Source organism: Sphaerisporangium perillae (assembly GCF_023276435.1).
In the GTDB taxonomy this organism is placed as follows: domain Bacteria; phylum Actinomycetota; class Actinomycetes; order Streptosporangiales; family Streptosporangiaceae; genus Sphaerisporangium; species Sphaerisporangium perillae.
On sequence record NZ_JALLPO010000022.1, the window covers coordinates 1 to 55,495 of the forward strand.

At 67.9% G+C, this 55,495-nt stretch carries 59 protein-coding genes, 1 tRNA gene and 3 pseudogenes; 44 read left to right on the forward strand and 19 right to left on the reverse strand.

Annotation, left to right across the window (positions count from 1 at the left end; all coding sequences use genetic code 11):
- A partial coding sequence (locus MYF83_RS21825) for an RNA-guided endonuclease InsQ/TnpB family protein (protein WP_248962440.1) occupies positions 1-622 on the forward strand: 622 nt, incomplete at its 5' end.
- 46 nt (positions 623-668) lie between these two features.
- Here the strand turns inward: MYF83_RS21825 and MYF83_RS21830 are convergent.
- Positions 669-1,211: a GNAT family N-acetyltransferase gene (locus MYF83_RS21830; RefSeq protein ID WP_248962441.1), complete on the reverse strand. Its 543-nt coding sequence runs from the start codon at positions 1,209-1,211 to the stop codon at positions 669-671.
- Between the two features lie 173 nt (positions 1,212-1,384).
- Between MYF83_RS21830 and MYF83_RS21835 the strand changes: the two genes are divergently transcribed.
- Both MYF83_RS21835 and MYF83_RS21840 read left to right on the forward strand, forming a co-directional pair.
- The gene (locus tag MYF83_RS21835; RefSeq protein ID WP_248962442.1) at positions 1,385-1,966 is read left to right on the forward strand and encodes a TIGR03086 family metal-binding protein; all 582 of its coding nucleotides are present in this window, start codon (positions 1,385-1,387) and stop codon (positions 1,964-1,966) included.
- Between the two features lie 269 nt (positions 1,967-2,235).
- Positions 2,236-2,775: a DoxX family protein gene (locus MYF83_RS21840; RefSeq protein ID WP_248962443.1), complete on the forward strand. Its 540-nt coding sequence runs from the start codon at positions 2,236-2,238 to the stop codon at positions 2,773-2,775.
- Between the two features lie 188 nt (positions 2,776-2,963).
- Here the strand turns inward: MYF83_RS21840 and MYF83_RS21845 are convergent, their stop codons facing one another.
- The gene (locus MYF83_RS21845) at positions 2,964-4,190 is read right to left on the reverse strand and encodes a glycoside hydrolase family 16 protein (protein ID WP_248962444.1); all 1,227 of its coding nucleotides are present in this window, start codon (positions 4,188-4,190) and stop codon (positions 2,964-2,966) included.
- A 526-nt stretch (positions 4,191-4,716) separates the two neighbouring features.
- On the reverse strand, positions 4,717-5,307 hold the full coding sequence (locus tag MYF83_RS21850) for a TetR/AcrR family transcriptional regulator (RefSeq protein WP_248962445.1): 591 nt from the start codon (positions 5,305-5,307) through the stop codon (positions 4,717-4,719).
- A 98-nt stretch (positions 5,308-5,405) separates the two neighbouring features.
- On the opposite strand from MYF83_RS21850, the gene MYF83_RS21855 reads away from it, so the two are divergent.
- The 3 genes from MYF83_RS21855 (at position 5,406) to MYF83_RS21865 (ending at position 7,065) form a co-directional block, all read left to right on the forward strand.
- A complete protein-coding gene (locus MYF83_RS21855; RefSeq protein ID WP_248962446.1) occupies positions 5,406-6,017 on the forward strand; it encodes a DUF2867 domain-containing protein in 612 nt (203 codons plus the stop codon).
- 2 nt (positions 6,018-6,019) lie between these two features.
- The gene (locus MYF83_RS21860) at positions 6,020-6,475 is read left to right on the forward strand and encodes a DUF6463 family protein (RefSeq protein WP_248962447.1); all 456 of its coding nucleotides are present in this window, start codon (positions 6,020-6,022) and stop codon (positions 6,473-6,475) included.
- A gap of 137 nt (positions 6,476-6,612) precedes the next feature.
- A complete protein-coding gene (locus tag MYF83_RS21865) occupies positions 6,613-7,065 on the forward strand; it encodes a hypothetical protein (RefSeq protein ID WP_248962448.1) in 453 nt (150 codons plus the stop codon).
- 486 nt (positions 7,066-7,551) lie between these two features.
- On the opposite strand, the gene MYF83_RS21870 is transcribed toward MYF83_RS21865, so the two are convergent.
- From MYF83_RS21870 to MYF83_RS21900, 7 genes are all read right to left on the reverse strand, one after another.
- Complete coding sequence (locus MYF83_RS21870; protein ID WP_248962449.1) at positions 7,552-7,779, reverse strand: hypothetical protein; 228 nt, start codon at positions 7,777-7,779, stop codon at positions 7,552-7,554.
- A 252-nt stretch (positions 7,780-8,031) separates the two neighbouring features.
- Positions 8,032-9,219 (reverse strand): ABC transporter permease, encoded by a 1,188-nt coding sequence (locus tag MYF83_RS21875; protein ID WP_248962618.1) that lies wholly within the window; start codon positions 9,217-9,219, stop codon positions 8,032-8,034.
- Positions 9,220-9,281: 62 nt separating this feature from the next.
- On the reverse strand, positions 9,282-10,043 hold the full coding sequence (locus MYF83_RS21880) for an ABC transporter ATP-binding protein (RefSeq protein ID WP_248962450.1): 762 nt from the start codon (positions 10,041-10,043) through the stop codon (positions 9,282-9,284).
- Positions 10,040-11,155: a peptidoglycan-binding protein gene (locus MYF83_RS21885; RefSeq protein ID WP_248962451.1), complete on the reverse strand. Its 1,116-nt coding sequence runs from the start codon at positions 11,153-11,155 to the stop codon at positions 10,040-10,042. Before MYF83_RS21885 ends, MYF83_RS21880 begins: the two co-directional genes overlap by 4 nt.
- Positions 11,152-11,697: a hypothetical protein gene (locus MYF83_RS21890; RefSeq protein ID WP_248962452.1), complete on the reverse strand. Its 546-nt coding sequence runs from the start codon at positions 11,695-11,697 to the stop codon at positions 11,152-11,154. The genes MYF83_RS21885 and MYF83_RS21890 overlap by 4 nt, the downstream gene beginning before the upstream one ends.
- A gap of 56 nt (positions 11,698-11,753) precedes the next feature.
- Positions 11,754-13,232: a sensor histidine kinase gene (locus MYF83_RS21895; RefSeq protein WP_248962453.1), complete on the reverse strand. Its 1,479-nt coding sequence runs from the start codon at positions 13,230-13,232 to the stop codon at positions 11,754-11,756.
- Entirely contained in the window at positions 13,229-13,921 is a 693-nt protein-coding gene (locus tag MYF83_RS21900) for a response regulator transcription factor (RefSeq protein ID WP_248962454.1), read from the reverse strand. Before MYF83_RS21900 ends, MYF83_RS21895 begins: the two co-directional genes overlap by 4 nt.
- A 197-nt stretch (positions 13,922-14,118) precedes the next feature.
- On the opposite strand from MYF83_RS21900, the gene MYF83_RS21905 reads away from it, so the two are divergent.
- The 22 genes from MYF83_RS21905 (at position 14,119) to MYF83_RS22010 (ending at position 36,866) form a co-directional block, all read left to right on the forward strand.
- Positions 14,119-15,615, forward strand: a complete 1,497-nt coding sequence (locus MYF83_RS21905) for a helix-turn-helix domain-containing protein (RefSeq protein WP_248962455.1) — start codon at positions 14,119-14,121, stop codon at positions 15,613-15,615.
- Positions 15,616-15,891: 276 nt separating this feature from the next.
- Entirely contained in the window at positions 15,892-16,854 is a 963-nt protein-coding gene (locus MYF83_RS21910; RefSeq protein ID WP_248962456.1) for a carboxyltransferase domain-containing protein, read from the forward strand.
- Positions 16,854-17,846, forward strand: coding sequence for a 5-oxoprolinase subunit C family protein (locus MYF83_RS21915; protein WP_248962457.1), 993 nt, complete (start codon positions 16,854-16,856; stop codon positions 17,844-17,846). The genes MYF83_RS21910 and MYF83_RS21915 overlap by 1 nt, the downstream gene beginning before the upstream one ends.
- On the forward strand, positions 17,846-18,628 hold the full coding sequence (locus tag MYF83_RS21920) for a LamB/YcsF family protein (RefSeq protein WP_248962458.1): 783 nt from the start codon (positions 17,846-17,848) through the stop codon (positions 18,626-18,628). The genes MYF83_RS21915 and MYF83_RS21920 overlap by 1 nt, the downstream gene beginning before the upstream one ends.
- Positions 18,625-19,980, forward strand: a complete 1,356-nt coding sequence (locus MYF83_RS21925; RefSeq protein WP_248962459.1) for an acetyl-CoA carboxylase biotin carboxylase subunit — start codon at positions 18,625-18,627, stop codon at positions 19,978-19,980. The genes MYF83_RS21920 and MYF83_RS21925 overlap by 4 nt, the downstream gene beginning before the upstream one ends.
- 20 nt (positions 19,981-20,000) lie before the next feature.
- Complete coding sequence (locus tag MYF83_RS21930; protein ID WP_248962460.1) at positions 20,001-20,216, forward strand: biotin/lipoyl-binding carrier protein; 216 nt, start codon at positions 20,001-20,003, stop codon at positions 20,214-20,216.
- A 38-nt stretch (positions 20,217-20,254) separates the two neighbouring features.
- Positions 20,255-20,836 (forward strand): biotin transporter BioY, encoded by a 582-nt coding sequence (locus MYF83_RS21935; protein ID WP_248962461.1) that lies wholly within the window; start codon positions 20,255-20,257, stop codon positions 20,834-20,836.
- 606 nt (positions 20,837-21,442) lie between these two features.
- Positions 21,443-22,825: an MFS transporter gene (locus MYF83_RS21940; RefSeq protein WP_248962462.1), complete on the forward strand. Its 1,383-nt coding sequence runs from the start codon at positions 21,443-21,445 to the stop codon at positions 22,823-22,825.
- A gap of 86 nt (positions 22,826-22,911) precedes the next feature.
- The gene (locus MYF83_RS21945; protein WP_248962463.1) at positions 22,912-23,823 is read left to right on the forward strand and encodes a polysaccharide deacetylase family protein; all 912 of its coding nucleotides are present in this window, start codon (positions 22,912-22,914) and stop codon (positions 23,821-23,823) included.
- A 17-nt stretch (positions 23,824-23,840) separates the two neighbouring features.
- On the forward strand, positions 23,841-24,233 hold the full coding sequence (locus MYF83_RS21950) for a hypothetical protein (protein ID WP_248962464.1): 393 nt from the start codon (positions 23,841-23,843) through the stop codon (positions 24,231-24,233).
- Complete coding sequence (locus MYF83_RS21955; RefSeq protein ID WP_248962465.1) at positions 24,230-25,207, forward strand: CobW family GTP-binding protein; 978 nt, start codon at positions 24,230-24,232, stop codon at positions 25,205-25,207. The genes MYF83_RS21950 and MYF83_RS21955 overlap by 4 nt, the downstream gene beginning before the upstream one ends.
- Positions 25,208-25,222: 15 nt before the next feature.
- Complete coding sequence (locus tag MYF83_RS21960; RefSeq protein ID WP_248962466.1) at positions 25,223-26,263, forward strand: asparaginase; 1,041 nt, start codon at positions 25,223-25,225, stop codon at positions 26,261-26,263.
- A gap of 45 nt (positions 26,264-26,308) precedes the next feature.
- Complete coding sequence (locus MYF83_RS21965) at positions 26,309-27,094, forward strand: SDR family NAD(P)-dependent oxidoreductase (protein ID WP_248962467.1); 786 nt, start codon at positions 26,309-26,311, stop codon at positions 27,092-27,094.
- 32 nt (positions 27,095-27,126) lie between these two features.
- Positions 27,127-27,864, forward strand: a complete 738-nt coding sequence (locus tag MYF83_RS21970) for an SDR family NAD(P)-dependent oxidoreductase (protein ID WP_248962468.1) — start codon at positions 27,127-27,129, stop codon at positions 27,862-27,864.
- A gap of 156 nt (positions 27,865-28,020) precedes the next feature.
- On the forward strand, positions 28,021-28,767 hold the full coding sequence (locus MYF83_RS21975; protein ID WP_248962469.1) for a GntR family transcriptional regulator: 747 nt from the start codon (positions 28,021-28,023) through the stop codon (positions 28,765-28,767).
- A 184-nt stretch (positions 28,768-28,951) separates the two neighbouring features.
- Positions 28,952-30,136: an MmgE/PrpD family protein gene (locus MYF83_RS21980; protein WP_248962470.1), complete on the forward strand. Its 1,185-nt coding sequence runs from the start codon at positions 28,952-28,954 to the stop codon at positions 30,134-30,136.
- Between the two features lie 93 nt (positions 30,137-30,229).
- Positions 30,230-31,387 (forward strand): acyl-CoA dehydrogenase family protein, encoded by a 1,158-nt coding sequence (locus MYF83_RS21985; protein WP_248962471.1) that lies wholly within the window; start codon positions 30,230-30,232, stop codon positions 31,385-31,387.
- 1 nt (position 31,388) lies between these two features.
- The gene (locus tag MYF83_RS21990; RefSeq protein WP_248962472.1) at positions 31,389-32,261 is read left to right on the forward strand and encodes an HpcH/HpaI aldolase/citrate lyase family protein; all 873 of its coding nucleotides are present in this window, start codon (positions 31,389-31,391) and stop codon (positions 32,259-32,261) included.
- The gene (locus MYF83_RS21995) at positions 32,261-33,421 is read left to right on the forward strand and encodes a CaiB/BaiF CoA transferase family protein (protein WP_248962473.1); all 1,161 of its coding nucleotides are present in this window, start codon (positions 32,261-32,263) and stop codon (positions 33,419-33,421) included. Before MYF83_RS21990 ends, MYF83_RS21995 begins: the two co-directional genes overlap by 1 nt.
- Positions 33,418-34,269 carry an HTD2 family dehydratase gene (locus MYF83_RS22000; RefSeq protein WP_248962474.1) on the forward strand — a complete coding sequence of 284 codons (852 nt, stop codon included), beginning with the start codon at positions 33,418-33,420 and terminating at the stop codon, positions 34,267-34,269. The genes MYF83_RS21995 and MYF83_RS22000 overlap by 4 nt, the downstream gene beginning before the upstream one ends.
- Positions 34,270-34,391: 122 nt before the next feature.
- Entirely contained in the window at positions 34,392-35,861 is a 1,470-nt protein-coding gene (locus MYF83_RS22005) for a catalase (protein ID WP_279339885.1), read from the forward strand.
- Between the two features lie 558 nt (positions 35,862-36,419).
- On the forward strand, positions 36,420-36,866 hold the full coding sequence (locus MYF83_RS22010; protein WP_248962475.1) for a hypothetical protein: 447 nt from the start codon (positions 36,420-36,422) through the stop codon (positions 36,864-36,866).
- A 165-nt stretch (positions 36,867-37,031) separates the two neighbouring features.
- Here the strand turns inward: MYF83_RS22010 and MYF83_RS22015 are convergent, their stop codons facing one another.
- On the reverse strand, positions 37,032-37,226 hold the full coding sequence (locus tag MYF83_RS22015) for a hypothetical protein (RefSeq protein WP_248962476.1): 195 nt from the start codon (positions 37,224-37,226) through the stop codon (positions 37,032-37,034).
- A gap of 514 nt (positions 37,227-37,740) precedes the next feature.
- Here MYF83_RS22015 and MYF83_RS22020 point away from each other — a divergent pair.
- The 4 genes and pseudogenes from MYF83_RS22020 (at position 37,741) to MYF83_RS22035 (ending at position 39,922) form a co-directional block, all read left to right on the forward strand.
- Positions 37,741-37,977, forward strand: coding sequence for a hypothetical protein (locus MYF83_RS22020; protein ID WP_248962477.1), 237 nt, complete (start codon positions 37,741-37,743; stop codon positions 37,975-37,977).
- Between the two features lie 327 nt (positions 37,978-38,304).
- Positions 38,305-38,862 (forward strand): DinB family protein, encoded by a 558-nt coding sequence (locus MYF83_RS22025; RefSeq protein ID WP_248962478.1) that lies wholly within the window; start codon positions 38,305-38,307, stop codon positions 38,860-38,862.
- A gap of 56 nt (positions 38,863-38,918) precedes the next feature.
- Positions 38,919-39,065: pseudogene (locus tag MYF83_RS22030) on the forward strand (IS5/IS1182 family transposase); the annotation flags it as partial.
- 404 nt (positions 39,066-39,469) lie between these two features.
- Entirely contained in the window at positions 39,470-39,922 is a 453-nt protein-coding gene (locus tag MYF83_RS22035) for a hypothetical protein (RefSeq protein ID WP_248962479.1), read from the forward strand.
- On the opposite strand, the gene ldt-CoaP is transcribed toward MYF83_RS22035, so the two are convergent.
- A complete protein-coding gene (gene ldt-CoaP, locus MYF83_RS22040) occupies positions 39,870-40,649 on the reverse strand; it encodes a L,D-transpeptidase (RefSeq protein ID WP_248962480.1) in 780 nt (259 codons plus the stop codon). The two genes, MYF83_RS22035 and ldt-CoaP, sit on opposite strands and share 53 nt — an antisense overlap.
- A gap of 218 nt (positions 40,650-40,867) precedes the next feature.
- Here ldt-CoaP and MYF83_RS42945 point away from each other — a divergent pair, with 218 nt between their 5' ends.
- On the forward strand, positions 40,868-41,599 hold the full coding sequence (locus MYF83_RS42945; RefSeq protein WP_279339886.1) for a hypothetical protein: 732 nt from the start codon (positions 40,868-40,870) through the stop codon (positions 41,597-41,599).
- 58 nt (positions 41,600-41,657) lie between these two features.
- Here MYF83_RS42945 and MYF83_RS22050 read toward each other — a convergent pair.
- Positions 41,658-41,858 (reverse strand): annotated as a pseudogene (locus MYF83_RS22050) (2-oxo acid dehydrogenase subunit E2); the annotation flags it as partial.
- Between the two features lie 369 nt (positions 41,859-42,227).
- Here MYF83_RS22050 and MYF83_RS22055 point away from each other — a divergent pair.
- Positions 42,228-42,383, forward strand: a complete 156-nt coding sequence (locus tag MYF83_RS22055) for an SDR family NAD(P)-dependent oxidoreductase (protein WP_248962481.1) — start codon at positions 42,228-42,230, stop codon at positions 42,381-42,383.
- 512 nt (positions 42,384-42,895) lie between these two features.
- Here MYF83_RS22055 and MYF83_RS22060 read toward each other — a convergent pair.
- Together MYF83_RS22060 and rox are read right to left on the reverse strand one after the other, a co-directional pair.
- Entirely contained in the window at positions 42,896-43,177 is a 282-nt protein-coding gene (locus MYF83_RS22060; RefSeq protein WP_248962482.1) for a hypothetical protein, read from the reverse strand.
- Positions 43,178-43,722: 545 nt separating this feature from the next.
- A complete protein-coding gene (rox, locus tag MYF83_RS22065; protein ID WP_248962620.1) occupies positions 43,723-45,147 on the reverse strand; it encodes a rifampin monooxygenase in 1,425 nt (474 codons plus the stop codon).
- 364 nt (positions 45,148-45,511) lie between these two features.
- On the opposite strand from rox, the gene MYF83_RS22070 reads away from it, so the two are divergent.
- The 5 genes from MYF83_RS22070 (at position 45,512) to MYF83_RS22090 (ending at position 50,026) form a co-directional block, all read left to right on the forward strand.
- Complete coding sequence (locus MYF83_RS22070) at positions 45,512-46,108, forward strand: site-specific integrase (protein WP_248962483.1); 597 nt, start codon at positions 45,512-45,514, stop codon at positions 46,106-46,108.
- 416 nt (positions 46,109-46,524) lie between these two features.
- On the forward strand, positions 46,525-47,046 hold the full coding sequence (locus tag MYF83_RS22075) for a hypothetical protein (protein ID WP_248962484.1): 522 nt from the start codon (positions 46,525-46,527) through the stop codon (positions 47,044-47,046).
- Between the two features lie 273 nt (positions 47,047-47,319).
- Entirely contained in the window at positions 47,320-47,715 is a 396-nt protein-coding gene (locus tag MYF83_RS22080) for a DUF2809 domain-containing protein (RefSeq protein WP_248962485.1), read from the forward strand.
- A gap of 674 nt (positions 47,716-48,389) precedes the next feature.
- Positions 48,390-48,950, forward strand: a complete 561-nt coding sequence (locus MYF83_RS22085; RefSeq protein WP_248962486.1) for a GNAT family N-acetyltransferase — start codon at positions 48,390-48,392, stop codon at positions 48,948-48,950.
- Between the two features lie 545 nt (positions 48,951-49,495).
- The gene (locus MYF83_RS22090; protein ID WP_248962487.1) at positions 49,496-50,026 is read left to right on the forward strand and encodes a tyrosine-type recombinase/integrase; all 531 of its coding nucleotides are present in this window, start codon (positions 49,496-49,498) and stop codon (positions 50,024-50,026) included.
- 493 nt (positions 50,027-50,519) lie between these two features.
- Here MYF83_RS22090 and MYF83_RS22095 read toward each other — a convergent pair whose 3' ends face one another.
- Entirely contained in the window at positions 50,520-50,933 is a 414-nt protein-coding gene (locus MYF83_RS22095) for a nuclear transport factor 2 family protein (RefSeq protein ID WP_248962488.1), read from the reverse strand.
- Between the two features lie 104 nt (positions 50,934-51,037).
- Between MYF83_RS22095 and MYF83_RS22100 the strand changes: the two genes are divergently transcribed.
- Positions 51,038-51,262: a hypothetical protein gene (locus MYF83_RS22100; RefSeq protein ID WP_248962489.1), complete on the forward strand. Its 225-nt coding sequence runs from the start codon at positions 51,038-51,040 to the stop codon at positions 51,260-51,262.
- Between the two features lie 294 nt (positions 51,263-51,556).
- Entirely contained in the window at positions 51,557-51,958 is a 402-nt protein-coding gene (locus MYF83_RS22105; RefSeq protein ID WP_248962490.1) for a VOC family protein, read from the forward strand.
- Positions 51,959-52,077: 119 nt separating this feature from the next.
- On the opposite strand, the gene MYF83_RS22110 is transcribed toward MYF83_RS22105, so the two are convergent.
- A complete protein-coding gene (locus tag MYF83_RS22110) occupies positions 52,078-53,001 on the reverse strand; it encodes an alpha/beta hydrolase (protein ID WP_248962491.1) in 924 nt (307 codons plus the stop codon).
- 43 nt (positions 53,002-53,044) lie between these two features.
- On the opposite strand from MYF83_RS22110, the gene MYF83_RS22115 reads away from it, so the two are divergent.
- Positions 53,045-53,521: a MarR family winged helix-turn-helix transcriptional regulator gene (locus tag MYF83_RS22115; RefSeq protein WP_248962492.1), complete on the forward strand. Its 477-nt coding sequence runs from the start codon at positions 53,045-53,047 to the stop codon at positions 53,519-53,521.
- Positions 53,522-53,568: 47 nt separating this feature from the next.
- Here MYF83_RS22115 and MYF83_RS22120 read toward each other — a convergent pair.
- Positions 53,569-53,775: pseudogene (locus MYF83_RS22120) on the reverse strand (hypothetical protein); the annotation flags it as partial.
- 374 nt (positions 53,776-54,149) lie between these two features.
- On the opposite strand from MYF83_RS22120, the gene MYF83_RS22125 reads away from it, so the two are divergent.
- Positions 54,150-54,500: a tyrosine-type recombinase/integrase gene (locus tag MYF83_RS22125; protein ID WP_248962493.1), complete on the forward strand. Its 351-nt coding sequence runs from the start codon at positions 54,150-54,152 to the stop codon at positions 54,498-54,500.
- 80 nt (positions 54,501-54,580) lie between these two features.
- On the opposite strand, the gene MYF83_RS22130 is transcribed toward MYF83_RS22125, so the two are convergent.
- Positions 54,581-54,654 (reverse strand) — tRNA-Gly (locus MYF83_RS22130).
- Positions 54,655-54,810: 156 nt separating this feature from the next.
- On the opposite strand from MYF83_RS22130, the gene dcd reads away from it, so the two are divergent.
- Entirely contained in the window at positions 54,811-55,386 is a 576-nt protein-coding gene (gene dcd / locus MYF83_RS22135) for a dCTP deaminase (RefSeq protein ID WP_248962494.1), read from the forward strand.
- The last annotated feature ends 109 nt before the right edge of the window (positions 55,387-55,495 follow it).

The following is a 55,495-nucleotide window of genomic DNA, read 5'->3' on the forward strand; positions in this document are numbered from 1 at the left end:
GCCCTGGCTCAGCGACGGCGAGAAACAACACCTGCGCCGACTGGAGAAGAAGTCGGCCCGCCAGCGGCGCACCCGGCATCGTGGTGAGCCGGCCTGGCATCGGCTGGCCCGCACCTACGACCAGATCGCCCGGCTCCGCGCGACAGCCAAGCGCCGAGCCGTCGACTGGCAGCACCAGACCACCACCGAACTCGCCGGCACCTTCAGCGTGGTCGTGGTGGAAGACCTGAAGGTCACGAACATGGTCCGTTCGGCCACCGGCACGGTCGACAACCCCGGCGTGAACGTCGCGCAAAAGGCCGGGCTGAACCGCTCGATCGCTGGGGAAGCATGGGGCCGGACGGTCACCCTGCTGGAATACAAGACCTCCGACCGGGGCGGCCAGGTCGTGAAGGTCCCCGCGCGGGGGACCTCGCAGACCTGTCACCAGTGCGGCCACCGTGACCCGGCGGCCCGGGACCAGATCAGGTACGCCTGCGCCAACCCCGCGTGCGGTTGGACCGGGCATGCCGACACCAACGCCGCGATCAATATCAACAACGCCGTCGGAATGCCGGTGTCAGGACGTGGAGACCTCGGGACTGCCCGGTCTGCGAAGCGTCAACCCCCGCGCGCCGCTTAACCCCGACGCGACGGGAGAATCTCCGGCCTTCAGGCCGGGGAGGAGTTCAATCGGTCTGAGTGGGCTTTCGTGCTGTCTCGGGGCTCACGTAGTAGTGCAACAGCGCGTGTTCGCCCGCTGCGTTCAGCCAGTCGCCGCGGGCGCTGGTCACGCGTTGCCATCCGGCACGTTCGTACAAACTGATGGCCGCGTGGCCGTCGTCGGACACATCGAGTACGAGAGGCATTCCCAGGTTGGCCGCTTCCTTGCGGACCACGTCGAGGAGATGAGCGGCGTGTCCGTGGCCCCGTCCCTGAGGAGTGACGAAGAGCCGGGTGATCGATCCGACCGGACCGCTCACCGCACCGATGGCCGCGGCGAGGGACGGTTCGAGCGCCGCCGCGTCAAGCCGTGCGAGTCCCACGTGTCCGACGACATCGGCCCCTCTAACCGCCACCCATGCCTGTACGAGGTTGGACGGCGTCAGCCATCGCCCGGGATCGGCGGGCCAGTCCACCGGGTAGCGGTCGGACGCGTGCACGGCGGCGAGGGCATCGACGCAGGCAGGCAGATCCTCCGTGGTTCTCGGGCGGATCGGGAGGTTCGTCACACAGCGATTCTCGCAAAGGATGCCGGCAGGCCGAACAAGATCAAGTGATCGACCCTGTGCGGCGTGCGCACCACTCTCTTGATCGTCCCTGGACCTGAGTCCCTCCGCGGTCGAGGTCTTGTCGTACGTCTCCTATACCGTCGCTTGCGAGGCCGACGAGAAGAGAAACGTCCATGACCGAGATCGCCGCCCGCTACCGCGTCCGTGCCGACATCTTCGCGGCCAAGGTCGCCGCCGTCGGGCCCGGCCAGTGGTCCAATCCGTCCCCGTGCGACGAGTGGACCGCGAGAGACGTCGTCGGCCACATCGTGGACATGCACGCCGCGATGCTCAGCCCTCTCGGCAAGTCGCTCAGTCCCGCGCCCACCGTCGAGGAGGACCCGCTCGACGCTTTCGTCTCGGCGCGTGCCGACGTCGAAGCCGTGCTCGCCGACCCGGCCACCGCCGCGAGCGAGGTGGCCACCCCGGCGGGGCGGCTCACCGTTGAGCAGCACATCGACCAGGTCGTCAGCGCCGACCTGGTCCTCCACGGCTGGGACCTCGCCCGTGCCACCGGCCAGGACGACGCGATCGCCCCGCACGAGATCGAGGCGATGTGGCCCGGCGTCCAGCGGCTCCCCGAGGAGATGCGCATCCCTGGCGCCTTCGGTCCCGGCATCGTCGTCTTCGGTCCCGAGGTCAAGGTCTCCGAGGACGCCCCACTCCAGCACCGTGTCCTCGGCCTCCTCGGCCGCGACCCCGACTGGTCCGCATGAGATAGCGGCATTCAGTGTGCGACCGCTAGGTCGGCGGGAACCAGGCCGCGTCGTACGCCCAGCACCGCGGCAAGCGCGCCGGCGACGCTGCGCTCTGCCACCTTGCTGATGAAATCTGCGTACTCCACATGGAGCCCACTCCCCAGAGTGACCAGCCGGCACGGAACCCGTTACCTCTGCCTGGGAGCCGCGCTGTTGTCGCGGGATCTCTAGTTGGATAGCATAACTATCCATAGATTCGATAGTCATGCTATCCAATGGAGGAAATCATGTTCGACGTGATCGTCCTGCTTGCGGTCGCCTTACTGGGCTTCCGGCTGCTGGGCTCGCTTGGCGTCCGCCGGTTCGCGATCTGGCCGGTGAGCGCCGCACACGCGTTGGCGGTCATGCTCGTCGCCACCGGCAGCGCGCATTTCGTCCCCGCGAGCGTCGAGTTCATGCCCAGCCACGCTGACCTGGTGGCGATGGTGCCGCCATTCGTGCCGTTCCCTGGTCTCATGGTGTACCTGACCGGCGCGCTGGAGTTGCTCGGCGCCGCCGGGCTTGTCCTGGCGGCGACTCGATGGACGGCCGGAACCAGCCTCGCGGCGCTTTTCGTACTGCTGCTGCCGGCCAACATCTACGCCGCGCTCGCCGAGATGCCCTTCAACGGCGCCCCGCCCACCCCTTTGTGGCTGAGAGTCCCGGAACAAATGCTGTACATCGCCGTCGCTCTCTGGGCGGCCAGATCCGCCGACACCACCATGGTCCGACGGGTCCTGGTCTCGCTGCGGTCCCGTATCGGCAGTACGGCCACGGCGGCACGCTGACAAGGACGGTGTCATCGGCAACCGCAGGCGGCGAAGCTCAGCCGGTGGCCTTCTGGAACTCGGCCGGTAGCTGTGCAAGAGCGGTGGCAGAGCCGCGGCCGTCGCCCAGAGCGACCGGGTTCGTCTCGACTGCCAATGTGGCGAAAGGCCGGCAGCACGTGCTGCCGGCCTTTCAACGGTTGTGGGGATCAGGCGCGGGTCCACTTCTGGTTGGATGCGCCAGTGCAGTCCCAGAGTTGGAGTTGTGCACCGTTGGCGGTGTTGTGACCGACGATGTCCACACACCGGTTGGCGGTCGTGTTGACCAGGTCGCCGGCAGAACTGAGCGTGAAGCGCTGGGCGCCGGTGCCGTTGCACGTGTAGAGCTGGATTGGCGTGCCGTTGGCGGTGCCGGCCGCCGCGGCGTCCATGCACTTGCCCATCGCGCGGACCGTGCCGTCGCTGTTGATGGACCATTGCTGGGCGGCGGTGCCGTTGCAGTCGTACATCTGCAGCCGGGCGGCGTCGGCCGGGTTGGCGGCGGGGATGTCGATGCAGCGACCGCTCAAGTTGGACCTCAGCACGTTGCCGGTCCCGGATCCGTCGTCCGTCCAGGCCGAGACGCGGACGTAGTCGATCAGCATCGTCTGCGGGAAAGAGGTGCTGGAGTCCGGGTTGCCCGGCCAGTAACCGCCGACCGCCACGTTCAGGATCATGAAGAACGGGTGATCGAACACCCACTGGTTGCCGCGGATGTCGGCCGGTGTGACGCGGAAGAACTCCGAGCCGTCCAAGTACCAGATGATGAGGTTGGGAGACCAGTCGACCCGGTAGTTGTGGAAGCCGTCGCCGAGCGGCGCGCCGATCGTGCGATTGCCGCCGACGCCGCTGCCGCCGGAGTAGCCGGGGCCGTGCACGGTGCCGTAGACGGTGTTCGGCGTGCTGCCGACGTTCTCCATGATGTCGATCTCGCCGGTGTTCGGCCAGTCGCCGCCGCCGAGCATCCAGAACGCCGGCCAGATGCCCTGACCCTTGGGGATCTTGATGCTGGCCTCGAAGCGGCCGTACGCCTGGCTGAACTTGTCCGCGGTCAGGATGCGGCCGGAGGTGTACTGGCAGGTGCCGTAGTGGCATTGGAGGTTGGACGGGTTCTCCTGGCGGGCGGTGATGGCCAGGTGGCCCTGCCCGTCGTGATACACGTTGCGGGTCGAGTTGGTGTAGTACTCCAGCTCGTTGTTGCCCCAGCCGCTGCCACCGATGTCGAATTTCCATTTGGAACCGTCGACGGACGTTCCTGCGGCGCCGTTGAACTCGTCAGACCAGGTGACGGGGCCGATGGCGGCTTCGGCCCGATCATTGCTCGTGACGGCGACCAGGCCACTGGTCAGGGTGATGATCACGGCCGCGGCCGTGAGGAGAAGCCGGGGTTTGCGCATGGAGACCTCCGGTCTGTGGTCCTTGCCAGGCACGGGCTTCCGGCCACGCCGTCACGGTGTGCGAAGGAGCACGCGGACGCGTCCCGTGCTGCCGGAAAGTACCTTTACTGCTGAAATTAAGAGGATGTAACACCCGCGTCATATCGGTTGTCAATAGGAAGGTTTACTTATCATTCTTCCGAGTCATCCCCTCGGAACAGGCACGCTATCGACCCAGCGCCTCGCGCCTGCGCCAACACCATCCGCATCACATCGGACGCCGCTCTACGTCACTGCCACGATTGCCTGCGAGACAGCGCCGCCATCTGCGCGAGGGGCGACAGCTTGATCATCCCTCGACGACTCCGGCGAGCTTCAGGATCGGGAGTACGGGGTCGAGGCATCCGTCTGAGTGCCTTCCTGGTGCGGGAGAGCACCATGGGGCAGCAGATCGCCCGCGCGAAGGCCAAGATCAAGAACGACGAACCGATGGCACTGCGAGGATTTCAGCGCACTGCGAGGAAGCCGTAGCCCGCGCGGCGGTCGGTCATGTCCCGGTTGCCGACACGATCCCCGCCACCAATGCGCGTAACGCGGCCAACGACTGCCCGACGTCGACCCGGTCGGGCGCCACCAGCCACTGCTGGTGGATGCCGATCCCCGCCCCGACGATCGCGACCGCCAGCGCCTCGGTGGACAAGCCAGCTGGCGGCGCGAATCGGTCCAGCCAGCGCTTGCAGTGGCCGCGCAGGGTGTCGTGGATCGCGACGTAGCGGTCGTGGATGGGCGAGTCCGGCTCCAGCGCCTCAAGCAGCAGTGTGACGAACAGTTTGGTCGTGGGCTGCGCGAACAGTGCGTCGAGCCCCTTCATCATGCCGTCCAGCCCCGTCTCCGCGCCCTGGTCGGGCGCGTCATCGAGGCTCGCGTGGACCAGGTCCACCGACCGTTCGAGCACCGCCAGCAGCAGGCCCTCCTTGCTGCCGAAGTGCCACGGAATGGACCCCCGGCTGATCCCGGACCGCTCGGCCACATCGGCGAACGTCGTCTGCCGGTAGCCCTTGGTCGCGAACAGCTCCGCCGCCGCGGTGAGGATCAGCTCACGGCTCTCTCCGCTGGTCTGCTCCCGTCGCGTTGTCACGCCACCCCCCTCTGTGCTAACCATAATAGTCTATGCTGGCCAACACAGGAGATCATGCGGAGCCGGCAACGCAACGAGAGCCCCAGGAGGGCCTACCCGTGAGACTTCCGAACACCGCGCACACCAGCATTCCGTGGCGCATCCACGAACTCACCTCTGACTTCAGAGTCGAGGACGTGTGGGCGTTCCGCACCCCCGGGGCTGGGCCTGACGACTTCCCAACGATGCTGGCAGCGATGCGGACGGCCGGCGGGTTCGCGAGACAGACCTGGCCAGTGCGGTTCTTGTTCGCCGTTCGGTGGAAGCTCGGCGCACTCCTCGGCTGGGACAACCCGACAGCGGGTGTCGGTGCGCGGGTTGCCTCGCTCCGTGACCGCCTGCCCCGCGACCTCTGCGATGCTCCCTGGGGCGAGGACAACGACAAGATGCCCCTGAAAGCGATCTACGAGCTTGCCATGGAGTCCGCTCGGGAGCTGGCGAACAAGACCGTGCACACGGTGATGCACCTCGGCTGGGTGCAGGGAGCCAGCGGTGACTACGAGCTGCGGATGGCCGTCCTCGTCAAGCCCAACGGATGGTTCGGGCGGCTCTACATGGCCGCCATCGCGCCCTTCCGATACTTGATCGTTTACCCAGCCCTGGCCCGGCAGTGGGAACGAGCCTGGCGCGACCGAAACGATCTTGCAGCGCAGCATCGTGGACGGGGCTGACGATGAACGCTAGCAAGCGACTGCTGCGCTGGGCGAGCGGCATCATGCTCGTGCTGGGGACAGGTCACCTGTTGTTGGTGATCCTTTTCGCCTGGGAAGACATCACCGGCTGGGTGGATCGGGGGGTGTGGGCAGCCGTCCCGCTCGCGTTGACCGACAGCGGCGCCGATCAGACGGTGGAGTCCCTTCGGAATGAGGTCACCTTCTGGGCGGGCCCGGGAAGCTTCGCCGTGCCCCTGATACTCCTGGGTTGCCTGACATGGCACCTCGCTGGACGCGGGGTGGCCATGCCCGCCGGAATCGGCTGGGGCCTCGCGGCGTGGTGTTTCGTCGGCGGAGTCCTGCTTGTGCCGTCCCCGTACTTCGCGGGCATCATCTCTGGCGCACTCATCATCCTGGCGACAAGGAAAGAAGACCGGTCGCGGGCAGCCCGTGACCGAGAGAACAACCCGGCGTGATTCGCGCCCGCCCGCGAGGCCCGAAAGGATCCACTCCCGTTAGAGCCTGGCATCGCGATCGCTCTGTGTCTCATCCAAGACAACCCGCAGGCTTCTGCAGGTGAGCTGGATGGCTTCACAATGCCTATGTGTCCAAGGTGACGGTGTTGTACAGGTGGGTGCTTGTCGTGATGCTGCTGGCCACGATGGTTAAAGGCTTCAAGCTGATATATGGAGTGGGCTACAACGTTCGCGAGCCGCTTGACTGGGTGTTCATCGTCACCGCTGCCCTTGCCGTGGTCATGGCCTTGGCCGCCGGTGTGCGCGGTCTGGTCAAAGTGGCCAGACGCGAGTACTACGAGCCCAGGCTGGGGGAGGCTGCTGACGGGCCGCGTAGGCGTACGCTGGCGTCCTCGGCAACCATGATCTTGGTTGCCCTGGTCGGGCTTTCCTCGATTTCGGGAACTCTAGCGTCGACGGACGGGCGCGACCGCTATGAAACCGGACTGCTCGACTGGGGCGTACTGATCATTCCTGCTGTCGGAATGGTGATGCTCGGGCTGGGCGTGTGGGCTTCGGCAAAGGCAAGTGCGGCGAACGGCCGAGGTTAGGAGAAAGCACTTATCGAACGTCATGACCGCAGCCGGTCGGTCTTTCCACCGTTGTCGTTCCCGACCCCTGGAACATGAACGCACCGAATCCGCGGAGTCCGGTGAGCCGGGGCTGAGAACCAAGCCCCGGGTCGTCGATCGCCCCCGACCACGTCAGTTGCCGACCGGGCTTTCGTGATCTTCGCCGCGCTCGGAATGCGTTCGCTACGCAGAGCGGGGCCGGTCTCGCCGTTCTCAGAGGCGACCACATCAAGACGATCAAGCGTCAGATATTCGGGCGCGCCGAACTGGCGACGCGTCGTGCTCACCGCTGCTGATCACTGAACATCCGGTGCCGGGCGGACTCACCGCGAGGTGTGGGTCAGATCTCAGGATGATATTGGCGCGACGTCGACAGAGGCTCCCACATGGTCCACGCCGGCCTGGCCGGGCTGACCGCCGGCGTGGATGTGCTCGCGCTGTGTGTTTCCCCGCGGTGCAGCGGTCTCAGAGCTTGTACAGCTTGTTGAATGGCGTCGTGATTCGTTCCTGCCGCGAGCCGAAATCGACGAACACGGCGACCTCGTCTTCCACACCGATGACGACGCCCAGGCCATACCGATCGTGGGTCACCTGGTCGTTGACGCTGAACCGCTCGACAGGAGGGGCGGGAGGCGGGGGCTTGAAGGGACTTGTGGACACATGACGACGGGGGTCGCCGCTGGCTGGCTTCATCCCCTCCAGTATGCGCTGCCTGTGCGAACGCTCGCGACCGTAGATCGAAAGCCTGCTGAAATAATCAAGGCCAGGGCGAGGATCCGACTCCTGACCTGGGCCTTGGTTCGTGGAGCGGGTGACGGGAATCGAACCCGCGCTGTCAGCGTGGGAAGTCTCTACGCGGCGTGGGCTCTGACCTGGCGAAACGATGACCTGCAGGGGGCGCTTCGAGTGCGCATGGCTCCCCGTTCGTGGCGGTTCTGGGGGCGTTCACGAGGTCGCCAGGGCCTCCGTCGGGGACATGCGCGCCGCGCGGACGGCGGGGTAGAACCCGGCGATCCCGCCGATGACCAGGGTCGCGAGCACACCCCCCGCCATGGCCCAGACCGGCACGATCGCCGGCCATCCCTGGGAGGCGGCGTAGGCGGCGGTGACGCCGATGCCGAGCATCACCCCGCCGGCCCCGCCGATCGCCGACAGCAGCAGCGCCTCGGAGAGGAACTGCAACCGGATCTGCCCGCGGGTCGCGCCCAGGGACCGGCGCAGGCCGATCTCGGCACGCCGTTCCAGCACCGAGATCACCATGGTGTTGGCCACGCCGACCCCGCCGACCAGCAGCGCGACACCGCCAAGCCCCAGCAGCAGCGCGTTGAGCGTGGCGTCGGTGGCGTCCTTGGCGGCCAGCACGTCGGACGGGCGGGACACCTCGACCTCGTGGGGGCTCTCCGGATTGGCGGTGGCCGCGAGCACGTCGCGCACCTGCAGGACGTGCTCCTCCTTGGCCCTGGTGTACACGGTGGTCGGATAGCCGTCGAAGGCGAGCTTCTCCTCGGCCACCGGCCAGCCGACGAGGGCGGCGGTGTCGAACTCGGGCGTGAGCACGGACGGGGCGAGCACGCCCACGACGGTGAACCACTGGTCGCCCAGCCAGACGCGCTGCTTCGGCTCGGCCCGGGTGACACCGAGCCGGTTGGCCGCCTTGGTCCCGAGCACCACGGCGGGGTAGCGGTGCGTGGCCTCGTTGAGCCAGGCGCCGCTGACGACGGACACTCCGATGTCGTTGATCAGGTCGAGGCGGGCGGCCAGGACCGAGATGCCGCCCGACTCGCCCTCCGGGACGTGGTCGTTGCGGTAGACCTTCGCGTCGACCGAACCAGTGGCGCTCACTGACGTGACCGGGGCGATCTGAGCGATCATCCCCTCCGCCTCCGCGGGAAGGTGGGCGTCCTCGCCGAACAGCGTCCGACCGGGCGAAACCGTGAGCAGGTTGGTGCCGAGGGCCGAGAGCTGCCGGTTGAGGTCCTCCTTGCTGGACGCGGAGATGCCGACCACGCCGAGCATCGCGGCGATGCCGATGGCGATGCCGAGGGCGGACAGGAACACCCGCAGGGGCCGCGCGCGCAGCCCCGCCCCGCCGACCCGGATGACGTCACGCGGCCGGAGCCGGACATGGGTCAGCCGGGTGCCGCGCCGCCTGCTGGAGGTGGCCGCCCGGTCGCCACGTCGATCCTCGGGTGTGGTCAGCACACCGGCCCCCGCGTTCTCGCGGAGTCTCCCACGACCCGGCCGTCCAGCATCTCCACCTGCCGGGGCAGGCTCGCGGCGATGTCCCGGTCGTGGGTGATGACCACGACGGTGGTGCCGGCCGCGTGAAGCTCACGAAGCAGCGCCATCACCCCCGTGCCGGACGCGGAGTCCAGGTTGCCGGTGGGCTCGTCGGCGAGCAGCAGGTCCGGCTCTCCGGCCACCGCCCTGGCGATGGCGACGCGCTGCTGCTCGCCACCGGACAGCTCATGGGGGCGATGGTCGAGCCGGTGCCCGAGGCCGACCCGCCGCAACGCCTCCTCGGCCAGATCGAGGCGCTCCCGCGGGGCGATGCCCGAATAGATCAGCCCGTCCGCCACGTTGTCCAGGACGGGTATCCCGGCGGCCAGGTGGAACTGCTGGAAGACGAAGCCGATCGTGCCGGCGCGAAGGGCCGAGAGCTCCCGGTCGGAGAGCGCGGCCACGTCGTACCCGTCGATCCGCACGGTCCCGCCGGAAGGCCGGTCCAGGGTGCCGATCATGTTCAGCATCGTGGACTTGCCGGAGCCCGACGGGCCGACGATGCCGACGAGCTCCCCACCCCGGATGGTGACCGTGGCCCCGCGCAACGCGGCGACCTCTCCGTAGATCTTGCTGACGTCGACGAGCTGCACGAGCGCCTGGTGGTCTCCCTCATCGTCGCCGGGCCGCCGGCCGTTCGCGTGGCGGGTCGTCACGGGGGAGTCGTCGCGGGTCATGAAGGCACCACCACGGTGGTGCCTTCGTCCACTCCGGTGATCTCGACCTGGCCGTCCGCGAACATCCCGGTGGTGACCGCCGCGTAACGGGTGGCCGGGCCCTCCACGACCTGGACGCCGTATCCGCCCTCGGCCAGGGCGATGAGCGCGCCGACCGGCACGACCAGCACGTCCTTGCGCTGAGCGGAGATGATCGTCACCTCCACCGGCGCGGTGTCGTAGGCCCCGAGCTTCTTGTCGCGGGAAACCGAGACGGCGACCTCGATCGTGGTGGAGGTCCCGTCCTCGACCTGGGTCTCCTTGGCCACCTTGCCGACGCTGGAGACGGTCCCGCGAACGGTGGCGCCGTCCGGCAGCTCGACCGTCGTCCTGAGCCCTTTCTTGATCCGGTGCCGGTCGGCGACGTCCAGGTCGATCGAGACCTCGCGGGTGGTGCCGGTGTACGTCAGGACCGGCCCGTTCGCCGGGTCGCCGAGCGCGGCCTTGATCTCGGTGGCCCGTAGCGCGCCGTCGTGGACCACGACGGCCTCCGGGGCGAGGGCGCCGGTCACCTCCAGATTGAGGGCGTCCTGCCACTCCTCCAGGGCTTCGCGGGTGGCCCAGGTGAACTCGTCGTCCACGGTGAACCCGTCGTAGCCCAGCTTGGCCAGGTTGCGCTCCAGCATCTTCACGTCCCGGCCCCTCATGCCGTTCTGGAGCGTGCGGTAGAGCGGCATCGTGCCATAGAGCAGCGGGATGCGGTGGGCGTCGACGCTGTAGACGGCCCGGCCCCGGGTGATCGTGGAGCCGGCCGAGGGCAGCCAGGTGATCGTCCCCTGGCTCCGGCCGGTCACCGTGGCCACCGTGCCGTGGCCGAGGGTGCCGTCCACGGTCTTGGTGTCGATCAGCGTGGTGCGGGTGACCTTGGCGGTCGCCGGAGGAGTCCGCTGGACGACGGGCGTGCCGGTGCGGCCGCCGACGCCGACCGCGACCGCGGCCGCGGCCGCCGCGACCGCGAGCAGCGCGGCGCCGCCCGCGATCGCGACCACCCTGCCCGGCCCGCGACGGCGCCGCCGTGGCGCTCGCGACTCCTCCACCGGCGTCACTGCCTGCTCGCTACGCAGGTCGGTCATCTGATCTCCACCGGCATGGAGTCACCCCTGCAGGCCTCCATGGCCTTCACCAGCTTGGGGTCGTCGGGCTCCATCCTGTGCTCGCTGCCGGGACCACCGATGACCAGCCTGATGGGCCCGCCGTCGCTCAAATCAGGGTCGGGCATGTCGATGCCGTGGGCGCGCATGCACTTGGCGAAGGCGCGCGCCCTCTCCTGCTCCTCGGGAGTGGGCGCGAAGTCCTTCTTCTTCTCAGCGCCGGGATCGAGGCTACGGCAGGCCTGCATCGCCTTGTCGATCTTGGCGTGGTCGAGATCCTCCTTCTTCCCGCCGATGCTCAACCTGTAGCCACCTTTGCCGTTGGGCTGGGGGTCGGACATGTCGACGCCGTTGTCTCGCATGCACTTGGCGTACCTCCTGCCCTGCTCCTCGACGTCCACTGACGCGGTCGGGCTCGCGCTCGCTGCCACGGCGCTCTGGGTTCGCTTCACCGAGGCGACCCCGTCCGAGGGGGAAGAGGACTGCCCGCATCCGGCGGCGAGCGCTAACAGCGCCGCCGCCATGAAGGTTCTTCTCATGAGGGCCATGCTGCTGAGCTCGGATGGAAACGGGCCCGGAGCTACCTCGGAGCGGGCTCGGAATCCCGCAACGGAAGCAGCACCCGGAACGCCGCGCCCGTTCCGGCCGCCGGGAAGAACTCCACCCGGCCGCTGTGCGCCCTGACGATCGCGGCGACGATCGCGAGCCCGAGTCCCGCGCCGCCGTCGGCGCGGGAGCGGCTCCGGCTCACCCGGTAGAGCCGCTCGAAGATACGCGCGGCGTGCCGGCGGGGAATGCCGGGACCGGTGTCGCTGACCTCGAGCACCCCCATGACCCGTGAGCCGGGGAACTCGGCGCCGACCGCCGCCGCGGGTGAGGGCATGGCCGATCCCGCGCCGACCCGGACCGTGATCTTCGCGTCGGCCGGGGTGTGGAGCAGCGCGTTGGTCACGAGATTGGCCGCGACCTGGCGCAGTCGCGCCTCGTCGCCCAGCACGATGACGGGGCTCAGCGAGGCGTCCAGCCCGGCCAGCCGTACCTGCCGGTCGGGCATGCGGGCCAGGGCGTCGTGGACGGTGTCGGCGGCGATCTCCAGCAGGTCCACGGGACGGGTGTCGAGGGGACGCTCCTCGTCCAGGTGGGCCAGCACGAGCAGGTCGTTGACCAGCAGGCCCATCCGGGTGGCCTGGTCCTCGATCCTGCGCATGGCCTCGTCCATGGGCGGGCCGGGTGGGGTCCCGCCCCTGCGGTAGAGCTCGGCGAAGCCCCGTACGGAGGTCAGCGGGGTGCGCAGCTCATGGGAGGCGTCGGCCAGGAAGCGGCGCATCCGCTCCTCCGAGTCGCTCCGCGCGGCGATCTCCGCCTCCAGCCGGTTCAACATCACGTTCATCGCCGCCGCGAGGCGGCCCGGCTCCGTATGCGGGTCCGGGCCGGGAAGGCGGCGGCTGAAGTCGCCGCCCGCGATCAGCGCGGCCGTCTCCTCCATCCTGGTCAGCGGCTTCATCCCGAGCCGCACGACCGCCGTGCCGACCAGGCCGAGCAGCAGCAGGACCAGCGCCATGACACCGAGATCGATCGTCAACAGCAGGTTCCTGATCTCCACGACGCCGGCCAGCGGCGCCGACACCACCACCGTGCCGCCGTCCATGGTGTCGGCCGCCATCACCCGCCAGGACGAGCCGTCCCTGCCCGGCACGGTGATCGCCGTCCCGCGCGGGAGATCCGCGATCGGCCCGAGGTCGGGTCCGGTGGCGGGATCGGCGGCAGGTTGCTTCTGGGTGAGCCGTCCGTCGGGGGTGAACAGGTAGACCCGGCTCTCCCGGCCTTCGACCGTCACAGACCACTTGCGCTGCTCGCCGGCCGGTGGGGCGAGGGAGCTCTCATTGATCGCCTGCGCTATTTTCGGGGCTCCGATGAGCTGCTCGTCGACGCGTTCGGTGAGATAGCGGTCGAACAGCACGAGGCCCGCGGTGTTGGCCAGGGCCAGCGCGACCGCCGTCAGCGCCGTCGCCGCCACCACCAGCCGGGTGCGCAGGGTCCACCGGTCCGGTGCCCTCACGACTCGCCGGGCCGCGGCAGCCTGAGCGTGTAACCGACCCCTCGTACGGTCCGGATCAGCGGAGGATCCCATTTGTCGATCTTCTTTCTGAGGTAGTACACGTAGGACTCGACGATGCTGGAGTCGCCGTCGAAGTCGTACCGCCAGACGCTGTCGAGGATCTGGGCCTTGCTCACCACCCGGCCGGCGTTGGTGAGCAGGTAGGCCAGCAGGTTGAACTCGGTCGGCGACAGGTCGACCAGGACGCCCCCGCGCCGTACCTCGTGGGAGCCGGGGTCCAGCTCCACGTCGGCGTACCTCAGCAGGCAGTCCTTGGGCGACCCCGACGCCAGGCTGCGGCGCAGGATGGCCCGGATCCGCAGCACGACCTCCTCCAGGCTGAACGGCTTGGCCACATAGTCGTCGGCGCCGAGGCTCAGCCCTTGGACCCGGTCCTCGACCGTGTCGCGCGCGGTCAGGAACAGCACCGGGACGTCGCCCAGCCGCCGTGCCACCTCGAAACCGTCGATGTCGGGCAGCATCACATCGAGCACCACGATGTCCGGCTCGAACTCTCTGGCCGCGGTCAGCGCCTTCATCCCGCTCTCGGCCGTCCGCACCTCGAAGGAAACCAGGCGGAGCGTCTGTGACAGGAGGGCGAGGATGTTCGGCTCGTCGTCGACGACGAGCACCTTGGGGGGCCGATCCATAGCTCCAAGGTGTACCTGAGAATCCTCAACGCCGGCTCAAAGAAAGGCGTCAGCGGAAACCAGTCCGCGGGCGGGTGATCCGCCGGTCATCGCCCGGTCCGGTGGTAAGGGTCACGCGCGCGGACCTTCGGGCGCGTGACCCCGGGACGGAGCCGGGCCATCCGCCCGAAGACCTGGGCTAGCCTGACAGGGTGCCGGTGACCCTCTTGAGCCTGGTCGGCCGGCGCGATCTCGGCCTGACCATACGGACCGGACGTGCCGACCTCGCCGTCAGCTGGGCGCACATCAGTGATCTCGTGGATCCGACGCCGTACTTGGAGCCGGGCACCCTGCTGCTGACGACGGGGCTGAGCCTCGGGCGTACCAGCCGCCGGTGGCCCGAGTACACCGAGCGGTTGGTGCGCGCGGGTGTACGGGCGCTCGGGTTCGGGGTGGGACTGCGGCACGCGAGCATCCCGGAGCCGTTGATCGCCGCGGCAGCGCGGCACGGGCTGAGCGTGGTCGAGGTGTCGGAGCCGACGTGTTTCAGCTCGGTGGTGCGCGCGGTCACCGACGAGCTCGCCGCGACGGAACGCGCCCAGCAGACCGCGGCCATGGACAGCTACCGGGGGCTGGTGCGGGCGGCCCTGACGCCCCCGGCGCACCGATCGGTCGTCACCCGGCTGGCGGCGCAGCTCGACACGTGGGTCCTGCTGCTCTCCCGTGAGGGCCATCTGCTGGCGGGAGCGCCGGAGCACGCCAGGCGCAACGCCGAACGCGTACGTCTGGAGGTCTCGCGCAGGCGGTCGTGGCACGCCGCAACGTTCGGCATCGGCGATACGCGGGTGACGCTGCTTCCGGTGAGCCAGTCCACGCGGCCGACCGGCGTGCTCGCCGTCGGCCGGCGCGCCCCGCTGTCCCCGTACGAACGCGGTGTGGTCGATATCGCCGTCGACCTGCTCTCGCTGGGTGTGGCGCAGGCCGCGGAGTTGCTGGACAGCGAACGCCGCGAACGGGCGACCGTGCTCTCGATGGTCCTCGCGGGCCGGTGCGAAGCGGCCAGGCAAGCGGCCGAGTCGCTGGGCATCCCGCTGCCGGAGGGGCCGGTGCGGCTCGCGGTGCTCACCGCCGAGGCCGGGACGCGCAGCGACCTGCTGGAGATGCTGGAGAACGAGCGCAGCCTGCAGATCGTGTCGGCTCTGGTGGCGGGCGACTCCCGGGGAAGGGTCGTGGTGGTGTTGCCCGTGGTCGAGGGCGACGTGGGTGTGCTGCGGGCGATGCTCAGCTCGCTGGGGGGCACTCGCGGCGTCATCGGGGAAGCCGTCGACATGACCGGTCTGGCACGGGTGTGGCCGCGGATCGCCGCGCTCGCCGACACCGTGCCGACCTCGGCGGCTCAGCGGCTGCTGACCACCGGGGACGTGGCGGACATCGGTCTGCTGTCGTACATGGGCACCGCCGAGGCGGAGGGCTGGGCGTTCGCCCTGCTCACGCCGCTGGAAGGCGACGAGGCACGGCGCATCGACCTGCTGGCCACTGTTCGGACATATCTGGCGCACAACGGCAACACCGAGGCTGCGTCCGCGGTGCTGGGCATCCACCGCCGGACCTTGGTCTACCGGCTGGGGCGCGCTGAGACGCTCCTGGGGAGGAAGTTCTCCGACCCGGGGCTGCGCGCCGAATTGTGGATGGCGTTCACCGTTCGTGATCGCTGAACCGTCGGCTTTGTCGGAAAAGCGGAAACGTAACGTACGGTTGCGCGAATCGCGCATGGTCCCGCGGGTTCATGCGGCGCACCCTGGGTCTCCAACCGGTGTTCCCCTACACCTTCAGGAGACGTTCATGCCAACGGCTTCCCAGCGTCCCGCGTTGGAGGTCTCCTTCGACCGTGACCCAGGCCCCGGGCGGTGCGGAGTTCCGCTCCGCCCGCGCCGCGGACTCCACGGGCCAGGGGCGTGCCACCGCGCACGCCGACCGATGAGGAACGAACCATGACCGCCATCATCAACAGCCGGCCCGCCCAGGGCGACCGGCCGGCCATCACCTACCGGGCTGCCGGGGACCGGCACGTGCTCGTCGAATACGGCGAGATGGCCCTGGACCTTGAGCTGAACTTCTTTGTCACTGCGATATCCGCCCAGCTGGCCGAGCACCGCGTACCTGGGCTGGTGGAGGCGGCATCCGGCTTCCGCTCGCTGCTGCTGCACCACGAGCCCTCGCTCATCGACCGCGAAACCCTCATCGAGGCGATGGAGGAGGTGCACGAAGCTCAGCAATCGGTGCGCTCTCTCATCATCCCGAGCCGGCTGATCACCCTGCCGATCGCGTTCGACGACTCCGAGAGCCGCGAGGCCGTGCACCGCTACGCCACCACGATCCGGCAGGAGGCGCCGAACGTCCGGGACAACTCCAACATCGACTACATCGTCGAGTACAACGGCCTGCCCGACCGCGAGGCACTGTACGCCACGGTGACCGGCACCACCTGGTGGAACGCCTACACCGGCTTTTTCCCCGGTCTGCCGTTCATGTTCCCGCTCGACCCGCGCAACGCCATCACCGTGCCGAAGTACAACCCGACCCGCACCTGGACCGCCGAGGGCGCGGTCGGCATCGGCGGCCCCTGCGTGGCGATCTACCCCGTGGAGGCGCCCGGCGGCTATCAGTTGTTCGGGCGCACCGTGCCGATCTACGACATCCTCGCCCGGCACGACATCTTTCGCGGCGACCCGCTCCTGATCCGTCCCGGCGACCGGGTGCGTTTCATGCAGGTGAGCGAGGACCAACTCCTCGGGGTGCGCCGGGACGTCCTGGAGAACCGCTACGAGTACATGATCGAGGACGATCCCTTCTCTGTCGCCGACTACCTGGCCCGTATCGCCGAGGTTCACGCCGAGGCCGAAACGCTGCGCACCGCCCGCGAGGCCGCCGCGGCTCTGATGGAGGTGCCGTGATGACCGGTACGCACGCAGTCTTCGACGTCGTCTCGCCCGGCCTGCAGACGCTGGTGCAGGACTACCCCGGCCGCCGCGGGCTGCAGTCCAAGGGGTTCTTCCCGGCGGGCCCGATGGACCACCTGTCCTTCCGCATCGCCAACTCCCTCGTCGGCAACGATCCCGGCGCCGCCGCGCTGGAGATCCCCATGGGCCGGCTCACGTTGCGAGTGCTCGCCGAGACCTCGATCGCGGTCACCGGCGCGGAAGGTTCCGGCATCACGCTCAACCGCGCGCCCGTGCCGCTGTGGGAGACCGTTCCCGTGGTGCCCGGCGACGAGATCGCCTGCTCGATCATCAAGGGTCCCGGGTTCCGGGTGTACCTCGCGGTGGCGGGCGGCATCGACGTCCCTGTCGTGCTGGGGTCACGCGCCACCTACACCATGGGCGGCATCGGTGGCGTGGAAGGCCGGGCCCTCACCAAGGGCGACGTGCTGCACGGGTATCCGGGGCCCTCGCCCACCCGGCTCCGGGTGCCGACCTCGTTGCGGCCCGGGCTGGCGAACGACTGGGAGGTCGAGGTGATGCGCGGCCCGCACGCCGACCCCGACTTCCTCACCGAACAGGACTGGAAGGATCTGCTGGCCAGTAACTGGAAGGTGGACCTCAACTCCAACCGGGTCGGCACCCGGCTGAACGCCCGTCGCTTCCAGTGGGCCAGGCCCTCCGGCGGTGTGGCCGGCGGGCACCCGTCCAACGTGCTCGACGGCAGCTATCCGATCGGCGGGATCAACACCAACGGTGATGTTCCGGTCATCCTCGGCCCGGACGGGCCGACCGCCGGCGGGTTCACCGTGATCGGCACCGTGGTCCAGGCAGGGCTGTGGAAGATCGGCCAGCTCCGCCCCGGCCGCGACACCATCCGGTTCCGGGAGGTGCCGCTCGAGGAGGCGCTGGCGCTGTCCGCACGCATCGACTACACGACCGACCCCCGTCACTACGAGGAGCTTTGATGCCCAGGATCGACGTCAACTGCGATATGGGGGAGAGCTTCGGCCGCTGGACCCTGGGTGACGACCTCGGCATGATGCCCTACCTCACGTCGGTGAACATCGCCACCGGCTACCATGCCGGTGACCCGCCCACCATGCGCCGCACGGTGGCCGCCGCGGTCGAGAGGGGCCTGGCGATCGGCGCGCACGTCGCCCTGCCCGACCTGATGGGCTTCGGCCGGCGACGTATGATCATCCCGCCCGCCGAGCTGGAGGACTACTGCCTCTACCAGCTCGGCGCGCTCAACGCCTTCGTACGCGCCGCCGGTGGCCGCCTGGCCCATGTCAAGCCACACGGCGCGTTGTACGCCATGGCCTCGGAGGATCCCGCCCTGGCGGCCGCGGTCGCCCGCGCCGTGGCCAAGACCGACGCCTCGCTGCCGCTGATGCTGCTGAACCTCGCGACCGCGGACGCGGTGGCGGCCGAAGGCGTCCGGCTGGTCCCTGAGGCGTTCCCCGACCTGCACTACGACCGCTCCGGGCGCCTCATCATCGAACCGATCAAGCTGGCCTGGGATCCCGGGCTGGTCGCCCGGCGAGCGGTCCGCATGGTGCTGGAGAAGAGGGTCGCCGCCGACGACGGTACCGAGCTCGACATCGAGGCCGTCTCGCTCTGCCTGCACGGTGACGCGCCCAACGGCGTGGAGACCGCGGCGGCGGTGCACCGGGCCCTCACCGACCACGGGATCGACATGGTCCCGCTGGCCGAGATCCTCGCCGCGCCGGACGGGGCGCGGCCATGATGGAGAGCCTGCTCGTCGCCAACCGCGGCGAGATCGCCCGCCGGATCATCCGCACCGCGAGGCGGCTCGGCATCCGCGCCATCGCCGTGCACAGCGACGCCGACGCGGGAATGCCCTTCGTCAACGAGGCCGACGAGGCGGTGGAACTCGGCCCGGCGGCTCCGGCCGAGTCCTACCGCAACGCGGACAGGATCCTCGATGCCGCGCGGCGCACCGGAGCGCGCGCCATCCACCCGGGCTACGGTTTCCTGTCCGAGAACGCGAGCTTCGCCCGCCAGGTGGAGCAGGCGGGCCTGATCTGGGTCGGACCGTCCCCAGCGGTCATCGAGCTGATGGGCGACAAGATCAACGCACGCAACGCGGTCGCCGCCACCGGCATGCCCGTCGCACCGGGCACCCCCGAGCCCGTGGCCGGGGAAGCCGCCGCGATCGACGCGGCGGCGGCGATCGGCTACCCCCTGATGGTGAAGGCCTCGGCAGGCGGGGGCGGCATGGGCATGGCCGTCGTCCATGACGAGGACGGCCTGCGCAAGCAGTACGCGGCCGTCTCCGGCTTCGCCGAGCGGATGTTCGGCGACCGCGGGGTTCTGCTGGAGCGCTACTACCCCGACGCCAGACACGTCGAGGTGCAGATCCTCGGCTTGGCCGACGGCACCGTCGTCGCCCTGGGCGAACGCAACTGCTCCGTGCAGCGCCGCAACCAGAAACTCGTCGAGGAGACCCCTTCCCCCGGCCTGGACCCGGAACTGCGCGAGCACATGCTCGTCGCCGCCGTCCAGGCCGGGAAGGCCGTCGGCTACCGCAACGCGGGCACCGTCGAGTGCCTCGTCTACGGGGAGCCGGGGTCCCAGAGCTTCGTCTTCCTGGAGATGAACACCCGGCTGCAAGTCGAGCATCCCGTCACCGAGGAGGTCTGGGGAGTCGACCTGGTGGAGCAGCAACTGCGCGTCGCGGCCGGCGAGCCGCCGTCGGTGGACCTCGCCGCGCTGCGGCCACACGGCCACGCCGTGGAGTTCCGGGTGAACGCCGAGGACCCGATCCGCTTCCTGCCCGGCCCCGGCACGATCACCACCTGGACCGAACCGGCCGGCGACGGCGTCCGCGTCGACGCGGGATACGCCGAGGGCACCAGGGTCACCCCGTCGTACGACTCACTCATGGCGAAGCTGATCGTGCACGCCGACACCCGGGAGGCGGCCTTGGCCCGGGCCCGCACCGCCCTCGCGTCGTTCGCCATCGCCGGGCCCAAGCACAACCTGCCGTTCTTCGCCGAACTTCTCGGCGAGCCCTCCTTCATCGACGGCACGTACAGCACCGCGCTCGTCACGCGGATGCGTGCCGCACGCCCCTGAACCTGAAACGGAGCCGACACATGGCCCAGCAGATCACCGCCGACATCGCGGCCAACGTCTGGAAGGTCCTGGTGTCCGAAGGCAGCGCCGTGGCCGCCGGAGACACCCTGGTGATCCTCGAGTCCATGAAGATGGAACTCCCCATCGAGGCCGAATCCGCGGGCACCGTGACGAAACTCGCCGTCAGCGAGGGCGACGTCCTCGACGAAGGCGACCTGATCGTCGAGATCGCCTGAGCATCTTCCGAGAACCGACCACAGTACGGAGTACAGCCTTGACCGCCACCACGCAGTCGATGCGCCCCATGGTGCTCGCCGACCTCATTCCGGGCGCGGTCGTCCGTGACGTCCTCCTCGTCGCGGGCGGCGCCGGTCTCACCGGTCTCACCGCCCAGATCTCGATGCACACCCCGTTCAGCCCCGTGCCCTTCACCCTGCAGACGCTCGCCGTGCTCCTGGTCGGCGCCACGCTCGGCACGGTCCGCGGGGCCCTGTCCATGCTGCTCTATCTCGTCGCCGGAGCGGCCGGCGTCCCCTGGTACGCCGGGCACGGCCACGGGGTGGGTGGTCCCGCCTTCGGTTACGTGGTGGGATTCGTGTTCGCCGCGGCGCTCGCCGGGGAGCTCGCCCGGCGCGGCCATGACCGCGGTGTCGCAGGCACCATCGGTCTGATGGCCGTCGGCAACGTGGTGATCTACCTCTTCGGAGCGAGCTGGCTCGCGGTCGATCTCCAGCTCGGCGCCGGGCAGGCCGTCGTCGCGGGTGTCACCCCGTTCCTCGTCGGCGATGCATTCAAGATCGCAATCGCCGCCGGGCTGTTGCCGGTCGCCTGGCGGTGCGTCCGCGGCCCGCGCTGACCCGGCACCGGGGTCGAAGAGCCGGCCGGCGACCCGTACCAAGCGGGAACGCTTTCTCCGCATCGGCCGGCCGATGCGCGAGCATGTCACCAGGTTGATCGGAGGGGCCGGTCACCATCGGGTCATCGTGGCCACGCCGCGTGGTCACCAGCCGGTCGGCATGCTTCGCGAAGCCGCCACCTGTAGCGACTCTTCGTGGGGTGGGCGGCAGGTGGCGAGGCATTGGACGCCCATTCCTCCGAGCGAGACGCCCGTGGTCAGGTAGGCGCTTGCCGGGGCCGGCCGTCGGGGCCATGGCGGATTCCAGGCCGAACCTTATGACCGGCCAAACGCTTGTCTGGTCAAACTCTGACCGGCCAAATTTTCTCGCTGACAGACCCTTGACCAGCCAAACCCTTGACCGGCCACAGACCCATGGCTATAAATGGCCTTACATATTTAGGTGCCGGGCACGAGTCCAACTGGGCATGCACGGCTGGACAGACACATCGGTCCCCCCGACGAACAGCCGCGTATCGGTCTGTTCTCCCCGCAGAACGCTAGACAGTCCGCACCCACCCCCCGCCGTCAGACGGGTTGGGGACTCTATGAAATGGAACAAAGTCAATGGACCCATCGGTCTCAAGTAATGCCGGGCTGCTCGCCGACGAATCGCATCGCGTCACCAGCAGGGACGTGAAGATCGCAACCTGGGTGTGTTTCTTCGCTTGGACCTTCGCCGTCTACGACTTCGTGTTGTTCGGCAACCTCCTTCCCGAACTGGCGAAAGACCACGGCTGGTCATCGGCCCAGTCGACCGGGATCAACACCTGGGTGACGGTCGGCACCGCGCTCGTCGCCTTCGGTGTCGGGCCCTTCGTGGACCGCGTCGGCCGTCGGAAGGGCATCATCCTCGCCGTCATCGGGGCGGCCGTGGCCTCGCTGCTGACCGCGATCGCGGGCTGGGTCGTCGGCCTGATCGGCGGTGTCGGCATCGTGATCCTGATCTTGGTGCGCGCCCTGGCCGGTCTCGGCTACGCCGAGCAGGCGATCAACGCGACCTACCTGAACGAGCTGTTCGCCGAGGTGTACACCGACCCGGCCAAGGCCCGTCGCCGCGGTTTCATCTACTCCATGGTGCAGTCGGGCTGGCCGATCGGCTCCGTGGTCGCGGCCGTGTCGATCTACGTGCTGTTCCCGATCGGCGGCTGGGCGCTGTGCTTCATCGTCGCCGTGTTCCCGGCCATCTTCATGCTGTGGGCGGCTCGCTACCTCAAGGAGAGCCCGCAGTTCGTGGTGCGTCACCGCGCGGAGAAGCTGCTGGCCGAAGGACACACCGAGGAGGCCAAGGCGCTCGCGGCTTCGGCCGGCGTGGACCTGACCGACCGGTCGACCCCGCTGGCGTCCGCGTTCAAGGGCGAGTCGCTGCGCTCCACCGTCGTGATCGGCCTGGCCACCCTGTTCAACTGGCTCGGTGTCCTCGCTTTCGCGATCCTCGGCACCTCGCTGCTGACCGCCGCGGACGGCAAGCACATCACGTTCGACAACGCGCTGGCCATCCTGATCATCTCCAACGTGACGGCCTTCGCCGGCTACCTCTTCCACGGCTGGTTCGGCGACCGGATCGGCCGCCGTAACGCCATCGTGATCGGGTGGATCATGTCCGCAATCTCCTTCAGCGGCATGCTGCTCGCCCCCAACGGAAGCTTCGGCCTGATCATCGCGCTCTACAGCGCCGGCCTGTTCTTCCTGATCGGCCCCTACGCGGCGCTGCTGTTCTTCAACGGCGAGAGCTTCCCCGTCCACACCCGTGCGACCGGCGGCTCGATCATCAACGCCGCAGGACAGGTCGGCGCGGTCCTGGGCGGCCTGCTGATCACCGCGGCGCTGGCCGCCGGCCAGAGTTGGACCACGACGGCCTTCCTCTTCGGCTGCCTGCCGATCCTGGCCTCGGGTCTGATCCTCCTCGGTGCACGCAACGTCGACCCGCGCAAGGTGCGGCTCGACTGACCCTGAGCCTTTTCCGGACATTCCAGTGAAACAGCCCGGCGCCGTCGGTGACCCGCGGCGCCGGCCATCTAGGAGAAGAGATCAAGATGCCCAAGGACATCAAATGCGTATTCGGCGTCGACATCGACGCCGTCGGAGGATGGCTCGGCTCGTACGGCGGTGAGGACTCGCCGTCGGACATCCAGCGAGGATTGTTCTCCGGTGAGGTCGGGACGCCGCGTCTGCTGAACCTGTTCAAGAAGTACGAGCTGCCGGCGACCTGGTTCATCCCCGGTCACTCGATCGAGACCTTCCCGGACTCGGTCAAGAAGATCGTCGACGCGGGCCACGAAATCGGCGCCCACGGCTACTCGCACGAGAACCCGATCGCGATGACGCCCAAGCAGGAGGAGGACGTCCTCGCCCGCTGCGTGGAGCTGATCGAGAAGGTCAGCGGCAAGGCGCCCCGCGGCTACGTGCCGCCGTGGTGGGAGATGTCGGAGATCACCACGTCGCTGCTGCAGAAGTACGGCTTCACCTACGACCACGGCCAGGGCCTGCACGACTTCATGCCGTTCTACGCCCGAATCGGTGACTCGTGGACCAAGATCGATTACACCCAGGAGGCCAGCACCTGGATGAAGCCGCTGGTCCGCGGTGAGGTCATCGACCTGGTCGAGATCGGCGCCAACTGGTACATGGACGACCTGCCGCCGATGATGTTCATCAAGAAGGCTCCGAACAGCGCCGGCTGGGTCAACCCCCGCGACGTCGAGTCGTGGTGGAAGGACCAGTTCGACTGGGTGTATCGCGAGCAGGACTACGGCGTGTACGCCTTCACCATCCACCCGGACGTCGCCGGGCGGCCGCAGGTGCTGCTCATGCTCGAGCGCCTGATCGAGTACATCAACGGCCACGAGGGCATCAGCTGGGTCACCATGGAGGACGCGGCGGACGACTTCCGCAGCCGCTACGCCTACCCCGGTCCCAAGGGCAGCCCGTTCATGCCGGGCACCTGACCTGATGGGCGAGGCCGGTGGCCACGGCCACCGGCCCCGCCCCTGGCCAGGCCGAAAGACACGAATGGGGAGCCGTCTTCATGTGCGTGCTGTGTTATGAACTGGTCCCCGAGGACCACTGGTCGGACGGGGTCTCAGACGGTGGGGCGGACGCGGTGCTGGGCCGCTCGCGATACCGGCGGACGCGCATCCTGTCGGCGGTCCTGGCCCCTTACGGCCTGACGGTGTCCGACCCGGGCACCGGCCCGCACTGTGTGGTGGCGGACCGCAAGGGAGCCGCGGAGGTCGCCGCCGGCCTGCCCGCGGTGTGGCAGGCGGCCGAGCGGCTGAGCTCCCGGCGCGTGGACGTGCTCGACCCTGTGCTGCTCGAGGCTCTGGCACGCGGCGGTCCGGCAGGTGCGGGCGCGTGACCCTCCTGAGACCGCCCGCCCACCCGGCGCAGAGCCGGCGCGGAGTGACGTTGCTCAGCGGCTTCCTCGGGTCGGGCAAGACGACGTTGCTGCGGCGCGAGCTGGCCCGCACCGGCGCGGACGCGCCCGCGGTGATTCTGAACGACTTCGGTCACACGATGGTCGACGACGTCCTCCTCACCACCGACGGGGAGCGCCCGGTCGTCCTGTCGGGCGGCTGCGCGTGCTGCACTCGCAGGGATGACCTGGCCCTGGCCCTGGCCGGCCTGCTGGACTCCGAGCAGCGCGGAGGCGCGCCGCGCCGGGACCACGTCATCATCGAGACCAGCGGGCTGGCCGACCCGGGGCCCATCGCCTTCACCGTCGCCCACGACCCGGTCCTGAAGCACCACTACGCCCTCGCCCGGGTCTGCGTCACCGTCGACGCCCTGACCGGGCTGGGCAGCATCGAGCACCACGAGGTCGCCCTTCGCCAGCTCCTGGCCGCCGACGAGCTCCTCGTCACCAAAGCCGACCTGGCCGAGCCCGATGACGTGGACGAGCTGGTCCGGCGGCTGCACCAGATGAACCCGTCCGCAGGCGTGAGCGTGACGGCCAACGGTGAACTGTTGCGCGCCGAGGAGGCGGTATCGGCGCGGCGCGGGCCGGCCGCCCCACCCGTGGTCGACGCCACCCACACCAGCGGAGTTTCCACCCTGGAGCTGGTGGTCGACGAGCCCCTCGACTGGCAGGCCTTCTCCGTGTGGCTGAGCCTGCTGCTGCACGCCCGCGGCACCGACGTACTGCGGGTCAAGGGCGTGCTCGACGTCCGTGGCGTCGGGCCCGTGGCCGTCAACGGTGTCCAGCACGTCATCCACCGGCCCGAGCACCTGGGCGTGCCGGTCCCTCCCGGCACGCGGCTGGTCTTCATCGTCCGCGACATCGACACCGAGCTGCTCGAGCGCTCGTTCCACACTTTTCTCGCCATCGATTGAAAGTGAAATGACACTGTGACGGTTCAGTCAGGGCTGCCCCAGGTGACGGTCTTCTCCCTCGGCGGGACCATCGCCTCGACGAACAACTCCGGCGACGCGGCCGGGGTCACGCCCCGGCTCGGCGCCCGGGAGCTCGTGGACGCGGTGCCCCAGCTGCGGGAGGTCGCCGAGCTGGAGACGGTCGCCTTCCGGCAGACGGCGTCCGGCGACCTCACCCTGCCAGACCTCGTCGCCCTGGCCGCGGAGATCACCAAACGCCTCGACGCCGGCGTGGCGGGTGTCGTCGTCACCCAGGGCACCGACACCATCGAGGAGACCTCTTTCGCTCTTGATCTGCTGGTGCGCGGCCCACGACCCGTCGTCGTGACCGGAGCCATGCGCAACCCCACGCTCGCCGGCCCCGACGGCCCGGCCAACCTGCTCGCCGCAGTGCAGGTGGCGGCGTCCCCGCAGGCCGCGGGGCTCGGCACGCTGGTCGTGTTCAACGACGAGATCCACGCCGCCCGCTTCGTGCGCAAGACCCACACCTCCAGCCCTGCGACGTTCCGCTCGCTGACGGCCGGTCCGCTCGGCTGGATGGTGGAGGGTCGCCCTCGCATCGCCTTCCGCGCCCCTGAGCTGCGGGGTACGCCGACCGGCGTCGGCGAGGAGGTTCCCGCGGTGGCGCTGCTGAAGTCCACCCTCGGTGACGACTCCCGCCTGGTCGAGCAGGTGGAGGCCCTGGGGTACGCCGGCCTGGTGGTCGAGGCCTTCGGTGGCGGCCACGTGCCCGCCCACGTGGTCCCCGCGCTCGAGCGGCTGGCAGGGCGGCTGCCCGTCGTCCTGGCCTCGCGCACCGGCGGTGGCGAACTGTTGCGGGAGACCTACGGCTTCCCCGGCTCCGAGCGGGATCTGCTCTCCCGCGGGCTCATCCCGGCGGGCTTCCTCGACGGCCTGAAGGCCCGCATACTGCTGAGCCTGCTGCTGGCGGCCGGAGCCGGCCTGGCCGGCGTGCGGGAGGCCTTCGAGCAGGTCAACGTGTCCGCTTCCGCGGCCACCGTCGAAGCAGGCGGCTGACCCTCCGAATATTCGGCACTCACACCCATCACCACTGGAGATCACATGACATCGCCGATCTCGTCCGGCCTTTCCGGCCGGGTCGCAATCATCACCGGCGCCGCCAGCGGCATCGGCCGTGCGCTGGCCGTGGCCTACGCCTCCCAAGGGGTACGGACCGTGGTCGGCGCCTACCCTGGTGACCCGCACGACCCCGCCGAGACCGCCCGCCTGGTCGAGAAGGCCGGGGGGACGTGCGTCGTGCACGAGGTGGACGTGCGCGACGCCGCGCAGGTCGAGGCGTTCGCGCAGCGCGCGATCGACGAGTGGGGCCGTCTCGACATCGCGGTGGCCAACGCGGGCGTGCTGCGCAAGGCCGCGCTCGCGGATCTCACTGATGACGCCTGGGACGACATGCTGCAGGTCGACCTGACCGGTGTGCTGCGCACGCTGCGCTCGGCGGCCGGGCGCATGGGGGACGGCGGCGCGATGGTCGCCATCTCCTCGATCGCCGGCGGCGTGTACGGCTGGGGCGAGCACGCCCACTATGCCACGGCCAAGGCGGGAGTGGTCGGGCTCTGCCGCAGCCTGGCGGTGGAGCTCGCGCCCCGGCGAATCCGGGTGAACAGCGTGATTCCCGGGCTCATCGTCACCCCTCAGTCTTCCGACCCGGTGAACTCGCTGGGGCCGGAGGGACTGGCCCGCGCGGGAGGAAGCATCCCCTGGGGCCGGGTCGGACAGCCGGAGGAGGTCGCGTCCGTCATCCGGTTCCTCACCTCCGACGACGCCGGTTACGTCACCGGCCAGGCCCTCGTCGTCGACGGTGGGCTCACCGTGCGCATGCCCGACTGACCAGGTAAGCCATCAAAGCGAAGGAGGATCTCATGCCGGTTCTCGCGGGCAGGACCGCGTTCGTCACCGGAGGCGCGAGCGGGATAGGCCGCGCCGTCGTCGACGCCTACGTTCGTGAGGGAGCCGAGGTCATCGTCGCCGACCGCGACGCCGAGCGGGCGGCCAAGGCGGCCGCCGAGGCAGGCGCGGCCGGTCATGTCGTCGTCGACGTGAGCGACAACGAGTCTGTGGCCGCGGCGGTCGACGCCGCGATGGAACGGCTGGGCAGGATCGACGTTCTGGTCAACTCCGCCGGCATCCTCACCGAGGCGCCGCTGGTCGAGATGGATCTCCGGATGTGGACGGAGACGATCGCGGTCGACCTCACCGGTGTCTTCCTGTGCTGCCGCCACGTCGTCCCTCACATGGTCGAGCGGCGGTGGGGTCGCGTCATCAACATCGCCTCCCAGCTCGGCATCAAGGGAGGGCGCTCGCTCACCCACTACGCCGCGGCCAAGGCCGGTGTCATCGGGTTCACCAAGTCACTGGCCCTGGAGGTCGCCGAACACAACGTGCTGGTCAACGCGATCGCCCCGGGCCCTGTCGAGACCCCGATGGTCGCCGGCATCACGGAGGCCTGGAAGGTCGCCAAGCGTGCCGAGCTTCCTCTCGGTCGGTTCGGCCGGCCGGAGGAGGTCGCCCCCACCGCGGTCCTGCTGGCCGGTGAACCCGGCGGCAACCTCTACGTCGGGCAGACCCTCGGCCCGAACTCCGGGGACGTCATGCCCTGACCGGGCGAATCTCGTCACATCGGTGCGCTCGGGGACGCGCTCATGCCGCATCAGGGCGGTGAACAGCATTGGAGGCTTGAACGTCTCCCATATAATGTTCAACATTTGGTACAACAAATGCGTCCTGCGAGACTCGCAGTGCGAGGAGGAACCGCGGTGGACCCAGCGGCAAAGGCGGAACCGGCGTTCCGGCGCGTATGGGGCGACCTCCGAACGCAGATCCTGGGTCACGCGTTCCCGCCGGACACCGCACTGCCCACCGAGGCCGAGATCGCGCGCCAGTACGCCGTGAGCCGCCAGACCGTCCGGCGCGCCTTTCAGGATCTGGTGGCCGAGGACCTGGTGTTCCGGGTGCCCGGCAGGGGAACGTTCGTCACACCGGCCTCGGGGCGCTATCTGCGGCAGTTCGGCTCTGTCGAGGACCTGATGGGCCTGTCGGCCGACAGCCAGCTGCAGGTCCTGCGCCCCCTCGCCGCCGCGGTGGACCCCACCTCGGCCGGCAGGCTGCGCCTGCCTGACGACCGGGTCGTCACGGCGTCCTTCCTGCGGGTCCACCACGGGGAGCCCTTCTCGCACACGAGCATCTATCTGCCGCCCGGCGTCAGGGCACACCTCGGCGAGGTCGAGGAGCTCTCCAAGCCCGGGACGGTCAGCGAGGTCACCATCATCGGCCTGCTCGACCAGGCCCTCGATGCTCCGATCCAGGACGCCGAACAGAGCATCACCGTTGGGACCGCCGGTGGCGAGGTCGCGGAGAGCCTGGGCCTCCCGGCGCGCACCCCCGTGCTGCGAATCGACCGAATGTACTTCGACACGAACGGCGATCCGGTCGAGCTGGCGATCAGCCACTTCCACCCCGACCGGTACTCCTATCGAACCCGGCTTCGCCGCCACCGCCCGTAGCGCTTCGGCGCGTACTGATCCCGCGAGCCCCGCCGAGGCGCGTCCCAGGAGGGCCCGCCCCGGCTCGGCATGCCCGGGTTTCCCCGGTCCACGGGATGGATGCCGACACATGTTGACGCCAGCCGTACTTTCTGGATAAATGGCCGTACATTCTTAGTCATCTGACATGCAAGGAGCTGGCGCTGTGAGTTCCATTGCCAGGGAGCTGGCGACCTGGGCCGCGAACCTGCGCCCTACCGCCGCCGACCTCGAACTAGCGGATCGCTCCCTGCTGGACACGGTCGCGGTCGCGGTGGCAGCGCGCAATGAGCCCGTGGTCGAGACGGCCTCGTCCCTGTCGGAGGCGGCCCGGTGGGCCGTGGCCGCGCACGTGCTGGACTTCGACGATCTGCACATGGAGTCGACGACCCACATCAGCGCCGTCTGCGTTCCGGCCGTGCTGGCGGCCGGGGGCGACGCGCGCGCCTACCTCGCCGCCGCCGGCGTGATGTCCCGGCTGGGGACGGTGCTCGGCTGGTCGCACTACACCTCCGGCTGGCACGCCACCACCACCGCCGGCGCACCGGCCGCCGCCGTCGGCGCCGGCGTGGCCCTCGGCCTCGACGCCGGCCGGCTCGCCACGGCCATGGCCCTCGCGGTCCCCGCGGCAGGCGGTGTCCAGCGAGCGTTCGGCACCGACGCCAAGTCGCTGCAGGTCGGCTTCGCCGTTGACGCAGGCGTGCGGGCGGCGCATCTGGCCGCCGCGGGCGCCAGTGCGGACGTCTCCGCGCTCGACCAATGGCTGGAGCTCGTCGGTGGCGACCCGAGCGTCCTTGACCTGACCGGCCCGGCGATTCCCGGCGGCCTGGCCGTCAAGATCTTCCCCTGCTGCTACGCACTGCAGCGCCCGATCAGCGCTCTGGCCGGCCTGGCCACCCAGCTGGACGCCGCCCAGGTCGACCGCATCGTGCTCAAGACGCCCAAGGGCACGGTCACCCCGCTGATCCACCACCGTCCGGACACCGGGCTGCAGGCCAAGTTCAGCCTCGAGTACGCCGCGGCGACCGCGTTGCTGGACTCCCACCAGGGCTTCGCGAGCTTCACGGACCAGGCGGTGCGACGACCGGAGGCCCGTCGCCTGGTGGACCTGGTCGATGTGCGGCTCGGCGACGGCGGCGACTGGCTGCTCGCCGGAGAGCTCGAAGCGGAGGTCCACACCGGCGACGACGTGCTGCGCGTCCGGTCCCAGTTCCCGCCCGGCTCACCGCAGCGTCCTCCCACGCGGGATGAGCTCCTGCGCAAGGTCGAGGACTGCCTCGACGGCACCACGCTCGTCCCGGACACCATCGGCTGGTCATCCGCGTGCCAGATCCTGCGCGACCACTTCTGAGACCCGATTCGCGCGCTGAGGCGCCGCACCGATGAGACCGACCCGCTTCGCGCGCTGAGGCGCCGCACCGATCACAACCGGAGAGGAGTCCCCGTGGAGGGACTGAACGAGGAAGAGCAAGCGATCGTCGAGATGGTCCGTGACTTCGTCAACCGGGAGGTGAAGCCGGTCGCGCAGGAACTGGACCACACCAACACCTACCCCGAGAAGCTCATCGAGCAGATGAAGCAGCTGGGCGTGTTCGGCCTGGCGATCCCCGAGCCCTGGGGCGAGGCTCGCGTGAGCACGCCCTGCTACGCGCTCGTCACCGAAGAGCTGGCCCGTGGCTGGATGAGCCTGGCCGGCGCCATGGGTGGTCACACGGTCGTCGCCAAGCTCATCCTCGACTACGGCACTCAGGAGCAGAAGGACACCTACCTGCCGCGTATGGCGACCGGTGAGCTGCGCGCCACGATGGCCCTCACCGAGCCCGGCGGCGGCTCCGACCTGCAGGCGATGCGCACCTTCGCATCCTCAGCCGGTGACGAGTACGTCATCAACGGCTCCAAGACGTGGATCACCAACGCCCGCACGGCAGAGCTCATCGCGCTGCTGTGCAAGACCGACCCGGCCGCCACGCCGGCACACAAGGGCATCAGCATCCTGCTGGTCGAGAAGGGCCCGGGCTTCTCCCTCTCCCGCGACCTGCCCAAGCTGGGATACAAGGGCGTGGAGAGCTGCGAGATCGCCTTCGACGACTTCCGCGTCCCGAAGTCCTCCCTCCTGGGCGAGCGCGAGGGGCAGGGGTTCGCGCAGATGATGCGCGGTCTGGAGATCGGCCGCATCCAGGTGGCCTCCCGGGCCCTCGGCGTCGGGCGAGCCGCCCTGGAGGACGCGCTGCGCTACTCCCAGGAGCGGGAGAGCTTCGGCAAGCCGATCTGGAAGCACCAGTCGATCGGCAACTACCTCGCTGACATGGCCACGAAGCTGACTGCGGCCCGCCAGCTGGTGCTCTACGCGTCGCGTCGCTTCGACGCCGGTGAGCGGGCCGACATGGAGGCCGGTATGGCCAAGCTCTTCGCCTCCGAGACCGCCATGCAGATCGCGCTCGACGCCATCCGGATCCACGGCGGCTACGGCTACTCCACCGAGTTCGACGTGGAGCGCTACTTCCGTGACGCGCCCCTGATGATCGTCGGCGAGGGCACCAACGAGATCCAGCGCAACGTCATCGCCCGCCAACTGGTCAGCCGCGGCACGGTGGCCCCCTGAGATGAGTACGGACGTCGACGCCCGCCCGCCCGCGACGGTGGACGTGCACAGCGCTCGTTCCTGGCTGTTCGTCCCTGGTGACCGCGGCGACCGGTTCGCCAAGGCGGCCGCGAGCGGCGCTGACGTCGTGGTCTGCGACCTGGAGGACGCCGTCGCCGCCGACGCCAAGGCATCGGCCCGCGCCGGGGTCACGCGCTGGCTCGACAAGGGCGGTGTCGCGTGCGTGCGGATCAACGCCCACGGCACGCCGTTCTACGACGCGGACGTCTCCGCGCTGTCGGGGATACCAGGCCTGCGTGCCGTCATGCTGCCCAAGGCCGAGGACCCACGTGCCCTGGCTGAGCTCGGCGACGCCCTTGGCCCGGACACGGCGGTGGTCGCACTGGTCGAGACGGCGCTGGGCCTGCATCGCGCATATGATCTGGCCTCGGCGAACCGCGTGGCTCGCCTGGCCTTCGGCTCGATCGACTTCGCTCTCGACGTCGGCGCCGAGGAAGCACCGACCCCGATGCTCTTCGCGCGATCCTCCCTCGTCGTGGCATCCCGCGCAGCGGGCATAGCCGCTCCGGTCGACGGTGTCACCGTCGCACTGGACGACCCTTCCGTCGTGGCGGCGGACGCCGCCACAGCGGCCGGTCTGGGCTTCGGCGGCAAGCTGTGCATCCACCCGCGTCAGGTGAGCGCCGTCAACGCCGCGTTCAGCCCCAGCGAGGAGGAGGTGCGGCGCGCCCGCCGGATCCTGGACAGCGTCACCGACGGCGGTGCTGGACGGCTGGACGGGCAGATGGTCGACCGGCCGGTCGTGGAGCGCGCCCGTCTGGTCCTGCGACGGGCCGGCTTGGAGCCGGTCCCCGACGACCCGAGGAGGTCCTAGTGCTCCCATTGGAGGGCATCACCGTAATCGCACTGGAACAGGCCGTGGCGGCCCCGTTCGCCACCCGCCAGCTGGCCGACCTGGGTGCACGCGTGATCAAGATCGAGCGTGCGGGCAGCGGGGACTTCGCCCGCGGCTACGACGAGACGGTCAAGGGCATGTCGAGCTACTTCGTGTGGCTCAACCGGGGCAAGGAGAGCATCACGCTCGACATCAAGGACCCGGAGGACCGCGTGCTCCTCGACGCGATGCTCGCGCAGGCGGACGTGTTCGTGCAGAACCTCGTGCCAGGGGCGATGAAGCGACTCGGCCTGGACGGGGAGACCCTGCGGGCCAAGCACCCGAGGCTGATCACCTGCTCGATCTCCGGCTACGGCTCGGAGGGGCCCTACCGCAGCAAGAAGGCCTACGACCTGCTCGTTCAGTGTGAGACCGGCCTGCTGTCGGTGACCGGAACGCCCGAGTCGCCCGCCAAGGCCGGCATCTCCGTCGCGGACATCTCCGCCGGCATGTACGCCTACAGCGGTGTGCTGACCGCGCTGTACGAGCGCGAGCGCACCGGCGTCGGCACCGGCTTCGAGGTGGCGATGCTCGACGCGCTCGGGGAGTGGATCAGCCAGCCGTACTTCTATGCCGGCTACGGCGGCACGCCTCCGCGCCGCACGGGCGCCCGCCACGCCTCCATCTCCCCCTACGGGCCGTACCACGCCGGAGACGGGGTGCAGGTGTTCATCGGCGTGCAGAACGACCGCGAGTGGGCGGCGCTCTGCGCCGACGTGCTGGGCCGGCCGGACCTGGCCCGGGACCCACGCTTCATCCGCAACTCCAGCCGCGTGGAGAACGACGCCGAGCTGTGCGTGATGCTCGAGGAGGCCCTGTCCGGCCTGACCGCCCAGCAGGTCACCGAGCGCCTCGACGAAGTCGGCATCGCCAACGCCCGGCTGCGCAGCATGCACGAGTTCGCCGAGCACCCGCAGTTGGAGGCCCGCGACCGGTGGCGCGAGGTGGACTCTCCCGTCGGCACCCTCCGCTCCCTGCTGCCCCCGGTCACCGTGGCGGGGCGGGAGGCGGCGATGGGCGCGATCCCCGCGCTCGGCGAGCACAGCGACGCCATCCGTGCCGAGTTCGCTTCCAAAAGCCCCACGAAGGATCAGTCATGACATCGAGCGCGGCCAGCGCGGAGCAAGGCGAAACCCAGACCAGCCGCCGCACCGAGCTGATCACCCCCGAGCCGGCCGAGGCCCTCGCCGGCCTGCTGGACATCGACCCGCCCTCCGGCGACGAGGAACTGCCCGCCCTGTGGCACTGGATCTACCTGCTCGAGCGTCGCAGGCAGAGGGACCTGGGTCCGGACGGGCATCCGACGCACGGCATACCGGCGCCTCCCGGGCCCGGGCGGCTGCGCATGTTCGCCGGCGGTCGGGTGTCCATGCACACCCCGCTGCGATTCGGCGAGCCGGCGACCCGCACGACGCGGATCGTCCGCACCGCGGAAAAGGATGGCAAGTCCGGGCCGCTGACGTTCGTGACCGTCCGCAGCGACATCGAGCAGGGCGGCCGGCCGGCGATCACCGACGAGCAGGACATCGTCTACCGGGCCCCCGGGTCGACGCTGCCGGCGAAGCCCAGCACTTCCGAGACCCCCGCGCACACGGCGCCCGAGGATGGCCTCGCGCTCGACGTGGACTCGGTGGTGCTGTTCCGGTTCTCAGCGCTGACCTACAACGCGCACCGCATCCATTACGACTCCGCGTATGCCGCGGAGGAGGGCTACCCCGGTCTGGTCGTGCACGGGCCGCTGCAGGCCCTGATGATGGGCGAGCTGATCCGTCGTTCGGGTGTGCCGCTGGTCGGCCAGGAGTTCGCCTACCGCCTCGTCGCGCCGGCATTCGGTGAGCAGCGCCTGACGGTGGCACCCGACCCCGACGAGACCTGCGTCTCGGCGCAGGTCAGGGACGGCGCGGGCAGGGTCACCGCGACCAGCACCCTACGCCCGTGGAGCACATAGCGCCCCTCGCCCCACAGATCAGGGCCCTGCTGAGAGATCTTCATCCACCGGCATCGACGATTGCCACTTGGTGCCAGAGCGGATGCAAGCATGTCTTGGAAGGAGAATAGGGGGGCGGGCGAATGAGTGACCTGTCACTGAACACGACCACGGACGCCGGTATCCCCGTGCCCAGCAATGAGTACTCGCTCACGGTCGGCGCCGGCGGCCCCAATCTGCTGCAGGATGCCTACCTGATCGAGAAGCTGGCCCACTTCGTCCGCGAGCGCGTCCCCGATCGCGTGTACCACGTCAAGGGCGGCGGCGCCTTCGGCTACTTCGAGGTGACCGCCGACGTCACCCAGTGGACAAAGGCCGCCTTCCTCAACCAGGTCGGCAAGCGCACACCGATGCTCGTGCGCCTCTCGTCGGTGGCCGGCGAAGAGGGCTACCCGGACACGGACCGCGACGTCCGCGGCTTCGCCCTCAAGTTCTACACCGAAGACGGCAACTACGACCTCGTCGGTAACAACACACCGGTCTTCTTCGTGCGCGACCCCATGAAGTTCCCTGACTTCATTCACTCGCAGGAGCGCATGCCCGACAGCGGCCTGCGCAGCAACAACATGCAGTGGGACTTCTGGACGCTCTCGCCCGAGTCGGCCCACCAGGTGACGATCCTCATGAGCGACCGGGGGACGCCACGCACTTGGCGCAACATGAACGGCTACAGCAGCGACACCTACATGTGGGAGAACGCCGCCGGCGAGAAGTTCTGGGTGAAGTACCACTTCAAGACCGAGCAGGGCATCCAGAACATGACCGACGCCGAGGCCAGGGCCATGCGCGCCGAGGACCTCGACTACCACCGGCGCGACCTGCGGGAGGCGATCGCCCGCGAGGACTACCCGTCCTGGCGCCTCGAGATGCAGATCATGCCGTATGAGGACGCGGCCGACTACCGCTTCAACCCCTTCGATATCACCAAGGTCTGGCCGCACGAGGACTATCCGACGATCCCGATCGGCCGGATGGTGCTCGACCGCAACCCCGAGAACTTCTTCGCCCAGATCGTGCAGGCCGGGTTCGACGTGGCCAACTTCGTCCCGGGCATCGGGCCGAGCCCGGACCGGATGGTGCTGGGGCGGATGTTCGCCTACGGCGACTCCAGCCGTTATCGCACCGGCCCGAACTACGCGCAGCTGCCGGTCAACCGGCCGCTCAACGAGGTGCGCAACTACAACAAAGACGGCCCGATGTGCTACCACCACAATGGGAACCAGCCGGTCTACGCGCCGAACAGCTACGGCGGGCCGACGGCCGATCCGCAGCGCTACCGCGATCCGAGTTGGTTCGTGGAGGCCGCCGAGATCATGCGTACGGCCTACGAGGCGCACAGGGACGACAACGACTTCATCCAGCCCGGCACGCTCTACCGCAAGGTGATGTCGCCGGCCGATCGGGACCATCTGGTCGGCAACATCGTCTGGCACCTGAGCCAGGGGGTAGAGCGCTTCATCCAGGAGCGGGCGGTCAACGACTACTGGAGCAAGGTCGACCCCGACCTCGGCACGCGCGTCGCCCACGATCTGGGTCTCGCGAAGATCAATTAGCTCGAACAAGATCAAAGCCTAGGTTCCGAATCCATCGGATGACCTGGGCTTTCGTCGTTGGAGCGGGTGACGGGAATCGAACCCGCGCTGCCGGCATGGGAGTCGGCCTCTTCCCCCTCTGAGCCGGGAAACCGGCGTGCGGCTCAGAGGTCCTCGCGCCCCGGCACCCGCCCACGCGGCCCGCGTCCATGTTCAAAGGAATTCTTCATCCCTTTCTCGGGGGAGCCTCACCGCGACTCGCGAGGCTCGGTGTGTTCCCATCGAACGGAAGAAGTGGTCTCCATGCTTTCCCGCAAGCTCGCCGCTGCCCTGATGTGTACGGTGATCGGACTTTCCGCCGGTTGCGCCACGTCCCCCTCGGCAACGGCCACGTCCCCCTCGGCGGCAGCGACGTCCTCCTCCGCGACAGCAGGGCACGGCGCGCCCCGCAGCGGCGGTCCCGGATTCGGCGGCGGGGGATCCAACGCCCGGTCTGGACCGGCCGCAGGGGGAGCAGTCGGCACGGTCAGCAGCGTGTCCACGTCGAGCTTCACAATGTCGACATCAGCGGGTCAGAAGGTGACCATCGACAAGGCGTCCTCCACGACATACAAGAAGGGGACGAGCTCGACCGCGGCGAGTGCCGTTACGACAGGCGAACCCGTCCTCGCACTTGGGACGGTCAACGGAACGACCATTACGGCCACGCAGGTCATCGTGCGACCGACTGGCGGCGGATCTGCGACCTACTCCCCGGCACAGGTGGTCGCCTTCCAGCGCGGTGCACCGTCCGCGTCAAAGCAGGACGGTCAGATCCCGGCGAACTACACTGAGGGAGACGGGACGATCGTCAGCGGAACGACAGCGAATAAGGCGACGGAAGCTGCGCTGGCCACCTACCAGGGGGGCGTCGTCGACCGTGTTGTGCAGCTGAGCAACGGCGAGTACGAGGTCCACAACATCGGCGTCAACTGGCCGCACCACGTCTTCGTCAACAAGGACTTCAAGGTCGTCGGCGCTAACTGACCGCCACGATAGACCTCGGACGGCTCTTCGAAGCCGGCCAGGGACGTCGCACGACCAGCAGGCATGGACCTCGGGTGCCCCCGACATCGATCGTCGTGCATGTCGATGAGCATCCGATGACGGAAACCCCGCCGCATCCAGGAGGCGCGGCGGGGTTTCCGGTACTCACTTGATCTCGTAGGCCCTGATGACGGTCTCACTGAAGGCGTTGCCGCCGGTGTCGGCGGCTGTGACGCGCAACGAGGCGAACTTGCCGCGCGCGCTGACCGGATGCCAGGTCTCGGCGGACCAGGCGCCCTTGCCCGACGGGTGCACCAGCGCGGGCAGCCAGGTGCGGCCGTCGTCGTAGGAGATGTCCATGGTGAGCGCGCTGACCTTCAGGTCGGGTGAGCCGTGCTGGCGCTGGATCCGAGCGCGGGGCCCGCTTCGTGCTGCAACTCCCCCGAGCCGAACCAGGCGCCCCGTCCGTACCGGCCGCGTGTCTCGAAATGTGCGGTTTTCGCATCTTTCTTCCCAGGAGTCTGCCGCAATGTTGCTAATTTCCTTGCCTATCATTTTTCGTCTCTGTGGCGCCGCATTGAACCCCCCGGGGAAGTGCCATCCAGGCTTCTGTCGGCGGTACGAATCTGCAGCTCGAAGCCTCGCAGTGGCTAGCTGGGGTGCAATGCCGCATTTCTCTGGTGGATGTGGATAATCACATTTATGCGGTGATGTGGCCGAAGTAACTTTTTGCCGCTGGCTGGGAGATTTCGGGCTGATGCCGCGATTAGTCTGAGTGATGTCAGCGCCGCATCGGCGTATCCCGGGACCCGGAACCGACGCTCGTCATCCCCGTCAATCGGGGTTCGGTCCTCACCTCAGGGAGTGATCTCTGATGCTCAAGCGTTTGCTCTTCGCCGTCGCGCTGGCGGCGTCCACGCTCCTCGTCACCGGAACCGTCACCGGCACCGCGCAGGCCTCCGAGCCAAGCGTCTGCGCGTCGGCCCGGCACGTCACTACCTCCCCCAATCCCAGCCTATGCAAGTGGAGAGATGACGGCTGCTACTACTGCTACAGCTACAGGACCGCAAGGTGGGACCAGCAGTATTGCAACGGCGACTCCGATGGCTAGCCGCATCGGTGACTAGCCCCGACGGACAACGGCAGCCCTGCGAAGCACTGCCTCGCGGGGCTGCCCCGCGTGTGTTGAGCCAGGAGCTGCCGGTCGGGGTGTACGCGATCTCGACGTTGTTCGCCGCTGCCCTCCCCGACCTTGCCGTTGCCCCCGCCGGAGGCTGGTTATTGAGCCTTTCCGCGCAAGGTGGTGGTCGCGCTGAGTGATCACGAGTAGGGCCACGCCCGAGCCCGTTGACCATGAGTGCCGGTGTCGTTAATCAGTTGCCGGCCGCCATGCGCGTCTCCGATGATTGCGGCCATGGCCACAACACGACGAGCCGACATGTTCACCGCGGACGGCAAGCCTTCTGACGACGACCCGCGTGAGAACGGACCAACGTTGGGCGACGAGCGCGTCACGCTGGTCGAAGCCCTGCGCTGTGCACGCCTCACATTGGAGATGAAATGCTCAGGTCTTGATGCGGAGGCTATGGCGCGGCGTTCCGTCGAGCCGTCGACGATGTCGCTCCTGGGGCTGGTGCGCCACCTGGCCGAGGTGGAGCGTGCGACGTTCCGGGTACTGATGGCGGGACAGGACGTGCCCCGGCTGTTCTGCTCCGACACCGACCGTGACGGTGATTTCGATGGTGCTGTTCCCGACCCTCAGGTGGTGGCGGAGGCGTGGGACGCATGGCGTGCGGAGGTGGACTTCGCCGAGCGGTTTGTGGCCGAAGCGCCCAGTCTCGACATCACCGGCAACGATCCCTTGAATCAGCATGGCAGCGGTGGCGGGGCGATGTCGCTGCGCGAGGTGCTGGTCGGATCGATCTGGGAGTATGGCCGCCACATAGGTCACGTCGACCTGTTGCGCGAGCGGATCGACGGACGCATAGGCCAGTAATGATCACGGGTAGGGCGCGCCGAACCCGTTGAGGTACAACGAAGGCGCACAACGGGTTACGGGCCATCGGCGAGCGTGGCAACTCGCTGCTGAAGATGACCTTCCGAGCACTGCGCAACGTCGGCCTCGATCCCTGGCGCATCGGTGCGATCGTCGCCGCAGCGCTGGTACTCCTGCACTACGACCACGCCCGTACGACATGACGACACTCAGTGATCAAACCCTTGCACGGAAAGGCTCATTGCCTCGATCAGAGGGATGCCTCGCTGGGAGACTGGCGGCATGGCCAATTCGTTGTCGTTGGTGCGCCGCTTACGGCCCTATGAAGAGCTCGGAAGAGACGCATACCCCTCGTCACCCTGGTTAATGGCCCGCTAATGGCCCGCGATCCGGCGGAGGGAGGTTAGGCGCTGTTTCGCTGGCGAGCCGCGTGGCGCGGGCGGTCAGGTGCCGGCGCTCGGGCAAGGTGGTGGCCCGCCGGGCGGCCTCCCGGTAGCTGGCCGCTGCTGCGGAGTACTCGCCGGCCAGTTCCAACAGATGTGCCCGGGTCGCCAGTAGGCGGTGGTGGCGTGCCATCCGGTGTTGGCGTCGGTGCGGTCGAGTAGCCGTGAGCCGCCGTGAGTATCCGGGGTTCTCCCCTGTTCTGGCACGGATCTGGCACGCGATCATGGTCCTGACCTCTTCCTATCAGGACCATCCCGGCTGTGATCAGGAGCGTACGGCCAGCCGCCGACCAGTGGTGGACGGTGTGAGCGTGAGTGGTTATGAGGGGCTGTTGCAGTACCCCGGAGCCACCGTCAGAGTGAGCCACGTGATCGAGATCGACGGCCCTTTCTACCGCCGCGTCAGCGAACCTGGCGAGAGTGACATGCACTCTGACCGCTGGATCCGGCACACCACGACCGCGAGCATCCTGCTCGTCGCTGACGCCGCCGTCGTCTCTTCCCGGCACATGCACAAGCTCACGTTGGTGCATGGCGAGGACCCGTTGGCCGCCGCCCTCATCCTCAGGGAGCGATCAGAACCGGAGTCCCCAGAGGCAGTCCTGCCAGCACCTTGAGCGCGCGAGCAGGTACCCTGACACAGCCGTGCGTGACTGCCTTGCCGAACACCTTCCGGTCCGGCCAGCCGTGGAAGGCGACCGTGCCGGGACCGCCGCCGAAGGTGTCGAGCGTCGGCGAGTGCGTGCCGAGTGGCAGGATCAGCGGGCTGTAGGTCTTCTTCTTTGGCGACATCAGGGCCAGCAGGAAGGTCCTGCCCGCCGGGGTGGGCGTCTCAGGGCCGCCGATGGCCACCGTCCAGGTGCCGAGCTTCTTGCTCGCGTTCATCACGGTCAGTCGCCTGGTGCCCAGTTTCACGATGGCGCGGTAGCGGCTGCGCGCCTTCTTCAGGCCCTTGGCCTTGATCCAGCCGGTCACGTGGTTGGGCTTGCTGGGCAGGAGCACGCGGTACCAGCCCTTGCGCGCCTCCACCACCGGCACCCAGGTCTGGTTGCCGAGCTGCTTCGCCGGGAGGGTGGCCGCGGGCTTGCCGCCGGGCAGGGCGTAGACGGCCACCGTGCGTGCGGGGTGGACCACGATGCCGCTCAGCTTGCCGTACGTGTCGGTGTCCTGCGGGAGGCCGCTCAACGCCGTGAACGTGGTGGCCTTGGGGAGTGCGGTCGCCGTGACCGAGGCGGCGGCGGCGAGAGTGACGGGCGACGCGACGACGCTGGCGGGGGTCGCGGCGACGAGGCTCATGGCGACGAGCGCGGCGCCGATGAGTCGGCAGGGGGCATCGAGCGGCACGATCGGCTCCTGATGTTCTATGGCACTTACGACACGAGCGTGTAACCATCTGGCCCCGCTGGATAACGGTTTGGAACGTTTGAAGGCCCTTGGCCAGCGGGTGTGACATTTTTACACATATGAGCCTAGTGAGGCTCAAGCTCTCTCATACACCCCGAGGTGCGGTCGTGACACCCCCCAGACTCTCTTCAGTCCGTCGCTGGGCAGCAGCGGCACTCATGCTCGCGGTGGCAGCACTCGCGGTGCTCGCCATCTCCAATACGGCCTCAGCTGGAGCGGTCCAGGGGAAGCCGCCCGGCGACAATGGCGACGTCAAGATCCACAAGTGGACGACGCCGGAGGACGACCAGCGCGACGAGCCCCACGTCTGCGTGTTCTATCTGGTCGGGTTCAACTTCGACGCGGTCGAGCAGGTGAGCTGGGAGATCAAGTCCTGGCCGCCCACCGGCGACAAGACCACCGTGAAGAGCGACACCCTCGTGCTCGACAAGGACGGGCATGGCCGTAGCGTTGACATGACCCTGCCGAACGGGCACTACAAGCTGTTCTGGACCTTCGCGGGGAAGCATGGCGCGGCCAAGCAGAAGGTGTTCTGGGTCGAGTGTGAGCCCACGCCCACGCCCACCCCGACGCCCACGCCGACGGTGACGCCCTCCCAGCCGCCGACGCCGACGCCGACGGCCACTCCGACTCCGACTTCCACACCCACTGCGACGCCCACTGCGACGCCCACGGTGACCCCCACTCCCACGCCGACGCCCACCTCGACGCCCACTTCGACGCCGACGCCGAGCAACACGCCGACCCCCACCCACTCCGGCCAGGGTGATCACGGTACGGTGATCCACGACTGGATCGAGTGGGACGAGAACGTCACGCCGACGCAGGACGAGCCCAAGCCCGCGCCCACCCCGACGCCGGTGAAGTCCGATATCCCGGTCACTGGCTGACAGGCGACGCCGAACGACGGGGCCCGGATCAACGCGATCCGGGCCCTCCGTCGTCTTCTCAGCTCCAAACGAGCATGCGCAGCGGATCCGCGAGCATCGCCCCCACGTCGCGGAGGAACAGCGAACCGAGCTCGCTGTCGATGATCCGGTGATCGAACGACAACGCCAGCGTGGTCACCTTCTGTACGACGAGCTGGCCGTCGACGACCCACGGCGAGTCCTTGATCTGGCCGAACGCCAGGATCGCCTGCTCGGAGGGCCGACCCCTTACGTCGAGTGCCACTGACTCCCCGTGACTCTCTGCTGGTCTCTGTTCGAACGGGCATGCAACGGACACGCGGCTTCGAAGGCTGCGGGTGGAAGTGGACCCATGCTCATGGCAGGGGTGAGGAGCGGCGTAGTTCATCACGGCTACGCCGACAGGATGCCGCCAGGCTTCGAGTTGGATACCCGCGAGGCCTTGATCGCTCGCCGAACGATGGGGCAAGCATCTGCTTCTAAATCATGCGCGAACATATATGTCACGTCCGGTTTCCGCTGTAATTGCTAGTCCGAATCGCACCAGCCCTTGTCGCGCGACCGCTCGTAACGTGTTCAGCGTATGGAAATTACAACGAGGGAGGACGATATGGATCTCCAGCTTTCAGGTCGGGTTGCGGTTGTCACCGGTGCTTCCAAGGGCATCGGCCTGGCCGTCACTCGTACCCTTCTCGACGAAGGCGTCCATGTCGTGGCCGCGTCACGGAAGAGCACCCCGAACTGGAGGCGCTCGGCGGCGACCTGATCCACGTTCCGGCCGACCTGATGGACGCCGAGGCTCCAGGCCGGTAGGCCGGTCCTGAGTGAGCGTGATTGTCCCCTCGTCACCCTGTCTAATTGCACGCTAATTGCACGACGATCAAGATGGAGCTTGTGGAGGACTACCAGCGGGCTTTCATCGGACGGATGGTCGGACGCCTGGACGCGTACGCTGCGGGTGAGGTGACGTTGTCCAAGTTGGTGGAAGATCTTCGGGGATTGTTCGAGGTCGCTGATCCTCGGGAGTGGAGTATCCGGGACGCGTTCCAAGATCTGTGGGTGGATCTCGACGCCGAATGTGAGCTGAGGACAGAGCCGTGGGCTCCGCCAGGGTTGGCTGACGATGCTCACCTGCGCCGGACTATCGATGCGCTTCACTCATGGGCCTCGCGCATAGCAACGGGGGCACCCACGGGCCGGCAGCTGTGAGCGCTCCCTGTCGATCATCCTGGAGCCGGAGTGCCCCCGCCGGAGGCTTGGTTTTCTATGGCTCTGCGGCTACACCGTGCCGTTGAGGTGCTGGCGGACTGTGGTGTCGTTCTCCAGGATGTGGTCGATGGTCTCCCAGTAGTCGGAGAGCCAGGGATGCACGAGGGCTTCTTCGCGGGACAGCTTGCGTCCATAGAGGGGCTCATCGGGTGCGACGTCCGCGCCCTTGACCAGGGAGCAGGCCGGGCCGGGTTGTCCCTCGACGGGACCGACACGGCATCCGAATGTGACGCGGTTCGGGCTGGGGCGACTGACGGGCTCGCCCGGCGCCCAATTGTCATCGATGATCACGTCGATCCATGCTTCATGGAGTCCATCGTGGTGGTAGCAGGATGCATAGTAGATCGCGTAGGCGCCGTCGTCATTGTTGATGAATCCTGTGACGCGGTCAACGTGGGTATGGCAACAGTCGCAGACGCCGGTCCGAATGTTTCTATCTGGATCGATTCGTAGTCTCACGATGGAGCTGGGATTGATCGATGAGTACGAGTTCGTGGTGCAGCCCAGGCTCGCGGGCCACGGGCCGACGTTGTTCGCCGGACTATCGAAGCATGTCGACTTGAAGCTCGTGAGCCGGCTGGAGTTCGGCTTGGGGCGGTGGCGATGCGGTACGAGCCGAGAAGGTAGCCATCGGGCTTGTTAGCCCGAGCCGGCCGCATCATGGAGCCCTGGTTCGCGGCTCTTGAGCGCCCCACCGCAGCGGTTCCTCCGCAGTCAGGTCGACAAATGAACCCGGCCGCCTAACTGGAAACCCCCAGCTGAACGACCGGGTCAACGGCTACTTCGCCCCTCGGAGTTCAGGGCCGTATATGCGGATGACCGCTGCTCAGGCGAAATCAGTTGGCGGGCTTGCCGAACCAGCGGGAGAGGTGGTCGTCCAGGTCCTGCTGATCGTCGCCGATCCAGGCGACGTGGCCGTCGGGGCGTAGCAGGACGCACGGAACGTCCAGTACCGCAGTGGGATCCGCGAGGTAATCGACCCGGTCTGACCAGCCGCCGACGGTCAGGCGTTCGGTGCGGTCCAGCAGCAGACCGCGGCCGCGATGCAGCAGACTGTAGAGGTGGCCCTGTTTCACGTCGATGTCGCGCAGGCGGCGGCCGAGCAGGTCGGGGCCTTCGCCGAAGTCGTAGCGGATGCCGATCGCGGTGATCTTCTCGATCAGATGGCGGTTCACCTCGTCGAAGTCCATCAGTTCGGTGAGCAGCCTGCGCACGGCCTGTGGGCCCGGTTCGGTGGACGTCAGTTCCATCTGGGCGCGGGTGTTGTCCAGCACGTCCTCGGCGACCGGATGACGTTCGGCCTGGTAGGTGTCCAGCAGTGTTTCCGGCGCCCAGCCGCGGATCTGCGCGGCTAGTTTCCAGCCGAGGTTGAATGCGTCCTGAACGCCCAGGTTGAGGCCCTGTCCGCCGATGGGTGGATGGATGTGCGCCGCATCGCCGGCCAGTAGCACCCGCCCGACGCGATAACGTTCGGCCAGCCGGGTGGCATCCCCGAAGCGGGACAACCAGCGCGGGGAGTGCACGCCGAAATCGGTTCCGGCGATGGTGCGCAACTGTTGTTTGAAATCTTCGAGGGTGGGCGGTTCCGCGCGGTCGCTGACTCCCGCGGCGGGGACTACGACGCTATAGACCCCTTCGCCGAAGGGCCTGAGCCAGAATCGCTTATGGGTCTCGCTGATTTCGGTTACCTTGGCGGCGATCTCCTCCTGCGGTACACCCACTTTCATCTCGCCCATGAGCGTGTCGGTCCGTGAGGGCTCGCCGGGGAAGCCGACGCCGAGCAGTTTGCGCACCGTACTGCGCCCGCCGTCACAGCCGACGAGATAGCGCGAACGCAGCTGTTCCCCGTCGGACAGCTCGACGGTCACGCCCTCGTCGTCCTGCTCGAAACCGGCGACCGCACAACCGCGCCGGACCTGCGCGCCCAGTTCGATCGCATGTTCTTCGAGCAGGTGATTGATGACCGGCTGCGGGATGCCCAGCAGATAGGCGTGCGCGGAATCCAGGCCCTTGGGCGCGGGTTTGGTGATGGCGGCGAAGAAACCGCCGGCCGGACGCTGTCTTCCGTGTTCGAGAATGCGCTCGAGCAGTCCGCGCATTGCCATCAGCTCGATACTGCGAATATGCAGACCGACTATGCGGACGAACGACACGGGCTCGGTTTCCTTCTCCAGAACGAGTACCCGCATATCGTGCAGCCGCAGTTCGGCGGCCAGCATCGCACCAGTCGGCCCGCACCCGGCAATGATCACGTCGAACATGAGGGGCGCGCGATCGGCGCCGGAGGCCGGCGACCAGAGTTCGGGGACGTCGCCCACGGTGAAGTCGCGCTCGACCATATCGTTCGACGACGGCTCGGCGGTGAACTGCTGAGAATGCATAGGTGTTGCCTTTCGGGAGTGCCTTGTTGGCGCGGCGCTCCCGGCGACACCTACGTCAATCGCCCGACCGTGACGGTAAGGGGGAGCACCCACATCGCGATACAGCGTTCATGGGTCTCACCTCCTCGGGTGGTGTCACGGTCAACTGCAAGCTACAAGCCCGAGCATCACCCCGTCCAATCATTTCCCAGCCACGTGATCACGACTCCAAACGGGCCCCTGCGGTTGCAGGGCGATCTCGGCAATGCGGCGGTCGGCAACGGTCGACGAGGTCTTTGATCTCGCTGACCGGGTGGGACGGCGCCCGGTCGGTAACCTCCGAAAGCTCAACGCCGGCTTCTACCGGCTGCGGTTCCAGCGGAACAGCGAGATGCGCACTCATCCGGAGACCTTCGCGACGAGGAACGCGGCCGAAGGAACGCTGTGGACCATGGGCGTCGAGGGCCGGGCCGACTGCGTCCATGATCGACGCTTCCGCGCCCTGGTTCTCCTCGCTACGTTCGCGAGCCTGCGGTGGGGGGAGGTGAGTGCGCTCCGTCGTACGGATGTCGACCTCGACGCGGGGACGGTGCGGGTCCGGGCGGCCTTCATCGAACGGTCGACCGGGGGACTGGTTCTCGGCCCTCCCAAGTCCAAGGCAGGCCGTCGTTTCGTCGGCATTCCCAAGGTGATCGTTCCGGCACTGCGAGAGCACCTGAACACCTACGTCAAGGACGAACCCGATGCGCTCGGCCGAGAAACGATCAAGGCCCGGGTCGGGAATCATCCTCTGACCTGGGCCTTTGTGTGTGGAGCGGGTGACGGGAATCGAACCCGCGCTGTCAGCTTGGGAATCGGCTAGTGATCTTCCCCCTCTGAGCTGGGAAACGGGGATGCAGCTCTGCGGTGGTCGAGTGACCGTGAGTCCCCGTGAGACCCCACTGATCGCCGTTCAATCTGGCACGCATCTGGCACGAAGTCTCGACGTCAAGACACCGCTCGACTACTTCACCCTGGACTAATCAACCCTCGCCGCGACCTGCAACGAAACCCTGAACCACCGTGATGACCTGCAATGGCCGTCTCGGTGGTTCTCGGTATTTCGCAGCTGATCACGGTGTCATGTGCCCTGGTTGTGCCCTCCGGTCCGGGATCTGGGTAGGTCGCGGATCGGCAGCCAGCCTGCGCCGGCGGCGACGGCAGCCACAACCAGCGTGACCCAGGGCACCCACGGCCTTGCACGCCGCATTTGCGCGGTGCTCGCTGTAGCTTGGGTCCATGGTGATCGACACGGGCGCTCACCTTGCGCAGAGGCATTCCTGGTACTCCGGGGTGCTGATCACGATGATGGCGGTACTCGTGAGCTTCCCGCTTGCCGGTGCTGGCATATCTCAGAGCATCGTCACCGCCGTCCTCGCCTTAGTCACCATCGCGGCCCTGTGCACGCGGTCCGCGTCGGCGATCCGGGCCACGGTGTTCATGGACGTGCTGTTTCTCGTCTTCACGATCGGCATCGGGCTCGGATGGCCTCCTGCCATCACCACGATGCTTGTCTGCGTGCTCCCGCTCGCGGCCCTGCTGGCCTGCGGGCGCGTGCCGTCGCTGAGGCTGGCGGCGCCCTGGCTGAGGATCGGTCGGCTGACCCCCGACATCCCGTGGCTGTCGGCCGCCACCATAGGAGGAAGCGCGGTCGCGCTGACGCTCTGGGTGATGGCCGTCAAGCCGGCCCCTTCCCCGTACCTGCGGCAACTGCAGGATCTCCGCTCCATCGCCCCGAGGGATCACACGTCGTACATCTGACGGCCAGAAAGCGCTGACCTGGGCCGTTTGGTCGCTCCCGCCGTTGACCTGTGGCTATGGCTCTCGCTGGTTCCTCGCACCACGCGGGGCACTGTGTCATCTGGTCGGGCCTCATTCCGGATGGATCGTCACTACGTTCCAACGTGCTGGCATGCCGTCGCCATGGCACTCCACCGCGGTCGCTGACGTGACGCAATCAGCATGCGCCATAAGGGACGAGTTCTATGATCAGGTTCGTCCTGATCGTTGAGATTCGGAGAAGATGTCAATCTCATGCGCCGTGCCATGGTCCTTCTGGGTGGCGTCGCCCTCGCCGTCGGCGCGTTCGCCCTCTTCTACCGAGGCCTGGGACAACCGTTCATCCGCGGTTACGTGAGCGACGTCGGCGCCACCATGCTGGTCTACGCGTTCTTGGGGCTGCTGTGGCGCACCACCGCCGCACGCCGCACCCTGGCCACGGCCGCGATCGCCGCCGCCGTCGAGTTCTACCAAATAGTCGGCATGACCCCGCCGGGCATCGGCGGTATCCTGGTCGGCGCGTTCCCCGACCCATGGGACCTGGTCGCCTATGCCATCGGTGTGGTCGCGGCCCTGGCCTGGGAACGCCGATTGGTCCGATCCGGTGATAGACCGGCTGACTCTCGGACTCCGCCCCCACCGGCACGCTGACGGTACGGATGCCCCACAGCGGCGAGGTCATCGGGTTCGTCCTGCGCGTCGAGCTCCGGATCTCCGGTGCGGTAGTTGTCAGGGGAGTCCTTCCAGTGGGGGAGCGGAGATTCGAACAGTTGTCCCGACGGATATATGTGCGCATGTTTGTCTGTCGCCAGGATCGCCGACGGTCACCGCCGACCACCCTGGACCGCATGCGCGTTTGTGCCGCAGCTCTCATCGGTGGGCGTGGCCGAAAGTGGCGCGTATCAGAGTGGGCCGTAGACCTGGCCGAAAGTCCTGCTCCAACGCGTTACGCCTTAAGTGCAGTGGTTGAAGCGGGTGACGGGAATCGAACCCGCGCTGTCAGCTTGGGAATTGCAGGGATGCCGGCTCGTGGGGGCGTTGACCTGCGGCTGAGGACGGTCATGAGTGACCGTGGTTGACCCCTCGTCACCGCCCTTAATGGCACGCTAATGGCAGGACGATCAACCCGTGACCTGCCGTTTCTCGCGCGACGCGCGCACCCCGCCCGACTGATCATCCCGTCTGCCGTCGGCTCGCCCGAAGGGGAAGCGGGCCAGGGCCACGGGCACCAGATGGAGCGCCCCTGCCGGAGGCAGAACTTGTTTGCTGGAGGGTTGCTCACCTTTCTCTGTGCGGTGTTCATCAGACCGTTCTAGAATCGGCCGATGATCTCGCTGACGACTGAGCGGCTCGTCCTGCGTGGCCCAAACGAGGGCGATATTGATCCGCTCGCCACGATGAATGCTGACCCGGAGGTCATGCGCTACATCGGGGATGGGTCGGTGTTGCCGTTGGATCGTGATCGAACTGCGGCTGGAGTTGCCCGTGCTCAGCGAGAATGGGAAGAGTGCGGCTTCGGCCTGCTCTCCGTGATCGTGCGGGAGACTGGGCAGCTCGCCGGGTGGGTGGCGCTGACGGTGCCGACCTTCCTTCCCGAGATTCTTCCTGCGGTGGAGATCGGGTGGCGTCTGAGTCGCCAACACTGGGGGGCCGGCTACGCCACGGAGGCCGCTGGGGCGCTGCTGAGATTCGGGCTCATCGACTGTGGTCTCGACCGCGTCGTTAGCGTCCGGCATGTCGACAACCTTCGTTCAAAGCGAGTCATGGACAAGCTCGGCATGCGGTTTGGGCTCGAAACCGTCATGCCTGGGCATGGCCAACCTGTCGCGGTCCACGAGATCACCCGTGCTGAGTTCGATGCTTTCGAGATGACGACGGCTCCGTAGGACGGCCTCACGCGCGAGTTCTTTTGGCGTAAGGTCCGTGTGTCGGGCCAGGTCGCGGCCCGAGTGGCGGGCGCGCGCGAGAACGGCCCCCAGGCCGCACGCGCAGCGTGCGGCCCGCAAGCTCGGGCCGCGTGGCGGCGCGCAGCGGCGCCCTTGATGGCTGCCAAGGCGTACCGGCTCCTGCGGGCGGTCCTGATGACCGCGAGCGAAGAGGATCACATCCTTCAACGCAATCCATGTCGGATCCGCGGGGCCGGTGACGAGCACGCGCAGGAGCGCTCGGTGCTCACGGTGGGGCAGGTATTCGAGCTGGCTGAGCGTGTTGGCCGTCGACCCGTGGGCAACGTGCGGGGCCTCAAGGAGGGACAGGGCTACCGGCTCAGATTCCAGCGGCACGGCGAAATGCGGACCTATCAAGAGGTTTTCGCCACGCGGGCCGATGCAGAACGGGCGCATTGGGCGTTGGTCGGCAAGGGGCAAGCTGACTGCACTCACGATCGGCGGTTCCGTGCGTTCGTCCTGCTGGCCACCTTCGCGAGCCTGCGATGGGGAGAGATGATCGCATCGATCTCAAGGCGGGAACGGTGCGGGTCCGCGCGGCCTACGTCGAACGGTCGACCGGCCCGCTGGTGCTCGGGCCTCCCAAGTCCAAGGCTGGCCGGCGCATCGTCGGCATCCCGCAAGCGATCATTCCGGCGCTCCGCGAGCACTTGGCGGTCTTCGTCAAGGCGGAACCTGATGCGTTGGTCTTCTCGGGGATCAAGGGTGGTCCGCTTCGGCGTAGCGGGTTCAACCGGCTCAGCTCGTGGCCGGAAGCCGTGCGGGCCATCGGAGCGGAGGGCCTCCATGTTCATGATCTCCGGCACACCGGAAACATGATCGCGGCTGAGTCCGGTGCCGGCCTCAAAGACCTCATGGCCAGGATGGGCCACGACAACGTCAGGGCCGCGATGATCTATCAGCACGCCGTACGCGGGGCCGACAAATCGATCACGGACGCGATCGACAAGCACATCACCGGACAGGATGACGAGGACGATGACGGGCTCTCCGGGGCGCTGGTGCCGGTCGGCTGATCAACACTTAATGGCACGTTAATGGCACGCGGAGATCAACTAGCCCAAACAAGATCAAAGCCCAGGTTCCGAATTCATCGGATGACCTGGGCTTTCGTCGTTGGAGCGGGTGACGGGAATCGAACCCGCGCTGTCAGCTTGGGAAGTCTTTCGACACCATGCAGCCTGAGCTGCAAAAACGCTGACCTGGGCATATGCGGGTCGAGTGACCGTGAGTCCCCGTGATTCCCTGCAGGTCGCCGACCGTACGGGCACGCGACGGGCACGAAGTCTCGATGTCAAGACACCCGCTGGCCGATGAGCCCGGCCATCGCCTGGCAGATCAAGGTGCAGGCGGTGGCAGGCTGACCCTCATGATGTCGATATCCCAGCCCGAACCGGCGCGCGCTGCCATGACAGTGGGCGGGAACTGTCGAAGTTTCTCCCTGCCGGTCGGCGGGGGCCGGGAGAGCCGCATGATGACATGGTCGCCTGCTCCCCGGCCTCCCGGAGATCAGTTCTCGCGGATCCAGGCGGGCGTGATCCGCTGCTCACGGAATCGCCAGCCCGCCGGCGTCCGCACCACGGTGCCCGCCATGCGCAGGCCGCCTGTGAAGTGGGGTGCTTGGCCGTCGCGGTAGTAGAACACGAGCGAGTACGCCGAAGCAGTCGCCTGATCGCCGTTGACGTCCACCAACAGGTCAGTGGTCAGGTGCTGGGCTTGCTGCCCCTCGACCTCACTCTGTCGCATAAAGCCGACGACCTTGTCGATGCCGCGGAGTTCGCCCCCGCGCGGCGAGTGCACCGCCACATCGTCGGTGAAGACGGTGCCTGCATCCTCCCATCGCTTCTCGTCGAGCAGGCGTGCGAAGCGGGCGAACAGGTCGGCGATCTCGATACGGTCGGCGATCAAAGTATCCGTGGACACGGTGTCCTCTTTCGTTCGTTGAGTTAACGTTCGACTCTTTAACGTTTCTGGCGCGAACGAACTATATCGTTAGTCGGACTAACGCAACAGGTAGAATCAGCGTCATGAAGAGCAGGGCCCAAGCCGCGGACATGCCCGGCAAGCGCATCGTCTCCGTGCCCGAACTCCTCCTGCCGGAGCTCCGGACGCACCTGAACACATACGCGGGGGAAGGGGACGACGGCCTGGTGTTCATCGGCCCCAAGGGCGCCCAGCTCCGGCGGGCGAACTTCACCCGGACATGGAGCAAGGCGATCACCGCAGCAGTGGTGAGCATCCAGCGGCGGTGACGGCCATCGTGTTCTCCGAGGGGAGGAGTTGGCGTTCGGGGAGCGGGGGGTGCAGTTTGCGTATGCCTTGCCTGACGACTTGCGGTTGAAGTAATCAGGCATGGCCGCGACCTGCGACAGAACCCTGAACCACCGCGATGACCTGCACCAACAGTCTCGGTGGTTCTCGGCATTTCGCGGCTGCTCACAGTGTCATGTGCCCTGACTGTGCCCCTCCGGCCAGGCCCAGTCCCAGGCATGCTGAACGCTTACCGTCGTTAGTGTGCCCTCCGGCTCTTGTGACAAGATCGCGGGATGCTGCGACTCACCGATTTCATCATCGACTGCCCGGACACGATGAAGCTGGCGGCCTTCTACTCCGAGGTGACGGGCCGTCCGATCAAGGAAGGCAGCCACGAGAACTGGGCCGGCATCAAGTTCGGCGAGGTCGAGTTGGCCTTCATCCGGGTGGACGACTACCGCGCTCCGCAGTGGCCCGATAGCGAGCACCCCAAGCAGTTCCACGTCGACTTCGAAGTGGACGAGATCGAGTCCGAGCAGCGCCGCGTCCTCGACCTCGGTGCGACGCTGCAGCAGGACTTCATCGGCCCCGACGGCTACGGCTGGCGGGTCTACACCGACCCGATCGGCCACCCCTTCTGCCTGTGCCGCAACAAGGGCGTCATCTGGACCGACCAGGGCCCGATCTGGCCCTAGGGGCCTGTTTGGAGTCGTGATCAGATGGCGGGCCGCGCTGCCAAAGGATCGACCGCGTAGCGGTTTCGGCGTCACCACTGGGGCTATTTGACACTGCGGCGGGAGTGAGGCCGGCGGCCCTACCCTGCTGACGTGTGCGCTGTGCCCCCGGCGCGGATGCGCTGGCTGAGGAAGAGAGCCGCGCGGTCCAGTGCCTCGTCGGCCTCGTCCAGGATGCCGGCGAACGACTGGAACACGTGCGACACGTCGGCGGTGATGTCCAGGATGACGTCCACTCCGGCTGCCCTCGCACGCGCGGCCAGGCGCGTGGAGTCGTCCAGCAGGATCTCGTTGGTGCCCACCTGGATCAGCATCGGGGGGAAGCCGGTCAGGTCGGCGAGGACGGCCGGGCTGAGCAAGGGCTGGTGAGGGTCGGCTCCGGCGAGGTACATGGCTCCGGTGTGTTCCACGGACTTGCGGGTGAAGATCGGGTCGATGCCTTCCTTGGCGTCCATGCTCTCGCCCGTTCGGGTGGCGTCGAGGCCCGGGGAGAACGCCACGATGGCGGCGGGCAGCGGGAGGCCCGCGTCGCGGGCGGCCAGGCAGGTCGTGACGGTGAGGCCGCCCCCGGCCGAGTCCCCGGCGAACATGATGGCCGAAGGGTCCTCGCCGCTGTCGAGTAGGCCGCGATAGGCGCTCAGTGTGTCTTCGATCGCGGCCGGGAACGGGTGCTCGGGGGCAAGCCGGTAGTCCAGCGAGTACGCCCCGAAGCCGGTCTTGGCCACGAGGTGTCCCGTCAGCGACAGGGCGGTCTCGGGGGAGCCGAACACCCAGCCGCCGCCGTGGAAGTACAGGATCGTCCCGGCGCGCGGCCCGTTGTCCGGCTCGACATGCAGTGCGGGTCGGTTGCCGAGCGTTGTCTGCGTGGTGCGGATTCTGTCGGGCACGATCATCTGGGCCATCAGCGCCTTGAATCCGGCTCGGATCGCCTCGACCGACCGGGGGCCCTCGGGTCGCGGCTGCCGCATCATCGCGTCGACCTGGGCGCGCTGTTCCTTGCTCATGGGTGTGCTCCCGCGGTAAGTAGATTCCATTACACTATATGCCGTGGCATCTACATCGGCCGGTGACGCGATCGACCTCTCGGGCTTCTTCGCCGACCTGGTTCGATGCGAGACGCGGCTGTACAACGCCCTCAACGACCGTCTCCGTGAGCGGCACGGGATCGTCACCTCGCAGTTCGAGGCCCTGCGCTACCTGCGCGACCACCCCGGGTCCCGCGTGGCGGACCTTGCCGCCGAGTTCGCCATCGGCATCGGGGCGACCAGCAAGAGCGTCGACCGTCTGGAGAAGCAGGGATGGGTCGTCCGGCAGCCGAATCCCTCGGATCGCCGGTCATCGCTGCTGGCTCTGACCAACGACGGCTTGAAGTTGGTCGATGCGGCGGAGGGCACCTTCACCGAGCGGCTGGCCGAGTTGATCGGAGACACTCTCGACGGGCCCCCGATGTCGACCGTTGCGCAGACCCTCTCGGAGCTCCGCTCCGTACTGGAACGCGACCAGATCGGCATGCCCACAGGCTGACGCGCATGCGCAAGCCAGCTGCCCGTAGGGCCTGTGTGTGGCTGTGATCAACCAGTTGCCTGCAGGAGGTCGTTGATCCAGATCATCGAGGCGCGGAGGTGGAGGCCGGCGAGGTAGCTCTCGGGCGTCTTGTCATATCGAGTCGCGATGCCCCGCCAGGCCTTCAGCTTGTTGATCAGGCGCTCGACGGTGTTCCGCTCCTTGCAAAGACCGGCGTCGTGGCTTGCGGGCCGGCCGCCCCGGCTGCCCTTGCGTACCGCCTGCTTAAGGCCATTTGCAATACAGCTGTCAGCGACGAACTGATCAAGTCCAACCCGTGCACCATCAAGGGGGCAGGCAAGGAAGAGTCGCCGGAACGGCCCGTGCTCACCATGAAGCAGGTCTTCGTGCTCGCCGACGCCATCGATCCGCGATACCGGATGCTGATTCTCCTGGCCACCTTCGCAAGCCTGCGGTGGGGTGAGCTGGCGGCGCTGAAGCGCAAGCATGTCGACCCGAGAGCAGGGACTATCCGGGTCGTAGGAACCACGACCGAGCTCAAGGACGGCTCGGTCACTATCGGGCCGCCCAAGTCGGAGGCCGCAAGCGCATCGTCTCGGTTCCTGAACTCCTCTTGCCTGATCTCCGCATGCACCTGGGCACGTACGCGGGGGAGGGGGATGAGGGCCTGGTGTTCATCGGGCCGAAGGGTGCCCAACTCCGGCGGGCGAACTTCACTCGGACATGGAGCAAGGCGATCAGCGCAGCCAAGCTCACTGGCTTCCACTTTCATGATCTGCGGCACACGGGGAACACCTTCGCCTCGCAGTCCGGTGCGACTCTGCGAGAGCTGATGAACCGCATGGGCCACTCGACCACGCGGGCCGCGCTGATCTACCAGCACACCGCCATGGAGCGCGACCGGGCCATCGCCGACGCGCTGGGCAAGCTCGCCAAGGAGGCGCTGAGCAAGGAAGATCCAGATGGATCGGGCACGTAACGGGCACGGAAGATCGAAATGGTGCCAGAAAAGATCAAGGCCCGGGTCGGGAATCATCCTCTGACCTGGGCCTTTGTGTGTGGAGCGGGTGACGGGAATCGAACCCGCGCTGTCAGCTTGGGAAGCTGATGTTCTGCCATTGAACTACACCCGCGTCGATCAGTTGCTGACGACGGACTTACTCTAGCGGAACTTGGGGCGTGCCACCTCCCCCGGTGGGGTGTGAGTTGGCGGTGGGGACGGCGGGGCTGGAGGTGAATGGGGTTCGGTGTGTCGGTGCGGGCTGCCGTGTGGTTGGTAGGTTGCTGAGGTGCTGCTATCCGATCGTGACATCCGTGCCGAGATCGAGTCGGGAAGGGTCAAGATCGACCCGTTCGACGTTGAGATGATCCAGCCGTCGAGCATCGACGTGCGCCTTGATCGGTACTTCAGGGTGTTCGAGAACCATCGTTATCCCCACATCGATCCGGCGGTCGAGCAGCCGGAGCTGACGCGGCTGGTGGAGCCCGACGGGGATGAGCCGTTCATACTGCATCCCGGCGAGTTCGTCCTGGCGTCCAGCTATGAGGTGATCGGCCTGCCGGAGGACATCGCGAGCAGGCTGGAGGGCAAGTCGAGCCTCGGCCGGCTGGGGTTGCTGACGCATTCGACGGCCGGGTTCATCGATCCGGGCTTCGAGGGGCATGTCACCTTGGAGCTGTCCAACGTCGCGACGCTTCCGATCAAGCTGTGGCCGGGGATGAAGATCGGGCAGCTGTGCCTGTTCCGGCTCAGCTCGCCGGCGGAGCATCCCTATGGGAGCGCGAAGTACGGCTCGCGGTACCAGGGCCAGCGCGGGCCGACGCCGAGCCGGTCGTTCCTGAACTTCCACCGGACACCCATTTGATCGACACGCCTATTCGATCAGCCGTGGATGTGGCGGGTAGGTATCCGATCATTCTCGCGCCGGCCGTACTGATCGATTAGGCGCTCCGCGGGCGCAGGGTCGGGGGCGC

Coding starts and splice junctions, on each gene's coding strand:
- MYF83_RS21835 (WP_248962442.1), top strand. CDS start 1,385: ATGACCGAGATCGCCGCCCGCTACCGCGTCCGTGCCGACATCTTCGCG.
- MYF83_RS21840 (WP_248962443.1), top strand. CDS start 2,236: ATGTTCGACGTGATCGTCCTGCTTGCGGTCGCCTTACTGGGCTTCCGG.
- MYF83_RS21845 (WP_248962444.1), bottom strand. CDS start 4,190: ATGCGCAAACCCCGGCTTCTCCTCACGGCCGCGGCCGTGATCATCACC.
- MYF83_RS21860 (WP_248962447.1), top strand. CDS start 6,020: ATGAACGCTAGCAAGCGACTGCTGCGCTGGGCGAGCGGCATCATGCTC.
- MYF83_RS21870 (WP_248962449.1), bottom strand. CDS start 7,779: ATGAAGCCAGCCAGCGGCGACCCCCGTCGTCATGTGTCCACAAGTCCC.
- MYF83_RS21880 (WP_248962450.1), bottom strand. CDS start 10,043: ATGACCCGCGACGACTCCCCCGTGACGACCCGCCACGCGAACGGCCGG.
- MYF83_RS21885 (WP_248962451.1), bottom strand. CDS start 11,155: ATGACCGACCTGCGTAGCGAGCAGGCAGTGACGCCGGTGGAGGAGTCG.
- MYF83_RS21890 (WP_248962452.1), bottom strand. CDS start 11,697: ATGGCGGCGGCGCTGTTAGCGCTCGCCGCCGGATGCGGGCAGTCCTCT.
- MYF83_RS21900 (WP_248962454.1), bottom strand. CDS start 13,921: ATGGATCGGCCCCCCAAGGTGCTCGTCGTCGACGACGAGCCGAACATC.
- MYF83_RS21910 (WP_248962456.1), top strand. CDS start 15,892: ATGACCGCCATCATCAACAGCCGGCCCGCCCAGGGCGACCGGCCGGCC.
- MYF83_RS21915 (WP_248962457.1), top strand. CDS start 16,854: ATGACCGGTACGCACGCAGTCTTCGACGTCGTCTCGCCCGGCCTGCAG.
- MYF83_RS21920 (WP_248962458.1), top strand. CDS start 17,846: ATGCCCAGGATCGACGTCAACTGCGATATGGGGGAGAGCTTCGGCCGC.
- MYF83_RS21925 (WP_248962459.1), top strand. CDS start 18,625: ATGATGGAGAGCCTGCTCGTCGCCAACCGCGGCGAGATCGCCCGCCGG.
- MYF83_RS21930 (WP_248962460.1), top strand. CDS start 20,001: ATGGCCCAGCAGATCACCGCCGACATCGCGGCCAACGTCTGGAAGGTC.
- MYF83_RS21940 (WP_248962462.1), top strand. CDS start 21,443: ATGGACCCATCGGTCTCAAGTAATGCCGGGCTGCTCGCCGACGAATCG.
- MYF83_RS21945 (WP_248962463.1), top strand. CDS start 22,912: ATGCCCAAGGACATCAAATGCGTATTCGGCGTCGACATCGACGCCGTC.
- MYF83_RS21965 (WP_248962467.1), top strand. CDS start 26,309: ATGACATCGCCGATCTCGTCCGGCCTTTCCGGCCGGGTCGCAATCATC.
- MYF83_RS21970 (WP_248962468.1), top strand. CDS start 27,127: ATGCCGGTTCTCGCGGGCAGGACCGCGTTCGTCACCGGAGGCGCGAGC.
- MYF83_RS21990 (WP_248962472.1), top strand. CDS start 31,389: ATGAGTACGGACGTCGACGCCCGCCCGCCCGCGACGGTGGACGTGCAC.
- MYF83_RS22000 (WP_248962474.1), top strand. CDS start 33,418: ATGACATCGAGCGCGGCCAGCGCGGAGCAAGGCGAAACCCAGACCAGC.
- MYF83_RS22005 (WP_279339885.1), top strand. CDS start 34,392: ATGAGTGACCTGTCACTGAACACGACCACGGACGCCGGTATCCCCGTG.
- MYF83_RS22015 (WP_248962476.1), bottom strand. CDS start 37,226: ATGGACATCTCCTACGACGACGGCCGCACCTGGCTGCCCGCGCTGGTG.
- MYF83_RS22020 (WP_248962477.1), top strand. CDS start 37,741: ATGCTCAAGCGTTTGCTCTTCGCCGTCGCGCTGGCGGCGTCCACGCTC.
- MYF83_RS22025 (WP_248962478.1), top strand. CDS start 38,305: ATGTTCACCGCGGACGGCAAGCCTTCTGACGACGACCCGCGTGAGAAC.
- MYF83_RS42945 (WP_279339886.1), top strand. CDS start 40,868: ATGCTCGCGGTGGCAGCACTCGCGGTGCTCGCCATCTCCAATACGGCC.
- MYF83_RS22055 (WP_248962481.1), top strand. CDS start 42,228: ATGGATCTCCAGCTTTCAGGTCGGGTTGCGGTTGTCACCGGTGCTTCC.
- rox (WP_248962620.1), bottom strand. CDS start 45,147: ATGTTCGACGTGATCATTGCCGGGTGCGGGCCGACTGGTGCGATGCTG.
- MYF83_RS22070 (WP_248962483.1), top strand. CDS start 45,512: ATGCGGCGGTCGGCAACGGTCGACGAGGTCTTTGATCTCGCTGACCGG.
- MYF83_RS22075 (WP_248962484.1), top strand. CDS start 46,525: ATGGTGATCGACACGGGCGCTCACCTTGCGCAGAGGCATTCCTGGTAC.
- MYF83_RS22080 (WP_248962485.1), top strand. CDS start 47,320: ATGCGCCGTGCCATGGTCCTTCTGGGTGGCGTCGCCCTCGCCGTCGGC.
- MYF83_RS22085 (WP_248962486.1), top strand. CDS start 48,390: ATGATCTCGCTGACGACTGAGCGGCTCGTCCTGCGTGGCCCAAACGAG.
- MYF83_RS22090 (WP_248962487.1), top strand. CDS start 49,496: ATGGGGAGAGATGATCGCATCGATCTCAAGGCGGGAACGGTGCGGGTC.
- MYF83_RS22100 (WP_248962489.1), top strand. CDS start 51,038: ATGAAGAGCAGGGCCCAAGCCGCGGACATGCCCGGCAAGCGCATCGTC.
- MYF83_RS22105 (WP_248962490.1), top strand. CDS start 51,557: ATGCTGCGACTCACCGATTTCATCATCGACTGCCCGGACACGATGAAG.
- MYF83_RS22110 (WP_248962491.1), bottom strand. CDS start 53,001: ATGAGCAAGGAACAGCGCGCCCAGGTCGACGCGATGATGCGGCAGCCG.
- MYF83_RS22125 (WP_248962493.1), top strand. CDS start 54,150: ATGCACCTGGGCACGTACGCGGGGGAGGGGGATGAGGGCCTGGTGTTC.